Annotated in this window: 46 protein-coding genes; 31 read left to right on the top strand and 15 right to left on the bottom strand. The window is 60.8% G+C overall.

Annotated features, from left to right (window positions below):
- The first annotated feature begins 218 nt into the window (after positions 1–218).
- The 6 genes from ACILSE_RS19855 to ACILSE_RS19880 all read left to right on the top strand — a co-directional run bounded on the left by ACILSE_RS19855 (position 219) and on the right by ACILSE_RS19880 (position 6,007).
- Complete coding sequence (locus ACILSE_RS19855; protein ID WP_395719178.1) at positions 219–953, top strand: nuclease-related domain-containing protein; 735 nt, start codon at positions 219–221, stop codon at positions 951–953.
- A gap of 46 nt (positions 954–999) precedes the next feature.
- Positions 1,000–1,257 carry a hypothetical protein gene (locus ACILSE_RS19860; RefSeq protein ID WP_395719179.1) on the top strand — a complete coding sequence of 86 codons (258 nt, stop codon included), beginning with the start codon at positions 1,000–1,002 and terminating at the stop codon, positions 1,255–1,257.
- 524 nt (positions 1,258–1,781) lie between these two features.
- Positions 1,782–2,594 carry a bifunctional DNA-formamidopyrimidine glycosylase/DNA-(apurinic or apyrimidinic site) lyase gene (mutM, locus tag ACILSE_RS19865; RefSeq protein ID WP_395719180.1) on the top strand — a complete coding sequence of 271 codons (813 nt, stop codon included), beginning with the start codon at positions 1,782–1,784 and terminating at the stop codon, positions 2,592–2,594.
- A gap of 49 nt (positions 2,595–2,643) precedes the next feature.
- Positions 2,644–3,693 carry a fructose-bisphosphatase class II family protein gene (locus tag ACILSE_RS19870; protein ID WP_395719181.1) on the top strand — a complete coding sequence of 350 codons (1,050 nt, stop codon included), beginning with the start codon at positions 2,644–2,646 and terminating at the stop codon, positions 3,691–3,693.
- A gap of 71 nt (positions 3,694–3,764) precedes the next feature.
- Positions 3,765–5,144, top strand: coding sequence for an NAD(+)/NADH kinase (locus tag ACILSE_RS19875; RefSeq protein WP_395719182.1), 1,380 nt, complete (start codon positions 3,765–3,767; stop codon positions 5,142–5,144).
- A gap of 2 nt (positions 5,145–5,146) precedes the next feature.
- On the top strand, positions 5,147–6,007 hold the full coding sequence (locus tag ACILSE_RS19880; protein WP_395719183.1) for an MBL fold metallo-hydrolase: 861 nt from the start codon (positions 5,147–5,149) through the stop codon (positions 6,005–6,007).
- Here ACILSE_RS19880 and ACILSE_RS19885 read toward each other — a convergent pair.
- A complete protein-coding gene (locus ACILSE_RS19885) occupies positions 5,989–6,411 on the bottom strand; it encodes a rhodanese-like domain-containing protein (protein ID WP_395719184.1) in 423 nt (140 codons plus the stop codon). The genes ACILSE_RS19880 and ACILSE_RS19885 overlap by 19 nt on opposite strands.
- Before the next feature lie 276 nt (positions 6,412–6,687).
- Between ACILSE_RS19885 and ACILSE_RS19890 the strand changes: the two genes are divergently transcribed.
- The 8 genes from ACILSE_RS19890 to ACILSE_RS19925 all read left to right on the top strand — a co-directional run bounded on the left by ACILSE_RS19890 (position 6,688) and on the right by ACILSE_RS19925 (position 14,812).
- Positions 6,688–7,077 (top strand): prepilin-type N-terminal cleavage/methylation domain-containing protein, encoded by a 390-nt coding sequence (locus tag ACILSE_RS19890; RefSeq protein WP_395719185.1) that lies wholly within the window; start codon positions 6,688–6,690, stop codon positions 7,075–7,077.
- A gap of 126 nt (positions 7,078–7,203) precedes the next feature.
- Positions 7,204–7,692, top strand: a complete 489-nt coding sequence (locus ACILSE_RS19895) for a type II secretion system protein (RefSeq protein WP_395719186.1) — start codon at positions 7,204–7,206, stop codon at positions 7,690–7,692.
- A gap of 5 nt (positions 7,693–7,697) precedes the next feature.
- Positions 7,698–8,102 carry a type II secretion system protein gene (locus tag ACILSE_RS19900; RefSeq protein WP_395719187.1) on the top strand — a complete coding sequence of 135 codons (405 nt, stop codon included), beginning with the start codon at positions 7,698–7,700 and terminating at the stop codon, positions 8,100–8,102.
- Positions 8,103–8,147: 45 nt separating this feature from the next.
- On the top strand, positions 8,148–8,648 hold the full coding sequence (locus ACILSE_RS19905) for a type II secretion system protein (RefSeq protein ID WP_395719223.1): 501 nt from the start codon (positions 8,148–8,150) through the stop codon (positions 8,646–8,648).
- Between the two features lie 18 nt (positions 8,649–8,666).
- On the top strand, positions 8,667–10,838 hold the full coding sequence (locus ACILSE_RS19910; RefSeq protein ID WP_395719188.1) for a GspE/PulE family protein: 2,172 nt from the start codon (positions 8,667–8,669) through the stop codon (positions 10,836–10,838).
- A gap of 36 nt (positions 10,839–10,874) precedes the next feature.
- Positions 10,875–11,351, top strand: a complete 477-nt coding sequence (locus tag ACILSE_RS19915) for a response regulator (protein ID WP_395719189.1) — start codon at positions 10,875–10,877, stop codon at positions 11,349–11,351.
- Positions 11,348–14,134, top strand: coding sequence for an ATP-binding protein (locus tag ACILSE_RS19920; RefSeq protein WP_395719190.1), 2,787 nt, complete (start codon positions 11,348–11,350; stop codon positions 14,132–14,134). Before ACILSE_RS19915 ends, ACILSE_RS19920 begins: the two co-directional genes overlap by 4 nt.
- 57 nt (positions 14,135–14,191) lie before the next feature.
- The gene (locus tag ACILSE_RS19925; protein ID WP_395719191.1) at positions 14,192–14,812 is read left to right on the top strand and encodes a hypothetical protein; all 621 of its coding nucleotides are present in this window, start codon (positions 14,192–14,194) and stop codon (positions 14,810–14,812) included.
- A gap of 122 nt (positions 14,813–14,934) precedes the next feature.
- On the opposite strand, the gene ACILSE_RS19930 is transcribed toward ACILSE_RS19925, so the two are convergent.
- The 5 genes from ACILSE_RS19930 to ACILSE_RS19950 form a co-directional block, all read right to left on the bottom strand.
- Positions 14,935–15,780, bottom strand: coding sequence for a ferredoxin family protein (locus ACILSE_RS19930; protein WP_395719192.1), 846 nt, complete (start codon positions 15,778–15,780; stop codon positions 14,935–14,937).
- Positions 15,781–15,847: 67 nt separating this feature from the next.
- Positions 15,848–16,180 carry a hypothetical protein gene (locus ACILSE_RS19935; RefSeq protein WP_395719193.1) on the bottom strand — a complete coding sequence of 111 codons (333 nt, stop codon included), beginning with the start codon at positions 16,178–16,180 and terminating at the stop codon, positions 15,848–15,850.
- 105 nt (positions 16,181–16,285) lie between these two features.
- Complete coding sequence (locus ACILSE_RS19940) at positions 16,286–17,650, bottom strand: sigma-54-dependent transcriptional regulator (RefSeq protein ID WP_395719194.1); 1,365 nt, start codon at positions 17,648–17,650, stop codon at positions 16,286–16,288.
- Between the two features lie 125 nt (positions 17,651–17,775).
- Entirely contained in the window at positions 17,776–20,292 is a 2,517-nt protein-coding gene (locus ACILSE_RS19945) for an O-antigen ligase family protein (RefSeq protein WP_395719195.1), read from the bottom strand.
- Positions 20,289–21,752 carry an MraY family glycosyltransferase gene (locus ACILSE_RS19950; RefSeq protein WP_395719196.1) on the bottom strand — a complete coding sequence of 488 codons (1,464 nt, stop codon included), beginning with the start codon at positions 21,750–21,752 and terminating at the stop codon, positions 20,289–20,291. The genes ACILSE_RS19945 and ACILSE_RS19950 overlap by 4 nt, the downstream gene beginning before the upstream one ends.
- A 142-nt stretch (positions 21,753–21,894) precedes the next feature.
- On the opposite strand from ACILSE_RS19950, the gene mnmE reads away from it, so the two are divergent.
- The gene (gene mnmE, locus ACILSE_RS19955) at positions 21,895–23,241 is read left to right on the top strand and encodes a tRNA uridine-5-carboxymethylaminomethyl(34) synthesis GTPase MnmE (RefSeq protein ID WP_395719197.1); all 1,347 of its coding nucleotides are present in this window, start codon (positions 21,895–21,897) and stop codon (positions 23,239–23,241) included.
- Between the two features lie 66 nt (positions 23,242–23,307).
- Positions 23,308–24,192: a TIM barrel protein gene (locus ACILSE_RS19960; protein ID WP_395719198.1), complete on the top strand. Its 885-nt coding sequence runs from the start codon at positions 23,308–23,310 to the stop codon at positions 24,190–24,192.
- Here ACILSE_RS19960 and ACILSE_RS19965 read toward each other — a convergent pair.
- Positions 24,189–24,614 (bottom strand): hypothetical protein, encoded by a 426-nt coding sequence (locus ACILSE_RS19965; protein ID WP_395719199.1) that lies wholly within the window; start codon positions 24,612–24,614, stop codon positions 24,189–24,191. The genes ACILSE_RS19960 and ACILSE_RS19965 overlap by 4 nt on opposite strands.
- Positions 24,615–24,701: 87 nt before the next feature.
- Between ACILSE_RS19965 and asnS the strand changes: the two genes are divergently transcribed.
- The 6 genes from asnS (at position 24,702) to ACILSE_RS19995 (ending at position 29,896) form a co-directional block, all read left to right on the top strand.
- The gene (gene asnS / locus ACILSE_RS19970; protein WP_395719200.1) at positions 24,702–26,066 is read left to right on the top strand and encodes an asparagine--tRNA ligase; all 1,365 of its coding nucleotides are present in this window, start codon (positions 24,702–24,704) and stop codon (positions 26,064–26,066) included.
- Positions 26,067–26,097: 31 nt separating this feature from the next.
- Complete coding sequence (locus ACILSE_RS19975; protein ID WP_395719201.1) at positions 26,098–26,316, top strand: addiction module protein; 219 nt, start codon at positions 26,098–26,100, stop codon at positions 26,314–26,316.
- Positions 26,313–26,612, top strand: a complete 300-nt coding sequence (locus ACILSE_RS19980; protein WP_395719202.1) for a type II toxin-antitoxin system RelE/ParE family toxin — start codon at positions 26,313–26,315, stop codon at positions 26,610–26,612. Before ACILSE_RS19975 ends, ACILSE_RS19980 begins: the two co-directional genes overlap by 4 nt.
- Positions 26,613–26,681: 69 nt before the next feature.
- Positions 26,682–27,536, top strand: coding sequence for a protein-disulfide reductase DsbD domain-containing protein (locus ACILSE_RS19985; RefSeq protein ID WP_395719203.1), 855 nt, complete (start codon positions 26,682–26,684; stop codon positions 27,534–27,536).
- A 200-nt stretch (positions 27,537–27,736) separates the two neighbouring features.
- Positions 27,737–29,059 (top strand): BNR-4 repeat-containing protein, encoded by a 1,323-nt coding sequence (locus ACILSE_RS19990; protein ID WP_395719204.1) that lies wholly within the window; start codon positions 27,737–27,739, stop codon positions 29,057–29,059.
- A gap of 312 nt (positions 29,060–29,371) precedes the next feature.
- Positions 29,372–29,896 carry a shikimate kinase gene (locus ACILSE_RS19995; RefSeq protein WP_395719205.1) on the top strand — a complete coding sequence of 175 codons (525 nt, stop codon included), beginning with the start codon at positions 29,372–29,374 and terminating at the stop codon, positions 29,894–29,896.
- A gap of 454 nt (positions 29,897–30,350) precedes the next feature.
- On the opposite strand, the gene ACILSE_RS20000 is transcribed toward ACILSE_RS19995, so the two are convergent.
- The gene (locus tag ACILSE_RS20000) at positions 30,351–31,487 is read right to left on the bottom strand and encodes a hypothetical protein (protein ID WP_395719206.1); all 1,137 of its coding nucleotides are present in this window, start codon (positions 31,485–31,487) and stop codon (positions 30,351–30,353) included.
- Positions 31,488–32,533: 1,046 nt separating this feature from the next.
- Between ACILSE_RS20000 and ACILSE_RS20005 the strand changes: the two genes are divergently transcribed.
- A complete protein-coding gene (locus ACILSE_RS20005) occupies positions 32,534–32,971 on the top strand; it encodes a hypothetical protein (protein ID WP_395719207.1) in 438 nt (145 codons plus the stop codon).
- Between the two features lie 109 nt (positions 32,972–33,080).
- Here the strand turns inward: ACILSE_RS20005 and ACILSE_RS20010 are convergent, their stop codons facing one another.
- On the bottom strand, positions 33,081–33,293 hold the full coding sequence (locus tag ACILSE_RS20010) for a hypothetical protein (RefSeq protein WP_395719208.1): 213 nt from the start codon (positions 33,291–33,293) through the stop codon (positions 33,081–33,083).
- 65 nt (positions 33,294–33,358) lie between these two features.
- Between ACILSE_RS20010 and ACILSE_RS20015 the strand changes: the two genes are divergently transcribed.
- A complete protein-coding gene (locus ACILSE_RS20015) occupies positions 33,359–33,808 on the top strand; it encodes a type II toxin-antitoxin system VapC family toxin (RefSeq protein ID WP_395719209.1) in 450 nt (149 codons plus the stop codon).
- A complete protein-coding gene (locus ACILSE_RS20020; RefSeq protein WP_395719210.1) occupies positions 33,805–34,029 on the top strand; it encodes a hypothetical protein in 225 nt (74 codons plus the stop codon). The genes ACILSE_RS20015 and ACILSE_RS20020 overlap by 4 nt, the downstream gene beginning before the upstream one ends.
- 16 nt (positions 34,030–34,045) lie before the next feature.
- Here the strand turns inward: ACILSE_RS20020 and ACILSE_RS20025 are convergent, their stop codons facing one another.
- Positions 34,046–35,263 (bottom strand): radical SAM/SPASM domain-containing protein, encoded by a 1,218-nt coding sequence (locus ACILSE_RS20025; protein ID WP_395719211.1) that lies wholly within the window; start codon positions 35,261–35,263, stop codon positions 34,046–34,048.
- Positions 35,264–35,459: 196 nt separating this feature from the next.
- On the opposite strand from ACILSE_RS20025, the gene ACILSE_RS20030 reads away from it, so the two are divergent.
- The 4 genes from ACILSE_RS20030 to ACILSE_RS20045 are packed head-to-tail and all read left to right on the top strand — an operon-like array spanning position 35,460 to position 43,300.
- Entirely contained in the window at positions 35,460–37,307 is a 1,848-nt protein-coding gene (locus ACILSE_RS20030) for a tetratricopeptide repeat protein (protein ID WP_395719212.1), read from the top strand.
- Entirely contained in the window at positions 37,304–39,901 is a 2,598-nt protein-coding gene (locus tag ACILSE_RS20035; RefSeq protein ID WP_395719213.1) for a hypothetical protein, read from the top strand. Before ACILSE_RS20030 ends, ACILSE_RS20035 begins: the two co-directional genes overlap by 4 nt.
- 60 nt (positions 39,902–39,961) lie before the next feature.
- Positions 39,962–41,785 (top strand): DNA polymerase III subunit gamma/tau, encoded by a 1,824-nt coding sequence (gene dnaX / locus ACILSE_RS20040; RefSeq protein ID WP_395719214.1) that lies wholly within the window; start codon positions 39,962–39,964, stop codon positions 41,783–41,785.
- A 54-nt stretch (positions 41,786–41,839) separates the two neighbouring features.
- Positions 41,840–43,300 (top strand): peptide MFS transporter, encoded by a 1,461-nt coding sequence (locus ACILSE_RS20045; protein WP_395719215.1) that lies wholly within the window; start codon positions 41,840–41,842, stop codon positions 43,298–43,300.
- 65 nt (positions 43,301–43,365) lie between these two features.
- Here ACILSE_RS20045 and ACILSE_RS20050 read toward each other — a convergent pair whose 3' ends face one another.
- A complete protein-coding gene (locus ACILSE_RS20050; protein WP_395719216.1) occupies positions 43,366–46,239 on the bottom strand; it encodes a DUF1549 domain-containing protein in 2,874 nt (957 codons plus the stop codon).
- A gap of 83 nt (positions 46,240–46,322) precedes the next feature.
- Entirely contained in the window at positions 46,323–47,555 is a 1,233-nt protein-coding gene (locus tag ACILSE_RS20055; RefSeq protein WP_395719217.1) for a M48 family metallopeptidase, read from the bottom strand.
- A gap of 166 nt (positions 47,556–47,721) precedes the next feature.
- On the opposite strand from ACILSE_RS20055, the gene ACILSE_RS20060 reads away from it, so the two are divergent.
- The gene (locus ACILSE_RS20060; RefSeq protein WP_395719218.1) at positions 47,722–48,615 is read left to right on the top strand and encodes an alpha/beta hydrolase fold domain-containing protein; all 894 of its coding nucleotides are present in this window, start codon (positions 47,722–47,724) and stop codon (positions 48,613–48,615) included.
- 6 nt (positions 48,616–48,621) lie between these two features.
- Here ACILSE_RS20060 and dusB read toward each other — a convergent pair whose 3' ends face one another.
- A complete protein-coding gene (gene dusB / locus ACILSE_RS20065; RefSeq protein ID WP_395719219.1) occupies positions 48,622–49,635 on the bottom strand; it encodes a tRNA dihydrouridine synthase DusB in 1,014 nt (337 codons plus the stop codon).
- Between the two features lie 52 nt (positions 49,636–49,687).
- Here dusB and ACILSE_RS20070 point away from each other — a divergent pair, with 52 nt between their 5' ends.
- Positions 49,688–49,864: a hypothetical protein gene (locus ACILSE_RS20070; protein ID WP_395719220.1), complete on the top strand. Its 177-nt coding sequence runs from the start codon at positions 49,688–49,690 to the stop codon at positions 49,862–49,864.
- Positions 49,865–49,993: 129 nt separating this feature from the next.
- Here the strand turns inward: ACILSE_RS20070 and ACILSE_RS20075 are convergent, their stop codons facing one another.
- Both ACILSE_RS20075 and ACILSE_RS20080 read right to left on the bottom strand, forming a co-directional pair.
- Positions 49,994–50,722, bottom strand: a complete 729-nt coding sequence (locus ACILSE_RS20075) for a segregation and condensation protein A (RefSeq protein ID WP_395719221.1) — start codon at positions 50,720–50,722, stop codon at positions 49,994–49,996.
- 64 nt (positions 50,723–50,786) lie between these two features.
- On the bottom strand, positions 50,787–52,595 hold a 1,809-nt coding region (locus ACILSE_RS20080), incomplete at its 5' end, for a c-type cytochrome (protein ID WP_395719222.1).

The following is a 52,595-nucleotide window of genomic DNA, read 5'->3' on the forward strand; positions in this document are numbered from 1 at the left end:
ATTTAGGAATCTATGGCTCTTATAACACGGGCCAGCTTGGGCACCGCCAACTGATAGCTTGGATGTAATTCCATTCTTCTCGCTACACCAGTTGCTCTATCTGTACAATTTTAAAACACGCCCTAGCATTTCATTCCTGCCGTGTTTCTGAAATCCGCATCGCAAACAATGGAAGGATTCGTGCGTGACAGAGAGGAAAGCGGTGGAGAGATTTCCTCATGTTGATGCTGAGTAGAGCTGCCTTCAATCCACTGGAACTGGTTTCGGCCCAGCTTTGGGCGTTCCTGCCTTGGTTGATCATCCTGGGTGTGCTCTCACTGCTCGGGACTTGGTTAAAAAGACGATTCTTGCCGAAGTTGAAGGGAAACCTCGGCGAATGGGCGGTGAACCGCGCGTTGCTCAAGAATTTGAATCCGCAAGAATATCACGTGCTGAATGACCTGCTGATCCCCGACGGCGCGAGTGGCCAGACTCAAGTGGATCATGTGGTTGTATCGGTCCATGGCATCTTTGTTCTAGAGACGAAGAACTGGGACTGCTGGATCTTCGGCCGCGAAGATGACCGGGAATGGACACTGAGCTATCCGGGAGGGGGGAAGAAGAAGGTGCAGAATCCGCTACGCCAGAATGAGGGGCATGTGCAGGCCATTATGAAGCTCCTGGCGGTAGGACGGGAGAGATGCCATAATCTGGTTTTCATCAATCCGGTTTCCAAGTTCAAGACCGGGCCGGTCCCTGGCGCGTTTCAGAGCAGGATGTTGGATCATATCCGGTCTTACCATGACATCGTTTTCGATCCAGGCTGGGTCGGTGAGGCGGTGAGAAAGCTGCGGGAAGCATCCATGTCGCATGACAAGCAGGCGGTGGCGGCCCATCTCAACCAAGTGAAATCCAAGCGCCAGCCGCTCTCACAGATGGCGAAGACATCTCCGGCTTTGAAACGCTCAAACTGAATTCCCCATGGCAACTCCCCAAGGCATGCGATCAACCACCTTCGCCGTGAACTCCACCGATGCAGTGCATGTTTACAGTGATGATCATCACATCTGGCTGCAATTGCGGCGGAATGTGGCGACAGAACAGGACATCGGAAAGCCGAGCTTCAAGGTTGCGATGAACCTGAACGTCGGGATCGCCGAGAAGTTGGGGAATGAGCTGCTGAGGCTTGCGATCAGTCAGAAGGAAAGGCAGAAACTCAACGCCCGGTCCGCCAAAGAAAACAAAGGCAAAAAGGGGCAGGTCAATGCGGCGGCTTAGAAGTCAGCAAGAGGTCTCAAGTCGTTCACCTGAACTCTATTGATGGGTGCTGCCCGGATTTTTCGGACGGAATTCCGAGCACTACAAGAAACAGGCGATCCCCAGCCCTGGAAAAGGTCCCGCCGATTCAAGGAGGCCGGCAGGTGGGCTTCTGGAAAAATCGGCGGGCCTCCCTGAATCCGCGGGAAATCTCCGGGAGCAGGCTGGATCACGTTTGGGGGGGGCACGCCTGACGAGGTCTGAACGTGACTCGTTCATTCCCTCACCGCTGACATGACGCTGATAAGACGCTCATCCTTGATGGATTCATCAGCGTTCCATCAGCGTCTTATCAGCGGTCTAAATCCGAGGCGCAACAGGCGCTCCCAATCGAAAGTCTCGTGACCTTCGGGCGGGTGCGGAGTGCCGACGAGCCGTCGGCCCTGAGGGTTTGGCTGGCGACGAGTCGTCGCCACTCCAGAGGCGGGAAGAGCCATCCAGGCATTTGGAGTTGCATGCGCGGCGTCCTGTTTCATATCCGCGCCATGCCAGAGCTTCCCGAGGTCGAAACCACGCTGCGCGGCGTCTCGCCGCATGTGCTCGGCAGGCGCGTGCGTGAGGTGATCGTGCGGGACAAACGGCTGCGCTGGCCGGTGCCGGACACGATCCATGAGATGGAGGGCTGCCGGATCGACTCGGCGCGGCGGCGGGCGAAGTACCTCCTGCTGGGCACGACGAAGGGGACGCTGATCATTCATCTGGGCATGTCGGGCAATCTGCGGGTGCTGACGCCGGAGGTGCCGTTCAAGAAGCATGATCATCTGGCCATTACGCTGGAAAACGGGAAGCAACTGCGACTGCACGATCCGCGCCGCTTCGGCGCTGCGCTGTGGGTGGAGGGTGATCCGCTGGAGCATGCGCTGCTGAAGAATCTCGGCCCGGAGCCTTTGGGCGATGCATTCACCACCGCGCACCTGCACGCGGCCTGCCGGGGGAAGACGGCGGCGATCAAGCTCGTCATCATGGACGCGCATGTGGTGGTGGGCGTGGGAAACATCTATGCTAGCGAGGCGCTCTTCATGGCAGGCATCGACCCGCGCAAGCCGGCGGGGAAGGTGACTCGACCGCGCCTGGAAAAGCTGGTACAAGCGATCCGCGAGGTGCTGGCGGCCTCCATCGAGATGGGCGGCACGACCTTGCGCGACTTTCTCAACGAAAGCGGCGAGCCGGGCTACTTCGCGCAGACGCTGCGGGTGTATGACCGCGAGGGCGAGCCGTGCCGCGTGTGCGGGGCGAAGATCAAGCGCCTCGTGCTCGGCCAGCGCTCGACTTTTTTCTGCCCGAAGTGCCAGAAGTGAGGATTCTTTTGTTCGTCATCCGGCCATTCGTGATTCAACTTCCCCGACCATGTCCACCAGCCTCCCTCCGCTCCGCAGCACCCATGACCTTGAGCGCATTCTTGAGTTTGAATTCGTGCGCGCCACGGAAAACGCGGCCTTGCAGGCCATCCACTGGCTCGGGCGGGGAGAGAAGGAGCTGGCGGACGGCGCGGCATGCAGCGCGATCTACGGCGTGTTCGACATTCTCGACATCCGGGGCGAGGTGGTGATCGGCGAGGGGATCAAGGACAACGCGCCGGGCATTTTCGTGGGCGAGCATCTCGGCACGTGGCGTGATGGATCGCCGCGCTTCAACATCGCGCTCGATCCGATCGACGGCACGACGAACATCGCCAAGGGACTGCCGAACAGCGTCTCGGTGATCGCCGCCGCGCAGATTCCTGACGGCGCGCCCTGCGCGATGAAGAGCCTGCCGAGCTTTTACAGCCACAAGATCGCCTACGGTCCTGCGGTGAAGCGTGCGCTGGAGGGGCGGGGGGACCGCTGCTTCCTGGACATGCCGCTGCAGGAGGTGATCTCGTTTGTGGCGGAGGCGCTGGGCAAGCGCGAGCGCGATCTGGTCGTCGTGACGATGGACCGTCCGCGACATGGCGAGATCATCGAGGAGGTGCGCCGGACCGGCGCGGCGCTGCGCATGGTGACGGACGGTGACATCGCCGCCGCCGTGGCGCCCTCGATGCCGGAGCCGACGTGCGATCTTTACGTCGGCATGGGCGGCTCGCCGGAGGGCATCCTGGCCGCCGCCGCCTTGAAATGCCTCGGAGGCGACATGCAACTGCGCATGTGGTTTCACAACGACGCGCACAAGGCGGAGGTGGCTGCGCAGGTGCCCGCCGAGGAGCTGAACAAGGTCTTCCGCGTGCATGAGCTGATCGTCGGCGAGAGCGCGCTCTTTTGCGCGACAGGCATCAGCGACAGCCCGCTGCTGCCAGGCTGCCGGCTTTTTGGTCATCGTGTGGAGACGCACTCCATCCTGATGCGCGCCCGCAGCGGCACGGTGCGCCGCATCAACGCGGTGCATGATCTTGACCGCAAAGTCGTGCCGCTCAGGGCGTGAACGGCGGCGAAGGCGTGCGTGTGAGCGCATCGCTGCGCTTGCACTCGCCTGCGTCGCTGGCACGGTGCGGAATGCCGAGACGCATCGCCATTTTTGGAGGGAGCTTCAATCCGCCGGGGAATCATCACGCGGCCATCGCGGCGCGGCTGGCGGCGGAGTTTGACGAGGTGCGGGTGATCCCGTGCGGCCCGCGGCCGGACAAGCCGGTGACGGGCAGCGTGCCGCCGGTGTATCGCGCGGCGCTGGCGGACCTGGTGTTTGGCGGACTGGCGAAGGTGGCGGTGGATTTGAGCGATTTCGAGCAGGAGACCTTCACGCGGAATCATGCGCTGCAGTCGCGTTTTGAGATGCAGGGCGAGGTGTGGCATGTGGTGGGCGCGGATTTGATCGCCGGTGGTGCACGCGGGGAATCGCTGATCCAACGGACGTGGGAACACGGCACGGAGCTGTGGCAGCGGGCAAATTTCGCGGTGCTGCGGCGGCCGGGATTCGATTTTGATGCGCGTAATCTGCCGCCCCATGCGCGGGAGATCGATCTGCTGGTGGATGGGGCGAGCACGGAGATCCGCGAGCGATTGAGCCGTGGGCAAAGCGTGGCGGGCATGCTGAATGCCCGCGCGCTGGCCTACATCGAGCGCTACGGCCTGTATCGCGCGCCGATTCCGGGGAACTGGGCGCGTGGCACGCTGGAGAACGCGAAGTTTTTCCTCCAGGCTGACACGGCGATCCCGAAGGTGCGCGAACTGAGCACCCCGCTGGCCGGGAGAAGCGTAGCGGCGGCCGAGGCGGATTTCATCAGCGTGGTCGGCGGTGATGGCGCGATGCTGCGGAGCATCCGCGAGCACTGGCGGGCGCGACTGCCCTTTTTCGGCATCAACGCGGGGCACATGGGCTTTCTGCTGAACAGCCAGGAGCAGACCGCAGGCAAGTTTCCGCCTGCGGATGTGATCTTCCGGCAACTGCCGATGCTGTTCCTCGAGTTTGAGAATGAGAGCGGGCAGAAACGCACGGCGCATGGTTTCAACGATGCGTGGCTGGAGCGTGCGACGAGCCAGAGCGCGTGGCTGGAGGTGACGGTCAATAACGTGCGCCGCATCCCGAAGCTGGTGAGCGACGGAGCGCTGGTGGCCACTGCGGCGGGATCGACGGCGTATGCGCGGAGCATGGGCGCGTCGCCGCTGCTGGCAGACACGCCCGCGTGGCTGCTGGTCGGCTCCAACGTGCTGGAGCCTGCGCACTGGCGCAGCGCGCTGCTTTCACCGGACACGACGGTGGAGATCCGCAGCCTGGACCCGAAAAACCGGCCGGTGGAGGCTTTTGTGGATGGCCTGAGCATGGGCCGCGTGGTGACATTGCGCGCACGGTTGTCACGAGCGGCGGCGGCGGAGCTGGTGTTCTGCGCCAGCCATGACATGGCGGAAAAAATCGCCGCGATCCAGTTCGCAGCCTGATCATGATCGCGGCACTGCAAAAGGACGAGGCCTTGTTGGCGGACATCGCCGCCGCGAACGGTGATGAACACACACTGCATGTGTGGTGGCTGGGCCAGAGCGGATTTCTGGTGCAGTGGGCAGGGGAGCGGATGCTCTTTGATCCCTACCTGTCGGATTCGCTGACGAAGAAATACGCGAGCACGGACAAGCCGCATGTGAGGATGACGGAACGCTGTGTTGATCCTGGAAGTCTGACGTGCATCACGCGGGTGACGGCGAGCCATGTGCACACGGATCATCTGGACGGTGCAACACTGGCGCCGCTGGCGGAGGCGAATCCGGGCTTCCGCCTGTATCTGCCGCATCCGGTCATCCCCGAGGCGAAAAAACGGCTGCGTGATGCCGAGGTGAGGTTTTGCGCGACGGGGGATCGTGATCTCCACGACGAAGGTGAGTGGCAGATTCGCGGTGTGATCGCGAAGCACAACGAAGTGGTGCGGGACGAGCTGGGCAACAGCCATTGCACGGGTTTTCTCGTGAAGTGTGGGCCGTTCACGATCTACCACAGCGGAGACACGCTCTGGCATGATGATATTGTCCGAGTGCTGCGGGAGAACCGCTGCGACATCGCCTTTCTACCCATCAACGGCAATAAACCGGAGCGTCGTGTGGCAGGCAATTTGAACGGCACCGAGGCGGCGGCGCTGGCAAAGGCATGCGGGGTGCGGCTGGTGGTGCCGTGCCACTACGAGATGTTTGAGTTCAACACAGAGACGACGGAGGAGTTCGTCCACGCTTGTGAGCGGCTGGGGCAGCCGTTTCGCGTGATGCGTTGCGGAGAACGCATCGTGCTGCAGCGGGATCATTTGGCCACGGCCTGACCGCTGGCGATCCAGGCGTTGAAGCCGCCTTTGAGGAGCAGGATGTTTTTGAACCCGAGCTTGTGCATCTCCACAGCGACGAGCTTGGCGCGGCCACCGATGGCGCAGTAAACAATGCATGGCTTGTTTTTGTCGAGCCTGGCCAGGGCATCGAGGGTTTTCTGGCCGTGGAATTGGTCGTGGTGAAGGGAGTTGAGGATGTAGCCGCGTGTTTTGCGCTCTTCCTCGGTGCGCACATCGATGATGATCGTGTCTGTATGGTCCACGAGGTGGCGTTCGACGTTTTCAGGCAGAATCTCGTGAATTTCCGCAGGCAAAACCGGCATGGGCGGCTGCGATTCCGCCAGAACCCAAGACTGCGCAAAGGAACAAAGCAGGAGAACAAGGAGATAAAAGCGGCGCATGACGTGGTTGGGGGGGCGATGGCTTCTTATAGTGAGGCTGTCTTCTGCGGACAAAGATTAAACCGGCAAACAGAGCAGGGAAAACCGTCATCAAGAGCGGGCGAGGTGCATTTTCGCATTGGGAGGAGGGTGTTTGTCAGAAAATTGTGAGAAATTATAAAAATTATGTTGAATCATGTTTTGATAGCTATTATAAATATCACAATTCGATGCTGAACAACTCAAACGAGCTGCTCTCGCCGAAGTAACACCAACAGCCAAAACACAGACAACACTATGAAAAACATCAAACTCAACACCTCCCGCAAAGCTGGCTTCAGCCTCGTGGAAATGCTCGTCGTCATCGCCATCATCGGCATCATCGCCGCGATCGCGATCCCGAACATCGGCAACCTGAATGACAGCGCTCGTGAAGGCGCCGCCAAGCGCAACGCCCAGACGGTCGCTTCCGTTCTCAACGCTGCTGTCGCAGCCGGCGCTGACCTCGGAACCCTGACCGATGGTGCTTCCATCATCGCGAAAGCTGAAGCCGGAGTCTCCCCGACCGTGGGTGCCTTCCAGGGCAAGACCTTCACCTCCGGTCCGATCGACGACGAAGATGAATCCAAAGTTGCCTCGTATCTCAGCTGGGATGCGACCAACAAGCAGGTCATCTACACGCCCTGATCCTATATAGGTTATGACCTGTCGCCTGGCTCTGTGACATAAACCACAGTTTCGGACGATTCACGTCCGCCGGGGAGGTGACTCCCCGGCGGATTTTTCGCAAATAAACAAGGCTGCCGACTGGATATGAAAACGACACTTCAAGCGAGAGGAGGAAATGGATTCAGCTTTGTGGAGGTGATCTTCACAATCGCGATCATCGGCATCATGTCTTCTCTCGTGGTTAGCGCGATCTCAAACGCCTCCCGCGACGCGCATCGTGTCATGGGCCGCCAGCAGCAGGCGGCGGTGCAGAGTGCCCTGACTGCATGGGTGATGGCGCAGACGCGTATCGGAAACACCGCGCAGGTGCGCAGCCTTGAAAGTGTGCGCACTGCCTACAATGCCCTGGGCACCACCTCCGCCCGCTTCAATCTTCTGGTGCCGAATCCCAGCTCTCCCGATCCTAATCTTCGCGCAGGATTTCTCGATCAAACGACAGCGGACCACTTTCTAGACTACACGACCGGCACCGAGAGGCTGAAAACCTCGGCTTTGGACAGTGCGAAGCAGTATCTGACGCTTCCGACCTGGCAGAGCGGAGATTTTCCACGGGTGGATCTGGTCAACGAATGAGCCTCATGAACACCACGCTTTCAACACGTCCATCCTGGATCCGCGGCTTCTCGCTGGTGGAGATGATGGCTTGCGTGTCGATCATCGGCATCATCGCCTTCATGGCGATCCCTTCGGTCACGCGCATGCGCGGTGACAGCGAGCGCAATCTGGCGATCGCCCGCGCCGAGGCGCTCAATCTCGCGCAAGCCAGCTACATTCAGGTGAACGGCCGCACGCAGGCCGCTTTGAACTGGTCCGCCGCCACTTCCGCCGAGGCGAAGTACACGCTGCTTCGCCCCTACCTGAGCTTTTCGGAGACGACTTTGGCCACCTTCATGCCATCCGGCTACACGGTGACTTTCGCACCTTCCATCACTTCCATGACCAAGGCCGCGCTCACCGGGCCTTCGGGAACCATTTTCTACTGACAAGGATCAAGCATGACCACCTCCGCCCACAGAGGAACTCGTCTGATGCATCCCTTCTTCCTGCGATCCCGCAGGGAGCGGGGTTTTTCCATGTCGGAGCTGGTCATTACCATTTCCATCATGGGGGTGCTGGCGGGCATTGCCGTGGGTTCATTGAATCAGTTCATGGGCGGCGCGAAGGACACTCTGGCGGCCGAACGGCAGGAAATGATGAACCAGGCGCTGCATCGTTTCGCCCAGCAAAACTACGAGATGCTCTTCAACGCCATGGAAAACTCCGCGGCCGACGAGATGGTCATCCTGCGCACGCTTCAGTATCGGGACCCCGATCCGGACCGTGCGAAGATCGGCTCTCCCTATCTCGATCCGCGCTACAACCCGCTCTCGTCCAGCGCCGCTGACAAATACCGCCTGCGCTGGACTGGCAAGATGTACGAGCTCCTGAAGCCGGGGCAGAACGGCACCGGGCTGCTGATGAATTTCGAAGGCACGGACTTCACCACGGCATTCGCCTTTCCGCCGAATTTTCAAATGGCCGGACGCTGATCCAGCCGCACTCCCACCATGCCCGCCACTCTCCAGATACCGGTCTCGCAAACACCAAAATCTTTTGGTGCTGCGAGTAATCCGCCAAACACGACAATCGAGGCGAGACAGACGGCGATCCTGGCCATCCAGTCCATCGAGGGACTGGCTTTGCAGCATGGCATGCTGCCGGTCACGCTCCTGCGTGAGAGCTGCTCGCCTGAGGCCGAGCGCTTGATCCGCAAACTCGGGCGCGTGCCGTATGTGGCGGATCCGTGGTTGCCTGTGACCACCATCGGGCCGCTGCTTGTCATGGCGCATCACAATCCGCGCGCGTCCGACTTGTGGGGCGTGCCGCCGTTTTTGACGATCCGTGTTCTGATCACCCAGGAGCAGTATCAGAACACCCGCCAGGACCTGGTGCAGCGTTTTGGCCAGATGCCCATCTCGCAGTCAAATGTGATGGAGGAGTTGCAGCCGCCGGTGTTCAAGGATCTGGGGCTGGAGGGCTCGTTCAACTGGCTTCTGGAAAAGTATCCTTACGAGCCTGCCGAGGTCACGAAGCTGAAGGGATTTTACGAGGCGCAGAAAGGCAAGTCGGAAAAGCTGGGCATCACTCACTTCAACGTGGTGCAACGGAACATGGGCATCGCCCTGCAGCATCTCGTCAGCGGCAACCGGACGCTCGTTTACAGCGCCACCGAGGCGCAGCGCCAGACTTTTTTCCCCATCCCGCTGCTGGAGCGTCACAATGTCTATCCGCTCTATATCGGCAAACATGTCGTCTTCATGCTCAGCGAGAGCAGTGACTGCTATGCCTTCGAGGATGAGTGGCTCTCGATGGGCCATCCGTCGATCAAGATCATTCCGGTACTCGCGGATCTGGCGAGCATTCGCGATGCGATCAACCGTGCGGGCGCCACGTTTGATCCCAGCGCCGTCGCCTCCCTGGAGGGCGCCAACCTCTCCGTGGCCGATGATGCCAGCGTCGTCGAAATTTCGCCCGAGGACATGGCGCGGATCAATCCGCAAAACCCCAATCACGAGGCCGAGCAACTCGTTCAATGGGCGCTGTTCACCGCCATCCGCTGCCGTGCCTCCGACTTGCACCTGGAGAAGTTTTACAGCTTCACGCGCTTCCGTGCGCGCATGGACGGCACCATGAAGACGATCATGACGGCTCCTGAGAGCCAGTTAAACCGCTACGTCGCGCTGATCAAAAACTACGCCGGCATGAACCAGAGCCGTGCCGAGTGCCAGGACGGCCGCATGGCGCTCTCCATCGGCCGCCGTCGTGTGGATGTCCGTGTCGCAGCCGTGCCCACGCGTCGTGAGTTCCAAAAGGTCATCATGCGCTTCCTCGACAAGCAGGACGGCGTGAAGCGCCTCTCGGATTTCAATCTTTCCCAGCGTCAGATCGACATCCTCACGCGCACCATGCAGCGCGACCAGGGCCTCGTGCTCGTCACCGGTCCCACCGGTTCCGGCAAAACGACCACGCTGTACGCGCTGCTCAACAGTGTGAATGACGAAGGAGTGAACATCCAGACCATCGAGGACCCGATCGAATACGAGATCGAGGGCATCAACCAGACGCAGACCAACAACGCCCGCGGCCTCGACTTCGCCAATGGGTTGCGCGCCCTGCTTCGTGCCGACCCGGACATTATTCTGATCGGTGAGTCACGCGACGCGGAAACCGCCATGGCCGCTGTGAACGCATCACTCACAGGCCATTTGGTGCTGACCACGCTGCATGCGAACGACTCGCTGCGTGCCGTCTCGCGTCTGATGTCGATGGGGGTCGAAAAGTACCTACTGGCGGACTCACTCGCGCTCAGCCAGGCGCAGCGCCTTGCGCGGAGGCTTTGCAATTACTGCAAAAAGCCCATGCAAGTGCCCCAGGACATCCAGGAACTGCTCGCGAAGCAGGCTGTCATCACCCAGCCTCTCACCACCCCCATTTACACCGCCCGCGGCTGCGACGAGTGCCATGGAACAGGTTATGCCGGGCGTGTGGCTCTCATGGAGCTTTGCGAGGTGAACAACGAACTGCGCGACCTCATTGAGGAAGGCGCGCCTCTCAGCGCCATGCGCGCGGCTGCTTTCAAGGGCGGTTTCCGATCACTTTATCAAGAGGGGCTTCAGCAGGTCATAGGCGGCCACACCTCGCTCGATGAGATCAAATGCCTCAGCTACACCGCCATGTGAGCCTTCCCTCAGAATTTTTTCCAACCTTCACCCGCCATGTCCCAGACCACTCAATTACTGCCTCGTGAGTTTGCCGCGCGTGCCATCGCACGCGTGTTGATAGTCGATGACGAGCCGCATGTCCTTGCCGTAGGCAAGGCCGTCCTCGAAGCGCATGGATTTGAGGCGACGGCCGTGCACACAGGCGAAGAGGCGCTCGAGATCGTGCGCAAAGGTGTCGAGGAAGGACAACGTTTCACAGCGGCTATTCTCGATCTCACGATGCCCGGAGGTGCCTCCGGTTTCGAAGTGCTCGACTGGCTGCGCTCCTGCGACCCGCAACTGCCTGTGATCGCCTGCAGCGGCTACTTTCAGGAGGATGTGAAGGATCTTTGCCAGGCCATCGGGTTTGCGGATGTCCTGCACAAGCCTTTCAACCTCGAAAGCCTCTGTCTGGCCGTGCGGCGCGCCTTGATGCAGGAAAATGAAACCGCTGGAGCTGCCTCGGTCACAGGGGCTGGAGTCATGTCATGAAGTTCAACTTCCAGATCGCCAATCGTTTCACCCTGCTGGGCATGTTTGCCGTCCTGGTCGGGGCAGGGGCGACCGCCTCCGGCTTCATCTGGCAGGAGTTCATCACTTTGCGTTTTGTGCAAAGCTCTTACCTCGGGGCCGTGGTGCTAGCCGGGCAGATGGAGTTGAACCGCCAGGCCCTGAGCGAAGGGGAGCTGACCGGGGTGGCTCCCTTGAACTGGGAGAACGAGGCCCGCATGCGCATGCGCCTCCAGACGGTGGAAATTCCTCCCGCGCTGCAAAGCCTCGGTCTTGAGGTTGAGGTCGTCGCGCCACGACAAACCGCAGCGGGGTCAGGCGCTCCTCCTGTCGCCAAATCGCCCCCCATCTCCATTCTGCCCATCTGCCAGAAGTGCGTGATCGAGGAACCCGCGCCGGCACGCATGGAGAATCTGATTTATCGTGTGATGGCGGGAAGCTCCCTCGTGATGGACGACACGAGCGACAGCCGCAGCCTTGAAATCAACGGCAGCGACCACTGGATCATCAGCGCGGCCCCGCTTTACAGCAGCGACGGTCACGTCGTCGGCGCCTTCATCGCACGTCAGCCGCTCGTGCAGTTGCGTCATCTCATCAATACCCAGCGTCTCATGGTGCCGATCCTGGGTGCCTGCGCAGGCCTTGTCCTGGCGGTGTTCAGTTTCTACATGATCGGCAGGCGAATCACGAAGAAAACCCATGCGCTCATAGAGGCATTCCGAGCCATGCGCTCCGGCAACCTGAACGCACGCGTCCCGGCAAACGGCTTCGACGACCTCGACTTGGTGCAGGAGGAGTTCAACGCCATGATTTCGCATGTGCAGGAGGAGGACCATCGCAAACATACCCTCCTCATCGAATACGAGGCCGCAAAGCGCCAGGCGGAGACCGCCACTGCGGCCAAGGGCAACTTCCTGGCCAACATGAGTCACGAGATCCGCACGCCCATGAACGGCATCATCGGCACCACCTCGCTGCTCATCGAGATGGGCCTCGACCCCGAGCAGGAGGAGCTCGTCCGCATGATCCGTTCGTCCGGCGAGTCGCTGCTGCACGTCATCAACGACATCCTCGATTTCTCCAAGCTCGAATCCGCCAAGATGGACATCGAAAAACTCCCCGTGGACATCGAAAAGCTCCTCGGCGAGACCACCGACGTCTTCTCTCACAAGGCCGCCGAGAAAAACATCGAGCTCAATGTTCACATCGACGCCGCCTTGCCGCGCAAGGTCATGGGCGATTTCCAGCGCATCAAACAGATCCTCGTCAACCTCGTCGGCAACGCCATCAAGTTCACCGAAAAAGGCGAGATACTGCTCCTCGTTCGCCAAGTCTCCCGCCAGACACCGCAGGGCGACAAAACGCTGCTTCACTTCTCCGTGCGCGACACCGGCATCGGCATTCCTGCGGAAAAAATCGGTCAGCTCTTCCAGGCATTCAACCAGGCCGACACCTCCACCACTCGCAAATATGGCGGCACCGGCCTCGGCCTCGCCATTTCCAAAAAGCTAGTCAAGCTCATGAACGGCGAGATCAGCGTCGTCAGCGAGGAAGGGAAGGGGTCCGACTTCTTCTTCGAGCTGCCGCTCGTCGTGGCGCCCGATGACGAATCGCGTGAGGAAGAGGTCGCTTGGCTCGATGTGGTCAAAAACCGGCCGGTCGCCATCTACAGCGCTCATCCCACCACGCAGCAGGTGCTCAACCAGTCCCTCATGCAGTGGGGCATGAGCGTCACCCTCCTGCGGGATCGCTCCCTCGACGAGCTCGATCAGGCGCTCGAAGAAGCCGGACTGTTCATTCTCGACGTTTCGCGACTGCGGCATGAGGATGCCACCCCCCTGCTCAATGCCGCGGCCGCCCGTGGCACCGCCATCATCACCATCATGCCCATCACCAGCGCCAAGCTTGACCGCGAACGCTGCGTGCCACCGGCGGGCAGCCGGCACAGCCGCCTTTCCAAGCCCCTCAAGCGCCGTGAGTTGCTGCGCACCATGGCAGAGCTCTATCGCATGCCACGCCGGGTCATTCTTGCCCCCATGACCACGACTCCGGCAGTGAATCAGCTGCAACCTGGCATGGGCATGCCCGTGCTTCGTCCTGCCAGCTCCCCCGTCATGCAGCCTGCGATGGGCTATGTTCAAGGGGCCATCCAGTCACCTCCCGCCGTCCCGGCCATGCCTGTGATTTCCGGTTTCGCACCGGCTATGAATGCGGTGGCAAGCCCGCCGCCGGCCGAGCCTGTGCCATCTGAGTCGGGTGCCGCCCGGGCTGCTGCCGGAGGGCATGATGCGCAAGTTTCCAGCTCCACCAATCGTGCGATCGCGAAGGCTGCCAAGGCGGAGGTGGACAACTTTGCCAGCCAGAACCCAGCCCGCATCCTTTTGGTCGAGGATCAGCCGCTGAATCAAAAAATCGCCACCATGCTTCTGCAGCGGCTTGGTTACGCAAAGGTGGAAATTGCCAACAATGGCGAGGAGGCCACCGTGATGGTCGGGCAAGGAAGCTACGACATTGTCTTCATGGACCTGCAAATGCCTGTCATGGGCGGCATCGAGGCCACGCGGCGGATCCGTGGCAATTTCCAGCTCAAACACCAGCCGGCCATCATCGCCATGACCGGCCACGCTCTGACCGGCGTCAAAGAAGAGTGTCGTGAAGCAGGCATGAATGCCTTTCTCACGAAACCTGTCTCCCTCGACGATTTCCGCCGCGTGATCCCGCCGGCACTTGCTGTAGAGGCATCTCAGATTCCAATGAATCTGTAAATGTAACGCTTTCAGCGTTTGGCTTGCTCTTCGACTTTGACATGCCATAAATCGTGCATGCGACGTCCATGGATCAAAGTTGAAACCGCCACGCCAGATAAGCCGGAAATTTGTGCCATAGCCACAGCTCTCCGCATGGATGAGGATGCGGTTATCGGTAAACTCGTTCGTCTTTGGTCTTGGGTTGAGGTTAATCATGCTCCTGCGAACGATTTAGGCGTTACCAAAGAGTTTCTAGATAAGCTCGTTGGGCGCAAAGGCTTCGCCAACGCCATGATCGCCTGCGGGTGGTTGTTGGATAACGATGGGAAACTCAGTTTGCGTAATCTTGAGCGGCACAATGGTGGAAGTGCCAAAGTGCGTGCTCTCACAGCACAGCGAGTTGCCTTGCATCGTCAAAAGAAACGAGTTTCTGAACGTCGAAACGTTGCTAAAACGTTACATGTTGAAAGTGACGAAGCGCCTGCCGCGGTCGGGGTGAATGATGCGATAGATGTAAAAAGTGTTCAGGAAGCATTATCCAGCAATGAAGAGGACGATGCTCAAAACATTCCAGTGAAGCCTGCGCTTGCTGATGAAGTTGCAGCTGTGCATGCAGAGGTGGCTCATGAAGAACCGGCTGCGAAAAAGCATCGTTCCCGCCCGACCAACGACCCCGATCAGCCTCTCTTGTTTTAGCCGTGAGTCCAAGAGATGGTGGCTCCATGGTCATCCACTTGTGATCAAGTGACCTATCGTTTGAGTAAGTTCTGAAGCCTGATTTTTCGACAGTAAGGGTAGCGCTCAGAAAGCCGCGCACTTTACTGTGAAGCAAGAGCCGCAGCGGCCTTCGCTTTGGCGGCCTCGGCTTTTTTGAGAATCTCGTCGGTGCTGGGTAGGCTGGCGAGGACGTCGGCGGGGATGAAGCCGTCGCCGACGAGCTTGGTGAGGCACTTTTTGCGCTCGTCGAGCGCCTTGTCGGCGCTGCGTTCCTTGCTGAAGCGGGACTTGAAGGCGCTGCTCCGGTCTTTGAGTGTGGAGTAGATGTCGCCACCCAGGAGGGAGGAGATATCGACTTTGATCTTTTCGCGTTTGGCCTCGTGTTCGTTCACCTCATCGCCGTTGATGGGGCCGCCCTGATACTTCGGGAACATGATGGCAACCTCCGGGCACACGCGGGAGCAGGCGGGGCAGTTGGTCTTGCAATTGTCGTTGTTTTGGACCTGGATTTTGTTGTCCTCGCTAACGCCATAAACATCGAAGAGGCAGAAACTGAGGCACTGCATGCAGTTCGTGCAGCGCGTGTAGTCGATGACCGGGAACCAGGGCTTCCATTTGCCCGGTTCGTTCATCGGTTTGTCGCCACGGGTCTTTTCGACGAGGGAGACGATGGCGTCAGGCGCGAGGCCGGTGATGTCGCGAGTGTCGATGGCGATCTGGCCAGTGACGTCCTCGAGGGTGGGGGCTTTACCTTCAAAGGCACCGAGCACGAGGAGGCTGCGATCGTCGTGCGGCACGGCGCTGGCCCCCTGGCCGCTGCGGGTGACGGCGTAGCCTTTGTCGAGCAGCGCCATCATGACCTTGGCGCGGGCCTCGGCGGGTAGAGCGATGCTGCCGGTGCCTTCGTAAAGGATGACGCGGAGCGGGCGGTGGGTGTGCGTGATCATGGAAGGGAATGACGAATTCAGAATGACGAATGACCTGTCAAGGAACGGTCAAAGGGTCAAGGAGTGGTCAAGAATCGGTGCGAAGGAGAGCGTCGGTGATCTCGGCGGTGGTCTGGGTGCGCATGTTGAGGATCTCGGCGTTTTCGGGGAGCGGAGAACCGGCCTGCTGGAAGAGACCACGGACGGCGCGGGGATAGCAGGCGGCGATGCGGAGGCTGGAGCAGCTTGCGATGGCCTTGAGCCGTGGATCGCGATGTGCGGCCATCTCGCAGAGATCGGAGACGGTCTCAAAACTGGCGCTGGATTCGCAGAGCTTGCCGAGGACTTCGTTTTTCACGCCTGAGGGGACGACCTGGGCGTAGGCGCAACGGCAGTAGAGAATGGTCGTGGAAGGTGACAAAGCGCGTGAGGGGGCTGATTTTCACGGCATTTTGGGCGCGGGCGTGAGCCTGCGCAACTGCCGCTCCCGTGCTGGACGACAAAATTCCCGGAGAGCCGCGAGACGCTAGGTCGTGGTCTTGCGCTCGACGTTGAGGCCCATTTTTCGATACAGGGTGGCGATGGAGACACCAAGCATGCTCGCAGTCTTTTCGCGGGAACCGCTGTTGTATTTGAGGGTCTCTTGGATGAAAACGCGCTCCTGAGCCTTGATGAAGTCGTCGAGGGTGGAGCCGATGGGCAGCTTCGTGAGGCCGGAGGAGGCCGAAGGCGTGGGCACCTCGATCTGCTGCGTGACCTTGGTGGGAAGGTCGGAGGGCTTGATGCGGTCGCCCTCCGCGAATGCGCAGGCACGTTCGATGGAGTTGCGCAACTCGGAGAGATTGCCGGGCCAGTTGTATTTTTCGAGGAACTCGACGGCGGCGGGGTCGATCGTCTTCGGCTTGGTCTCGGTGCGCTCGGCCAGTTCTTGAAGGAATTGCTCGACGATGGGCTTGATGTCCTCCCGGCGTTCGCGAAGCGGCGGGATCTTAAGCGGGACGACGGAGAGCTTGTAGTAAAGGTCTTCGCGGAACTTGTCGGCCTTCACAGCGTCCTCGAGCGGGACGGTGGTGGAGACGACGAGGCGGAAATCAACGTTGCTGCCGCTGAAGCGGCTTTTTTTCGCCTGGGCTTCGTCAAGGAAGGTGTTCAACTGCGATTGAATGCGGGGGGGGAGTTGGGTAACCTCGGTGAGGTGGACGGTGCCGCCTGCGACGCGGTTGAAGATGGAGTTTTGCCCGAAAAGCTCGGTGTCGAGCGCGTCTTCGGGCATGGCGCTGCACTGAAGCTCTTTGTAAGGAGCGCTGCTGCGGCGGCTGGCCTCGTGCAGGGAACGTGCGACGATGTGCTTGCCCACGCCGAACTCGCCCTCGAGAAGAACGGGGCTGTCGTTGTTGGCAACGCGACGCACGATGTCAAAAATGCGCTGGAGAGCATCGCTGTGGCCAATCAGCTTGGATGAGGAGGCCGAGCGCAGACTAGCACTTGGCAGGGTGACGGGGGAAGCTGCAGGGGCGCCACCGGCGGAACCGTTGCGTTGCAAGGCTTGATTGACGGTTTTGATGAGGTCGCCGAGATCGAAGGGCTTGGTGAGGTAGTCGAAAGCACCGAGGCGCATGGCTTCGACTGCGGTTTCGACACTGCCATGGCCGGTGACCATGATGACCGCAGTATTGGGAAACTGATCCCGGCACATGCTGACGAGGTCGAGGCCGTTTACATCACCGATGCGAAGGTCCACGATGACGAGTTCCGGCTGGTTGGCGCGGATGGCGGCGATGCCGTCGATGCCGGTGGTGCAGCCGAAAACCTGATGGCCGGCGGCTTTGCAGAGCTTGGTCATAAGCTCCAAGATGGCGGCTTCGTCGTCTATGATTACTAGTTTAGCCATATTGTTTTCGTTAAATGAGAGGCATGATTGATTGTTAAATAAGCTAAACGTCTCTCAGGATTGCGTCAATCCCAGATTCTCAGAAAAGAGAATGGGGCTAAAGCCTGGTGGTTGGAGACTCAGGCTTACCGCCTTTGCATGGCTTCGCGGAGGTGCTCCCAAGCGCGTCGGAAGTCCTGCTTTAGGATGTAAAGAGAGGCGATTTCCTGCCGGACGTAAGGCGGGGCACTTGGGATGGCGGAGACTTTTTCGAGCGTGCGCAGAGCCCCGTCGATATCCCCTTGGGTTTTCTGTGCCTGGAAGAGATCGATCCCACGGCGTGCATCGGTGGGATTGTAGAGCAGCGCGCGTTCGAGCGCAGGGATGTCAGTGCTCGTCCCAGGGGCGGTGCGGATGACGGAGGGCAGGTAAGGCACAACCGTTTCGCAGGCCCTTTTGAAGTCAGAATTACGCGCATAATGCTCGGCAAGGATGCGCCAGCCGTCATCGCGCCATTTGCGGTTGGTCTCGAGCGCGGAGATCAAGGCGCTCTGGTCCCCAAGCTGATACCAGATGTTGAAAAGCCGTTCCCGCTGGGCTGGTTCCAGCCCTTCGAGGTCGGGTTGCTGGGTCAGCAAGCTGCGCAGGCAGAGGGCAAAATCCTCGCGTGTGCCCACGTGTGACAAATACTCCATTTTCAAGCTGGCTGTGGTGGCCAGACTCCAGAGTGGCTCAAACAATTCAGGGTGCTGCTTTGCGTGAGCTAGCATGGCCCAGTAGTTGTGCCCTGGCCAGCGCTGCAATGTTTCGCGCCAGGGGATGATCGCAAGCGGCGGGGCGTAGTCTAGCCAGATGACTCCTTCCGTATAGGCGTAACGTGCGTAATGTGGCTCCAGCACGCGAGAACGTGCGAAATCGTTCAAGGCATCATTGTGAGCTTGACCGAGCATCAGCCGGACTCGCGCACGATCAAAATAGAGGCGGAAATCCATCGGCTTCATCTCGATCGCATCGTTGAGGAGTGGTAATGCTCCAGCGGGAGATCCTTTTTCAACAAGGCCAAGGGCGCGCTCCCGCAGCGCCTCGGCTGCGCTTGCTCCTGGCAGAGCCGGATGCCCAAGTGAAATGGCCGCCCAGGCGCCGCCGAGCGTCAGCGCGGCGATTCCAATAAAACGAAACACCACTCTTTGAGCCAGTCCAGAAGCCTCCGGGAGGCGCCGCGGACGAATTGCAATGCCAGCAAGCAATCCCATGAACAGCGCGTAAGCGAGTCCATGATTGGGCACATCCCCCAGTCCGTGGACGGCACCGATCCCAAACGCAATAGCGGAGGCATTACGCAGGCGTCGGTCCTGCATGCCGGATTTACGCTTTTTCTTTCCGAACCATGGTCCGGTGGACAAGAGCACCCACAGTAGTAACAGCATGCCGGACAGCACGGTCAAAAGCCCGCCTTCTGCCAGCAACCAAAGCAGGTCGCTTTCAGGATGTATGAAGCGGGCCACAGGTTCCTCGATGCCGGAGACTTGTGAGAAAACGGGGTCGAAGTTCCCTAGTCCGACTCCCATCCAAGGGGCGTCTATGATCATTTTGAGGCACTCGGTGAAAATCTCCGCGCGTCCCTGCCCGGAGGCGAAGCTAATAAGCCCTTCCTCCGTCAGTCGTTTGGAGACGTGGCCGCCGGACATGACCAGCAGTGTGGAGATGATGAAGATCAAGGACGCGGAGACGGCCATTTTTTGAAAAAAGCCCCGGCGCATGGCGATGGTTCCAAACCAGGTGGTCATGCCAAGAAAGAGCAGGACCAGGCCGGCCCGCGAGCTGTTCATGAAAATACAGATGGTCGGAACCAGGAAGCCGATGAGGAACAACAACCACAGTCGCGATTTGCGGCGGTGTGCATCGTATGCGGCCGCCGAGCATAGCACCGCGGTCATCGCGGCGATGCTGCTGATGTGATTGCGGTTGGCGAACGGGCCGAAGCCATGCCCCCATGCGATCTGGTTTCGTGGCCACCAGGGTATGCTTACCCATTTGCTTCCTTCGATGATGGAAAGTGCGCAGAGCAAGATGCCACCGAAAGTCAGCGTCTGAATCATCGCGCGTCGCTGCTGGTCCGAAAAACCGCGTGCCAAACACCAGCTTAGCCAGGCGCAGCAGAGGGCAAAAAGCAGCCACGCCTCGAAGGTGACCGCGGCCTGCGGCGTCAGGGTTTGGGACAGTTCGATCCCCCAATCAGTCTCCAGGGTTTTCCGCCAGGCTGCTTTGACCCCGAACCAGTCGTTGGCGGGCAAAAACATCAGCAAAGGAGCGGTCACCGCTCCCACAAGGCCGGCAAAGGCGAGTTTGGGCATCTTTCTTTGCGGCGAGAAGAAAATCAGCACCAAGGCCAGTGGAATCGTGATGATGGCCTTGGACCACGCTTCCCGTCCCGCACCAAACAGGCATGCGAAAATGGGCAGAACGGCGAAAACATAGCCCATCCAGGCAGGCCCGGGCAATTCATAGCTGCGCTCCTGGGAAGCGGCCTCGGCAGCATCAGTGTCTTCATCCATGGCATCCGCCACTGTCTCTTGCGCGATAAGGAGCGGTCTTTCCCCGCCGTCATCATCACCGGCCAGGAGAGGCTTCTTTTCGTCGCTCTGTTTATCGTTTAATTTCATGCCGTGGCTTTTGGCGGTGGAGAAGAGGCTGGCTTTTCTATGCAATCGGGCAGGGCATTCCACTTCTCCAGGCAGCGTTCGAGTACTGGTATCAGGACATCGAGTCGCAGGTGCCACTCACCGGCATCGTTGTCATCCTTGGGGTGATGAATGACGCACTGCATGGTATTGTTGATTCTCAAGACTTCCGGGCTTGTCCCGCCTTGCGCGCGAGCGCTTAGCCCCATGCGCTGGAGGCCATGGGAAAGTATCGTGGAGAAACTGTCCAGATCAGCGCAGCGCTCCACCTCGAAGTCCAAAACACGTCCGTAGGCGCGGAAAAACTCGCGCTGCCTGCGCCGCTCCAGCACATCATTGATCTGGGCGCGGAAATTCTTCCAGCTTCGCACATATCCCAGATAGCGCGCCGCACCAAGGGCCAGCAGGAACAGAAAAGAGCCCGCCACCGGCAGCGCGACTCCCTTGGTTGCCAGAATGCTCAGGCCGACAAGGCTCAGCACCAGGCAGACCGAATACATGGCCGCCAGCGCCCGCCCCTTGCTATATCCCAGCAGGATCAGCCGGTGATGAATGTGCTCCGCGTCCGCGTTGAAGATCGACACGCCACGCATGCCGCGTCGGATGATCGCGAACAAAGTGTCCAAAATCGGCACGCCCAGCGCGATGACCACGACCAGCAGCGCGCCGATCACGGAACCTTTGTTCGCGGTGAACAGCGACACGGATGCGATGAAAAAGCCGATCAAATAGGCCCCGCCATCGCCCAGGAAAATTTTAGCAGGGGGCAGGTTGAAGATCAGAAAACCTGCCAGAGCACCCGCCATCGCGAGCGAAACCACCACCACATCCGGTTGCTGGCCCAAATGCCCGAGAAACGCCAGCGTCAGACACAGGAACAAGCCAAACCCGCCGGCCAGCCCGTCCATTCCGTCGATCAAGTTCACAATATTCGGAATGCTGATCAGCCACATCAAGGTCAACGGCACACCCCACCAGCCGAGGGCGATGCTGCCTTCTCCAAACGGATTGCTCAGCATGTCGATCGAAACGCCCAGGGAGTAGAGGATCATCGCCGTGCCAATCTGTCCGATAAGCTTCACCTTCGCCCCCAGCGCCTTCAGGTCATCCGCGAAGCCCACGCTGAATATCAGCGCGTTGCAAATCGCCACCGGCAGCCAGCGGCTCCAGCCCAGGCCGCCGATGTAGCCGGCCACCAGGCAGGCAAGGCCCGTTGCCAGGAAGATGGGCGCTCCGCCGAGCCTGGGGATGGCTCTCTCATGCAACTTCCTTCGTGAGTCGGGCTCATCCAGTCCGATGCGGCCCCCGCGTTTCAAAATCCACCAGGTCGTCAGCGCCGAAATCAGCAGCGCGCCGGAAAAGTAGCACGCCATTTCCATCCACGTGACATTTCGGGGCACCCAGGGGCCCATGAAATTGGTGTCAGGCGGAGCGTCAAACATGCTGTGGATGATCGGGTTGGAAAGAAGAGCAGCATAAACGTTGCACATCGAGGGTTCAACACATCAGCGCCAAAGAACTCGTGGCTTGCATCCTCCGCGGATCGCTTCTTGCACTTTCGGCCGGTCGCTTTCACCATCGCCGATGCTTTCAGACACCATCGCCGCCATCTCCACCGCCTTGGGCGAGGCCGCGATCAGCGTCGTGCGTGTCTCCGGGCCTCAGGCGCTTCGGGTGGCCGAAAAGGCCTTCAAGCTGCCCGCCAATTTCGCGCCCCGTCTCGCGCATCTCGTGCATGCCGTCGATGCGAATGGAAATTCCTTCGACCACGGGCTGCTGCTTCACTTCAAATCGCCCGCCAGTTACACAGGCGAGGACGTCATCGAGTTTCACGGCCACGGCGGTGTGCTCGTCACGCAGCGGGTGTTGGAGCGCCTGCTCGCGTGCGGTGCGCGTGCCGCCGAGCCGGGGGAATTCACCCAGCGTGCCTTCCTCAATGGCAAAATGGACCTCACCCAGGCCGAGGCGGTGATGGATCTCATCCACGCGCAGAGCACACTCGCCCTGCGAGCCGCGAACGAGCAGCTAGGCGGTGCCATCGGCCGCGAGGCCACGGCCATGCAGCAGGAGATCATTCCCGTGCTCGCGCACATCGAGGCCTTCATCGACTTCCCGGAGGAGGACATCTCGCCCGAAACCGGCGCCGATCTGCTCAAGCGCATCGACTCCGTGCTTCTGCGTGCGGAAAAACTCATCGCCACCTCCGAGCAGGGCCGCATCCTGCGTCATGGTGCCCGCACCGTCATCTCTGGTGCGCCGAATGTCGGCAAAAGCAGCCTGCTCAATGTCCTTCTCGGCTTCGAGCGTGCCATCGTCAGCCCCACCGCCGGAACCACACGCGACACCATCGAGGAAATCATCCAGGTGCACGGCATTCCGCTGCGTCTCGTCGATACCGCCGGTCTGCGCGAGTCCGACGACGACATCGAGCGTGTCGGCATCCAGCGCACCGAACGCGAACTCGACCGCGCCGATCTCGTCATCGAAGTCGTCGATGCCAGCCAGACTGCTGAAGCCGTTCAGCGCCTCACGTTGCCCGATTCCATCGCCAATCGTCGCATCCTCGTCCTGAACAAGGCCGACCTCGGCATCCACTCCAGTTGGTCCGCCGAATCTCACGCTCTTCCGTTCTCCTGCGTCACAGGGAAGGGGATCGAGCCTCTCCGCGAGGCCATCCGCGCCATCATCGCGAATGCCGGCCCGCTCGCCGCCGATCATCCCGTCGCCATCAACGCCCGTCACAAGGCCGCCTTCGAACGCAGCGCCGAGCGCCTGCGCGCCGGCCGTGCCGCCCTCGAACGCAACGAAGCCCCCGAATTCATCGCCCTCGAAATCCGCGAAGCCCTCCAGGCTCTCGGCGACGTCATCGGCCAGGTCGATGTTGAGCGCATCCTCGACGTCATCTTCTCCACCTTCTGCATAGGAAAGTGAGCCTGCACGACGTTCTCTTCCGCAGCCCGACTTCAAACTTTAAACCTGCAACTTGAAACTCCAGCCATGAACCGCCGCCACTTCCTCACCACCGCGCTCGCCGCCACCGCCGCCTCCCGCCTCGGCGCCCAAACCATCGCCAAAGCCGCCGCCGATCCTGCCTACGTCATCAAAAACAAGGGCATCAAGCACACCCTCATGGGCTGGTGCTGGAAGCCGATGGACACGCTGGAGCTCGCCAAGCATGCGAAGGCCATCGGCCTCGTCGGCATCGAAGGCATCGACTCGAAGCTCTACCCGGACGTGAAGAAGCTCGGTCTCGACATCTCCCTCGTCGGCAGCCACGGTTTTGCCAAAGGGCCGTGCAACCCCGAGTTCCATGACGAGGTCGTCGCCAAACTGACCGATTCCATCAATCTCGCCGCCGATGTCGGCTGCAAGAAGGTCATCACCTTCACAGGCATGAAGTTCGACGGCATGGACCGCGACAAGGCCATCGACGCCTGCCTCTCCACGTGGAAAGAAGTGCTCCCGCTTGCCGAAAAGAAAGGCATCACCCTCGTCCTCGAGCATCTGAACTCCCGCGACAGCTCCCACCCGATGAAAGGCCACCCCGGCTACTTCGGCGACGACGTGGACTTCTGCGTCGATCTCATCAAAAACATCGGCAGCCCGAACTTCAAGCTGCTGTTCGACATCTACCACGTCAGCATCATGAACGGCGACATCATCCGCCGCCTGCGCGTCCACAAGGACTACATCGGCCACCTCCACACCGCCGGCAATCCCGGCCGCTGCGAACTCGACGAGCACCAGGAGATCAATTACCCCGCCGTCATGCAGGCCGTCCTTGAAATCGGCTACCACGACTTCGTCGCCCACGAGTTCATCCCCACCTGGGACGACCCCATCCTCGCCCTCCGCCATGCGGCGATGGTGTGTGATGTCTAATGAGTGGCCTGGCAGGCCTCCGCAAAAACATCCTTGCCGAAGTGCTTGGCCAGCAGGCTTCGCATGGTCTCATTGTATCCTTTGGCCGCTGCCACGATGCCTTCGGATACAATGCAACCTGCGATGGGAGAGGTGATGATGCCGTACTGGTCTTGAAGGCGCTTTTCAAAGGCGTTCGCGCCTTTTGACAGTCCGTAAACGAGAAATCTAAACTCACTTCTGTCGAAATGCTCCCGCGCTAAAGCCCGTCCCTTCCGCAGGGCAACAGCTTTGGGGAGATCGTAAAACAAATCATAGCCATTGATCCGCTTGTGCTTTACTGGCGACACGTGGCTAGGCCTTTTGTCCGCCACCGCTTGGTTTTGGGATGTTGCAGTGCAAGAAAGCAATGCAAAAGGCAGTGGCAGAATCCAGCTTTTCATCTCGCGATTGAACCATAATGAGGATTCGCGAACAAGACGTATTCCTCCCGCCTTGCCCCACGCCTGATGCTCGTTAGCGTTTCGCCAATGTCCCTCGACACCATCCAATCCGTCCTCAACTCGGCATCACCTCGCTCCGACATCACCGCCCGCGGCTGGGTGCGCACGAAGCGCGATTCGAAAGCCTGCTCCTTCCTCGAAATCACCGACGGCTCCTGCTTCAAAGGCCTGCAAGTCGTCGTCGATGCCACGCTGCCGACCGCCGATCTGCTCCCGCGCATCCTTACCGGTGCCTCCGTCGAGATCGTGGGTGATTTGATCGCCTCACCCGCCGCCGGCCAGAAGTGGGAAGTGCAGGCCAAAGAAGTGAAACTCCTCGGCGAGGCCGATGCCACCTACCCGCTGCAAAAGAAAGGCCACACGCCCGAGTTCCTGCGCACTATCGCCCACCTGCGCCCGCGCACGAACCTCTTCGGGAGCGTCTTCCGCGTGCGCAGCAAGATGGCCTTCGCCGTGCATCGCTTCTTCCAAGAGCGCGGCTTCTTCTACGTCCACACGCCCATCATCACCAGCAGCGACTGCGAAGGCGCGGGCGAGATGTTTCAAGTCACCACGCTGAAGCCCAACACGCCGACCAAGCCAGAGCAGGACTTCTTTGGCCGCCCCACCTACCTCACCGTCAGCGGCCAGCTTCAAGGCGAGGCCTTCGCCTGCGCCCTCGGCAACATCTACACCTTCGGCCCCACCTTCCGCGCCGAGAACAGCAACACCACACGCCACGCCGCCGAGTTTTGGATGATCGAGCCCGAAATGGCCTTCTACGACCTTTTCGACGACATGACGCTCGCCGAGGAACAGGTGCGCTACCTCGTCCAGGCCATGTTTGACGAGTGCCCGAACGAATTGGAGTTCTTCAACAAGTTCATCGACAAGGAACTCATCGCACGCCTCAAGCAGACGCTCGCCAAACCCTTCGAGCGCATCAGCTACACCGACGCCGTTGAGATTCTGCTCAAATCCGGCCGCAGCTTCGAGAATCCCGTTGTTTGGGGCGAAGGATTGCAGACCGAGCACGAGCGCTTCCTCGCCGAAGAGCACGTCAAAGGCCCCGTCACCATCTTCAACTACCCGAAAGGCATCAAACCCTTCTACATGCGCCAAAACGACGACGGGAAAACCGCCGCTGCGATGGATCTACTCGTCCCCGGCATCGGCGAAATCGTCGGCGGCAGCCAGCGTGAGGAGCGACTCGACGTCCTCGAAGGTCTCATGGCCGCGCAGGGCCTCGAACCCGAAAACTACGCTTGGTATGCCGACCTTCGCCGCTACGGCAGCGTCCCCCACGCCGGCTACGGCCTCGGCTTCGAGCGCCTCCTCATGTTTGTCACAGGAGTTCCCAACATTCGCGACGTCATTCCCTTTGCGCGGACGCCGGGCCATGCGGCTTATTGACCTCGTTTCTCTTTCCGAATAGCATCAGCACATGATTTCGCTCCAGGCTCTTCACGAACTCCCGCTGCGGGAGAAGCTCTTCGTCATGGAGGCGCTGTGGGATGATCTGTCCGCCGCGGAGAATGAGCTGGAGGTGCCGGCCTGGCAAAAGGAGGTGCTGGATGTCCGCGAGGAGGCGGTCGAGTCCGGGAAGGCGAAATTCATCGACTGGGAGGTGGCGAAGAAGGAGATCCTCGAGGCGGTGCGATGAAGATCGAAATCCTCGACCTCGCAAAGGCCGACCTCATCGAGGGGCATCGGTTTTACGAAAAGCAGGAGCCGGGACTCGGAGATTATTTTCTGCGCAACCTGTTCTCCGACATCGACCTGCTGCAGCTCACCGGCGGCGTTCACCTGAAGCCCTATCGTCACTTCCATCGTGCTTTGTCGAAGCGGTTTCCCTTCGCCATCTTTTACACGGTGGAGGATCAGATCGTGAAGGTTCGAGCCGTGGTGGACTGCCGCCGCCGTCCCTCGTGGATTCGCGGTCATCTGCGTGGGGCCTGAGTTGGCAACTTTGCCGCCATTCTTTGGAATCAGTTGCCGGAATCTCTCCGTCTGGCTCGTTTGCACCTCATGTTTTTGCGCCTCTTTCTCTTCGCCCTTTGCTCTTTGCCCTTTGCGGCAACGGCCCAAACAGGCCTCCAACTCCAACTCGTCTCCGAACAAACCGCCATCGTTCCCGGCAAACCGTTCACCGTCGGTCTGTGGATCGAGCACAATCGCGGCTGGCACACCTACTGGCGCGTTCCGGGCATCGTCGGCGTGCCGACGCAGATGAAGTGGGACTTGCCGAAGGGCTGGAGGGCAGAGGATCTCGTCTATCCCGAGCCGGAGCGCACGCTCATGTTCAAGATCAAAGCGCAGGGCTTTGATCGCGATGTCATGCTGCGCACCGAGATCACGCCGCCGGCCAACCTGAAGCCCGGCGGTCAAGTCACGCTGACTGGCAAGGCCTCCTGGATGTGCTGTGGAAATTCCTGCCACCCCGGCTCCATGGATCTCAGCCTCATGCTGCCCGTCGCCGACACGGCAGAGTTGAATGAGAAATGGCACAAGCTGCTCAATGCCGAGCGCGCCCGCGCCGAGCGCACCAGCGACGCCTGGACGGCCACGGCGGGCGAGAAGGGGAGGACGATCACGCTTCAGTTGAAGCCCGCCTCCGGCACAGCCCGCGTCATCAAAAATCAGCGTGAGGCCGACAGGATCATCGTCTTCACCGAGGACGGCTGGTTCGACACCGACAAACCCCAGATCATCCAGCTCCACAGCGACGGCAGCCTCACCATCACCCTGACCAGGGCCGACGTCTTCCCTGGCGGCAAGCCGCCCCAGACCCTGCGTGCGATTCTGCGCAATGACGAAGGCTGGGTCCAGGACGCCGACTGGCGCTGCCTGAAGATCGCCCCGCGCATCCAGCGCGGAGGTTAGGGCAGGGGGCATGCTCTTGCCGTGAGTCACACGGCTGCTGTTCGGAAGTCCCGTTCCTGGCTCCAGCCGCGTCCTCTGAAAAATGCGTGGGAAGTATGCGCCAGCAAACTCACCGCTCTTCGGCTCCCGATGTCGGTCTGCTCCTGGTGAATCGACATTGTTATTGCTCGGTTCTGCCATTCACGGCTAAAACCATCTCCATGAATTCCGAACCATTCACTCAACTCAGCCGCCGAATCTTCTGCGGGGCGCTGTTTGCCGCTGCGCTCCTTCTCGGCACCCTGCATGACGCATGGGCTGCGACGCCCAAGTTTAAAAGCAAAGTCCTGTGGGAGTTCGATGCCATGGACGCGGATCACAACCGCAAGAGCCTCGTCCGCGCCTTCAAAGGCCACGCATACAAGCTCTTCCTCCTGCCCGGCTACCAGACGATGATCGCCAAGATCCCGCTGGATGGCAGCCAGGTGCAGACCGCGCCGCTCATGCCCGGGCACGTCACCGGCAGCGATCCGCACCGCTTCTACTCCCTCGCGGTGGATGCGGCGGGCTACGTCCACGTCTCGGGGGACATGCACTCGTCCGCCCATGTGAAGCACTGGCTCTCCAAAAAACCGGAGGACATCTCCGAGTTCGTTTTCACCTCCGACTTGGGCGCTGACAAACGCCCCCAGGGCTTCAACGTCACCTACCCGCGCTTCTACAAAAGCCCCGACGGCGTGCTCTACCACACCATCCGCTGCGCCGAGCCCGTGTGGGGCCTCGCCATCAGCGTGCTCGATGTGAAAACGCAGACCTGGACCATGCTCGGAGCCGATGTGCCCCGCGCGGACATTGCCAAAGGCAACCGCGCCAAAAAAGCCAAAGGCAGCCCTCTCACGGCCTGGGAAGACAACGGCGAAGGCGGCAACTTCTCCTACACCCAGCCGCACGCACACCTCGCCTGGGACAAGAACAACCGCCTGCACCTCGCCTTCGGCCTGCTCAATGAGAACACGCCCTCCTCCAAGGGCCGGCACACCGGCAGCGACGTGCTCTACGCGTATTCCGACGACCGCGGCAAGACCTTCCACCGCGGCGATGGCACGAAGATCGAGCTGCCCATGCGCGCCGAGGCCGGACCGCATCAGGCGGATGTCGTTTACTCCCGGCATGAGGGCCGCCCGCCATGGGTGGGGCTCAATCCCACCGTCAGCATCGACGAGAAAAACCGCCCGGTCGTAAAAGCGCTCGACCACAAGACCGGCGTGCACACCTTTGTCCTCGAAGACGGCGCATGGATCGACCCGGCCCAAAAAACCAAGGACCAGAAGCCCAAGCCCATTCTCCCGACACCCGAAGACGACGATGAGGAAGACGTGGACACCCTGGACCTGTCCGGGCTCGACCTGCCGCACAAGATCCTGTTCCTCGACAAGGAATTCTACCGCGACACCGGCATGCTCCTCTACCAGGCCCAAGTGCCCGACAAAGTGAAGCACAGCCGGATCAAGATCGTCCTGGCGACTCCGGTGAACGCCAGGTAGTGGCCTTCCGAACCGGTTGGAACCGCTGATGAGACGCTTAATCGGACGCTGATCCCTGAATTCTAAATCAGCGTCTGATTAGCGTCCTGTAAGCGGTTGGAAAATCCCACTTCAGGATCGATCGAAGCGGGTAGGGTAAGAGGAGCCGGAGGCGGCGACCCAATCAATTGAGTTGCCCGCCACCTTCGTTTTCGGCTAAAAACACGCCATGAAGCGAAACGCGCTGTGCTTTCCCCACTCTTTTGTCGCCTGTAATGCCGCTCGCAAAGCGACGCGAGTGTTGCCCGTCTGAACCCTCCGGCCTCAGACTCCATGCGCGTCGCCATCATCGGCAACTCCGGCTCCGGCAAGTCATCCTTGGCGCAGGCAATCGCGCGTGAAACAGACTGCCGGGTCTTGGATCTGGACACCGTCGCTTGGGAACCGCAAGGGGATTGCATGCTTCGCCCGGTTGAAGAGGCGCTCGCCGCTGTCCGGGATTTCTGCGGACTCACGAACGATTGGATCATCGAAGGCTGCTACGCCAACCTCGTCGCAGCCACTTTCCCGCTCCAGCCCAAGCTCATTTTCTTGAACCCGGGCGTCCAAATCTGTTCCGCAAACTGCAAAACTCGCCCGTGGGAACCGCACAAGTTTTCATCGGAACAAGAACAGGAAGCCAATCTCGCACCGCTCCTCGCGTGGGTGGCCGACTACTACACGCGAGAAGGGGACATGTCACTCCAGGCGCATCGTGCCTGTTTTGCCGGCTACGGTGGCGATAAGCGCGAAGTCACTTCGATGCCTTCGTTGTCGCCGCTGGAACCAAGGCTTCTCGAATGGCTCCGCGAGGCCTGAAAATGAAGAATGGATTACCGTGAGCGGAAAGCACCTCTGACACTGGGGACCCAGTTCAACCCAGCAACCACACTGATGGACTTCATCCTCCCATGTTGGATCAAATCCATGTTTTGGTCGCCGTAGTCCAACCTAGGATGGAAAAACGACGCTTATTGAGGCTCGCGCATTTGGGTGACACAGACACTCCTGTCTGTGCCAAAGAGAGCAGGCAGGAGTGCCTGCATCACTCTATTTTGCGAGCCTCAATAGGAGCGCCCCAGCCCGTACTTTTCCCGCCCAACCGTCGGGCCGAAAGCTGCTGAGTGCCATGGGATGCCGGGCGCAACGATACGACCACGGAAAACACGGAAAGCAGTGCCCTCGGTGGTTGAACGGCTTGCAGTCTCACCACCGAGGACACCGAGTCAGCACACGCCCTCATTCCTCATTCGCCATTCGGATTTCGTCATTCCTACGCTCCCACCACCTTCGTCACCGTCGGTGAGGGCGCCGCTTCGCCGCCGGGGTTGGCGGCGATGACGTAGGCGGAGATCGTCGCACCGGGCGTGAGGCCGGTGAAGGTGTGATCGAGGTCGCTGTCTCGTTTGATGAACTGGAAATCCGCGTCCACGCCGTGGACTTTGAGGAAGAGGCGGTAGTAGGTGGCGCGAGTGGCGGCGGGCCAGGCCAGCTCCTCGCGGCCGGTGCCCACGGCGGTGAGCGTGGCGGCGCTCACCGGCTCCGGCGGATTTGGATTTGCCGGGATGTTCAGGCCAAAGGTCTCCCAGCGAGGATCATCGTCGGCCAGCAGGCCGCCCAACTCGCGAGTGGTGCCGCTCACCTCGTCAAAGAGGCCGCGCAGGTCCGCGTCGCGCAGGTTTTTGCAGTTCGCCTGATCGGCCTCCTTCGTGTTCACGAGGTCAAAGGCGGCCTGAAAGGTCACGCCGAGCGCCTGGGCGGCGGCGGCGGTCACCTCCAAGGGCGGGCCGCTGGGCTGAGGTAAAGTGGCCTCGTGCCCGGTATTCGCCGCCAGGTAGGAGCGCATCGCCGCCAGCAGGCTCTGGCGCTGCTCGTGGTTTTCCGGGATGCGCAGGTTTTGCGTGAAGCCCGCAGCGCTCCAGCCCGCGTTGTGCTTCCTACCGTGGATGCGCTCCAGCACATCGCGGTAGGCCATGAGCAGCGTTTTCACCGCGCCATCGCTCAGGGCCTTCAAGGCGCTGCGCGCATCCCGGGCGGCATCTTCGCAGGTTTTGTAAACGAGTTGGCTGCCCTTGTTCGCGTTGCTGCCGGGCGCGGCGGCGGGATCGCCCTCCAGCTTGAGGATGGCGGCGTTGAGCGTGGTGTCCCGATGATGGTGCAGGCCGATGACGTCCTGCAACGAAGCTGCCCCGGCGCGGATCTTTTTGGCGAGCGCGAGCAGCACTTTCTGGTTGTCCGGTGTTTCGTTCATGGGTTTGGTTCCTTTCTTTTTCACAGAGCCGCCGCCGGGGGTGGCCGGGGCGGTGTTCACATAGCCGGGATCCCCCGGCTCGAGCAGGTAGCTGGGATCACCCCAGCGTATGTTAGGGTCATCCCAGCGGAGCCCAGAGTCCCAGGTGACCGGTTTCATGACCCACGGCACCCTCCCCGCATGCCGTTGGAGGCCAAGCGCCCCCGAAAGTGCCTCAAAGGCGTCCGATTCGGCTGCCGGAGGCTCCTGAGCCCAAATCGGACGCTCCGATTCGGCCGTTGGGGGAGCCCGCGCCCAAATCCAAAGCTCCGATTCGGCCGCCAGAGGCTCCTGAGCCCGAATCCGAGGCTCAGATTCCGCTGCTGGAGGCTCTTGGGACTGATTCTCCCCGTCTCCAAGTCGCCCCTTCTCCTCGTCTCAAAGTCCCGCTGTCTCCCAGTCCCCGCCTGCATCGCTGCGCCTGCCCGCATCGCTATGCGAAGCGTTGCAGCCGGGCGAAGCACTGCGGGCAGGTCCTCGTCTTGCCAAATCCTCTCCCTCGCGACGTCCGCACTTCGGCGTCGTGTTCCAGGCACAGGAAATGGCGTGAGCGACTTCAAGGGCGAGAGCGCGGCTGGTTGAGGTCCGCCTCCAGGAATGCGCGGAAAATATCAAACCGGCGCTTTTTTGGGAAGAGGAATTTTTTCGAGCAGCACCGCCGCCCAAGGAGAGGCGCTTGCCAAGAGCCTCAAGGCGGGACTTGGCAAGTCCCGCTCCTTGCACGACGCGGCCTCCAGCCGCTTGTTGCATCCAAGGCGCGAGAAACCCGCGCCAGCAAAGCAGCCATCTTGCTCCGCAAGATGAGCCCAAGGCATTCACGATGAGTGCAGGCTCCGAAATCAGCCAACGCTTCAGCTCGCCTCACGCTGAGTTCCTCTCGCGGGGCGAGAGGACTACCTTGCTTTGCCACATCGGACGTGTCGGGCATTCAAACACGGCTTCGGTCAAGACATGCTTCAAGGTTTGGAATATTCACACATGGGATTTACCCTCCTATGTGGGTGTAAATCCACATTTTTGTTGCCTGATTCCAACATAGGAGGGGAAAACAACACCCATGGACGCTCCAGCCCGTACTTTTCCCACCAATCCGTCGCATATAAAGGAGCTGACAAACCGCACGATTTGTGAATGATCCTCAAGTTAGGCGACTCCGCGCGTCTCCCGTGAAACCTTTTGCCCGATTGCTCCTGCGCCTTGCATACTCCGTCGCAATTCGGTGCGGACTTATCCGCTCGCTGCATTCATTCTTCCCGCTTTGGGCTGCTTCAGATGCCATCTATATCGGTCCCGCCGGCCCCAGTGCCATCGTCTACCCAGAGCTACTTGCTCTACAGCAGGTCGTAGCCAGCGTTGCCGTTCCTGACGAGGAGCTTTTTGCGCACCTATCGCACCGTAGCCCTTTGGTCGCGGGTTACTGTTTCGAGGCACTATTCGCGCGGCGCAGTTCTCTTCTTGCAGTGCTGCCGGGCAACTTTCTGACCCGTTCCGAATTGGTCAGCATGGGCTTCACCTGTTTCCGCCAATTCACGCCTCTCTGCGATTACATCAAACGCCGTCTCCCCGCCCAATACCGTGACTCCGCAGCCACAAACGTCGCCTAACCAAGCGCTGCAGCGAACTGCTTCAGGGCGTCACTGTCCTGCTCCGCTACGCTCCGGCAGGCCCCGCGCCGCCCTAGTGCAGTCGCTGAGCTTGGGTCGTTAGACCGCCTCACTTCGCCTTTTTCTTCTCCAGCCCGCGATACACCCCGAAGTCGTTGAAGAAGAACTTTTTGGCGAGCCAGTACATCCAGTGCTTCTCGGGGATGTCCTCGCCTTCGCGCCATTGGCTGGTGCGCGGGGTCATGCTCTCGATCCCGGCCATGGCGGTCTGGCGGATGGTGCGGTGGCCTGTCCTGAAAGCGTGCCCCAGATCGCCAGACACCGGGCGCGGCTGCTTTACGCCGAGCCACGAGAGTGTATGATCCAGCAGGATGCAGACGGTTTACATTGACCAGCTACCTGGGGGCTCACCCGAGCCGCCAGGAGCCGATGGCATCGCACCAGAAGGCAACGCACTTCTGGTGGAAGACGGAAAGACAGCATTTTCTGCTCTACACCTCGCAGCTAGTGCGCGTCGAGGCATCTCGGGGTGACCCCGGGGCGGTGGCTCGTCGGATGATGTTTTTGGATTCATTGCCCGACCTGGACATCCCGCTTGAGACGGAGACTCTGGCCGGCAACCTGATCAAACTCCTGCGAATACCGCCCAAAGCAGAGGCGGATGCGACGCACCTTGCGCTCGCCATTCTCCATCGGATCACCTACTTGTTGACTTGGAATTGCACTCACCTGGCGAACCCAGTGCTTCAGAAGGATTTGATCGACTATTGCAATTACCATCACCTGCACATCCCCGTCATTTGCACCCCTGAACTCCTCATCCCTCCAGAGTCATGATTGACCCCATTGTTCAAGAAGTCCGGGCCGCCCGGGCGGATATTGCCGCTGAGTTCAACTACGATCTCAGAAAGTATCTCGCATGGATTCGCGAGCAAACTGAGGCACGAAAGAAGTCGTTGCTCAAACTCAAGGCGACAAAAACGCCGGAGACGACAGGCGGGGCGACCAAGTCTCCCGTGGCTCGCAAGCGCCGTGTGCGCCCTGCCCGTGCCGCCTGAAAGGCGAGTGAGATCCTCACCGCCCCCGCTTCTTCTCCAATCCTCGATAGACGCCGAAGTCATTGAAGAAGAACTTTTTGGCGAGCCAGTACATCCAGTGCTTTTCGGGGATCTCCTCGCCTTCGCGCCATTGGCTGGTGCGCGGAGTCATGCTCTCGATCTCGGCCATGGCGGTCTGGCGGATGGTGCTGTCCTTGGCGGTGTGCTTGGTGACGACGGCCTTCACGAGGTCGGGACGCTCCAGGACGATGCAGCCACGGGTGTTTTCCGCGGCGATGTGGCGGAAGTCGCGCAGGAACTCGCTCTTGGTGAAGACATCGAAGAGGTCGTCGCTGGTGCGGACGCTCTCTTTGGCGAACTGGATGATGGGGCAGGGCTCGATGGCGCCGGTGGGGCTGATGTGGTGGCTGATGCCGTTCGCCATGGGGCAGAGCGCCTGGCCCTGGTGGTCGTAATAAGCATCGACGATGGCGATGGGCAGCTTCGCCCGCATGTTGACGACGAAGCGGCGCACCTGCGTGATCTGCTCGGGCGTCAAAGCGAGCTCGGCACTGATCTTGGGCCCGACGGGGCGGTAGGTGTGATACCAAGCGTAGTGCACGCCCATGTCGATGAGGCGGCGCAGCCAGGTCTCGGTGAGGAGGTCGTCGATGTTCGTCTTGCAGAGGCTGGTGGCCACGCCGGTGAGGACTTTGGCATCCAGGCAGTTTTGCAGGCCGCGCAGGGTGCGGGTCAAAACGTCGGTCTTGCCGCGGCGTTCATTGCTGACGACCTCGGTGCCCTCGATGCTGACGAGCGGGGTGATGTTCCCGAGCTTCCGCATGGCGGTGGCGGCTTTCTCGGTGATCATCTGGCCGTTCGTGAAGACCTGGAAGTAGGCGTCCGGGTGCATCGCGAGGAAGTCGAAGAGCTCCGGGTGCATGAAGGGCTCGCCGCCGAGGATGCCGAAGAAGGCGTTCCCGCGCCGCTTGGCGTCGTTCACGATCTTGTTCAGCTCGTCGAGGTTCAGCGACTCGCGCGGTTTATCGACATCCACCCAGCAGCCCTGGCAGCGGAGGTTGCAGGAGTTCAGGATGGAGATGTAGAAGAAGGGCGGGAAGAACTGGCCCTGCTTCATGCGCTGCTTGTGCAGCATCACCGAGCGCGCCCCTTTGTAGCCGAAATTCCAGCCGATCTTCGCCAGGCAAAGCGGATCGACGGTGCGCAGGATGCGGGAGGTGAGGGGGAGGAGCATGGGAAAAGGACGAATGAGGAATGGCGAATGACGAATGGAGGCGGGAGGGGCGTCCGTCGAGTCTATCGTCACCAGAAGAGGTCATGTTGCGGTGAAAGGTCAAGGTGGGAGGCCGCAAAAAGCGGTTGGAGCATCGCAAGCGCCGAACGGCAGTCTGCGGGGCTGCGTGTAGTCTTTTGAGAAAGGAGCACCGCGCATGAAGCAACCGCCACCGACCGACTCTTTGGGAACGCGCAATCACTGGAGGCGCGTGCTGTGGGTGATTTTGATCGTGGTGCTGGTGCTGCTGGCACGGCGCATGGCGGGGGCGGCGGACGCCTGGCAGACGGCGGATCAACTGCTCTCCAGCGGCAACGCGCGCGAGGCCGCCGCGGCCTACGAGAAGCTCATCCGGCAGAAACCGGGGGATGCGCGCGGCTACCTGGGGCGCGGCCGGTCACGCTGGCGCCTGAACCAGCTCGACGGTGCCATCGCGGACTTCAGCAAGGTCATTGAGATCGATCCGAAGAGTTCGGTGGCTTACAACAATCGCGGCCTGGCCTATCACGACCAGGGGAAACATGGGCAGGCGCTGGCGGATTACTCGATGGCGATCGAGCTGAATCCTAAGGGAACGCTGCATTACTTCAACCGGGCGCTGACCTGGAAGGCGACGAAGGAGATGGAGAAGGCCGTGCAAGACTGCTCCAAGGCCGTCGAACTCGATCCCAAGTATGTCGATGCCTTCATCCAGCGTTCGGAACTGCTCACGTTCCTCGGTGATTATGAGCAGGCGCTGGCGGACGCGGACAAGGCGATCTCATTGAACAAGGATATTGGGGCGGCGTGGTTCAACCGCGCCACCGCGTGCGATCTGATGGGCGAGGATGATCTGGCGCTGGAGGCTTTTGACAAGGCGGTGGAACTCTCCCCGAGGATGGCGAGCTACCACAACAACCGAGGCTTTTTCCTGCTGAACCACGGGCGGAACGAGGAGGCGATCGAGAGTTTCAACAAGGCGCTCGAGGTGTTCCCCTCGGCGGCCATTTATCTGAACAACCGGGGACAAGCCTGGCTGAACCTCGGCGAGCACGAGAAGGCGATGGCGGACTTCAACAGCGCGATCAAAACCAATCCCGAGCATGCGAAGGCGTATCGCAACCGGGCGGGCGGCTGGCTGGCGATGGGAGAGGCGGAGAAGGCCGCCGCCGACGCGACGCGGTGTCTTGAACTGCTCCCGTCGGAATCGCGTGCGTATCGCATCCGCGCCGAGGCGCGCCGTGCTTTGGGAGACGAGGCGGGCGCGGAGGAGGATGTGGAGCATGCAATGATCCTCGGTCCACAGCCACCGCTGGGGATGGCGGCGTGGGTTTCAACCGAGGTGAAGAAGCGCGACGAGGCCGCGTTGAAGACCGTGCTGGAGGACGGTTCGCCGGAAAACCGCGTGAAACTGGCGGTGGCACGGCATGATCGTGCGTTTGCCATTCTAGACAGTCCTCATCGCGAACCCGAGCCGAGCGAATTGGAAGAAGCGGTTGCTTACGCCCGCTCCGCCACGATCCTGGAGCCGGAAAACGCGGCGCATTGGTTTCTCACCGGCGTGCTGTATCGCGAACTGGCGGCGTTTGACGAACGCGCGCTGCCCATGGCGGAGAAAATGCTGACGCAGGCCGTGGATGTGGACGAGGAGCACGCGGCGGCGTGGCTGGAACTGGGCATGCTGCTGGCGGAGCAGGATCGCGGCATGGAGGCGATCGCGGCGCTGGAGCGGACACTGGAGCTCGATCCTGCACGCACCGGTGCGGAGGTGGTGGGGCGGTTGTGTGCGCTGTATGCGGCCAATGACGAAGGGTTTCGCGGCGTGGACTTCTTTGAGGAGCAGTTTGCGGCCAATCCGGAGGTTTCCGGGCTGGCGGTGGGCCGTGCGCTGATGCTGGACTACATGGGAGATCGCGAAGCGGCGCTGTCGCAGGCTCGTGATGTGTTGTTGCTCGAGGAGCCGGGCACGACCGAGCATGCCTACGCCGCCAAACTCGTGGCGGAATGGGAAGGAGGCGCGCCATGAGACGCCTCGTGATGATGAGCATGCTGCTCGGCGCGTTCTACTTACGAGCGCAGCAGGGTGAGGTGCTGGTGTCCACGGAACCGGAGCTGCCCAGCCGTGCCGCTGAGCAGAAGAGGTTCGAGTATCGCAAGAAGGCGCTCGAATTGCAGCCGCCCGGCCCGCAGCGCGATGCGCAGGTGAGGAAGGAACTGCAACGCCACCTCGCGGAGAACAAAAGCATCTCAATGCAGGAACAGGCTGCGCGGAAGGAAGTCATCTCCGAACTGAAGCAGAAGTGGTCCAAGGTCGATTCTGACTGGAAGGCGGAGTGTGCGCGGCATGACGCGGCGAAGAAGCAGCTCGAAAGCCTTCCTGACGGCCCGGCCAAGACCGCGCAGATCGAGGCGGAGAACGCCGCGCACCGCAGCACCAGCAAACAGATCGCCGCCGAACGCCATGCGGTGCATGAGGGCGTGATGAAGCAGGCCAACCGCGAGGTCATGGGCGGCCAGACGAACACGAGCAACGGCATGAAGCAGACGGCGGGCACTTCCATCACCGATCCGAATCATCGCGGCATGAATGGTGACTTTGACGCGGGCGGCGGGTATCGCACGACGGAGAAGGCGGCAAAGATCCTCAATGAGATTGGCGTCCAAGGTCCTCCAGACCCGAAGGCCAAGGTGCCAGGGAAAGTCAAGGTCGTCGGCGGCGTGCTGGAGACCGCGCCGGAGTTTGGCATGACGGTGAACGCGGCACCGGGCACGGACCGCATTGGCAGCGCGGGCCATCAGTCGCAGGTGAAGGTGGGCGCGCAGCATGGCGAGACGTATATTTCCGAAACCGGCGGCGCGGTGCAGAAAGGACCGCTCAAAGACCATCTTGCTACTCTGGATAGCACGAAGAAAGCCCTGCACGGAACGAATGCGGCACCGGAGAAGCTGGTTGGAGGCTCGCCTGAGGGGCAAGTGATGGCAAAAGGCACCATGAAGGCAGCGAACTCGGCCGGACTGGCCCCGGAAACAGTTGAGGCTATTGCTGCGAAAAACGGTGTCAAAAATCCGGGGAAGATTCTCGACACACTTGCGGAAATCAAAACCGGGCGAGCCACGATCACCAGTCCGGAGGAGGCGGCGAGTTTGAAAAAGACATCACGAGAAATTTTGGATGCCGCCGAGATCAAATCCAAAACTGCGGCAACAGCCGAGGTGCAAGCCAAGCAGGCTCAGATCGCTGATTTGGAGGCCAAGGGCCTGAAGACGCAAGCACAGCAGTTGCGTAACGAGGTGGCGGATTACAATGCGAAGGCGAAAGCAGCGACGGAGGCCGTGCGCGGTCCGGCGGAGCCTGTGACCAAGACTGGTTCCAGCAGCAGCAAGCCCGTCACCACCGTGGAACCGGGGGGCAAGACGGCCACAGCCGGCAAGCTCATGAAAGGCGCGGTAAAAGGCGCGGGCCTCGCCCTCGGCGCGTATGGCATCTACGAGGGCTACCACAAGGCCAAGGAGGAGATGGAGGCCAAGAAGCAGGGCGATCCGAAAGGCATGATGGAGTGGACCAAGGAGAAGGCGGAACTGGCCGGACGCACCTTCTGGCATGGCCTCGGCTTCGGTGGCATGGCCGAGATCGGCACGCAGGCGGGGAAGGAAGCCTTTGAGCAATACAAGAAGGATGTCGAGGCCGGAAAGGTCTCGCCGAAGGATTGGAAGCCTTACTTGGAAATGAAGGGCAAGGCGCTGCTCGGCGGCCTGTTCAACGCGGGCAAGGCCATCACTTACGACGCCGCCAAGCAAAGCGGAACCAATCTGGGGAACGCCATTGGCGAAGGTGTCGGCGCGGCCAAGGGACTGTTTGAGCAGCTCAAAAGCGCACGCAGCGAGCAGAAGACCAACGAGGAGCGCTCCAAGGAGATCTACGACAAGCTCATCAAGAACGGCGCGTCGCCCGTCGGCGCGCAACGCGCGGCCGATGGTGTCTTGAAGGGTGACTTCACCGAGGCGAAACGTCTCAATAAGGTCCTTGAGGGCAAAAAGGCCGCCAAACTCGCCGCCGCCGAGCCCGAGACGAAAACGCGAACTTATCGGGATCGAAAAAAACTCGCGGCGAAGAAAGAGGCGGCAAAGCAGGAGACCAAAGCTCGCGAAGGAGCCACCGACGACACCCTCAAGCTGCGCGAGACGGTCATCGGCAAATTGAAAGCCAAGGGCCTGCCCGCCAACGCGGGCATGGTGGACCGCTTGGTGGCCGTGTTGCAACGTGACGGCGTTCCCGCGCTCGACAAGGCCATCGCCGAGATGAGCGGCATGCAGGGCACGTTCAGCGGTTCGTTGGGCGGTCGCGGCAGCCTCCGCATCACCGTTACCGGCAGCAAAGTCACCGGCAGCTACAGCAACACGGTTTCCGCAGGCGGCATCACCGCCACGGCGCGAGCGTCGATCTCCGGGGATGTGGAGCTGAGCTCCGGCACCATCTCCATGAGCATGAGCGGCACCTCCAGCGCCAAAGGACACAGCACGCCCTTCTCCGGCAAGTTTAGCGGCAGCTTCACTGGAAACGGCTACAAAGGCTCCAGTCGCGGCATGGGCAGCACATTGTCGTGGAGCGTGAGCAAGTGAAAGATTCGCGATGCCAAACTTCCGTTGGCTTCCCTGGCACGCTTCGCTAGCCTCCGCGCCGTGAGTTACCAAGTTTTTGCCCGCAAGTATCGCCCCAAGACTTTTGCCGATGTTCTCGGCCAGGAACACGTCGTGCGCACGCTGCGGAATGCGATCGCGCAGAACCGTCTGGCGCATGCCTACCTGTTCGTGGGGCCGCGTGGCACGGGGAAGACCTCCACGGCGCGCATTTTCGCCAAGGCGCTGTGCGCGAAGGGCGGGCCGACCATTGATTTCGATCCGGATGACGAGCTGAGCATCGAGATCGCCGAAGGGCGCTGCATGGACGTGCTGGAGATCGACGGCGCGAGTAACAACGGCGTGGAGCAGGTGCGTGAGCTGCGCGACAACGTGAAGTTCGCCCCGTCACGCTGCCGGTTCAAAATCTACTACATCGACGAGGTCCACATGCTGACCGCCGGGGCCTTCAACGCGCTGCTCAAGACGCTGGAAGAGCCGCCGCCGCATGTGAAATTCATCTTCGCCACCACGGAGGCGAACAAGATCCTGCCGACGATCATCAGCCGCTGCCAGCGCTTTGACCTGCGCCGCATCCCGAACGCGATCATCGCGAAGCACCTGCTGCACATCGCCGATCTCGAAGGCGTGCAGCTTGATGAAAAAGCCGCCTATGCGATCGGCAAGGGCGCGGAAGGTGGGATGCGTGACGCGCAGTCGATGCTGGACCAGCTCGTGGCCTTCTGCGGCGAGAGGATCACGGAGCAGGATGTGCTGGACGTGTTCGGCTTCACGTCGGGCGAGGCGGTGGCGAGCTTGGCGCGCAGCATCTTGGAAAGCGACACCGTGGGGGCGTTGCGCTCGGTTTATGATCAAAACGAGGCAGGGAAGGACCTGGGCCGGCTGCTGGGCGACCTGATCCAGCATTTCCGCACGCTGCTGGTGCAGCAGGCCGATCCCGAGGCTGCGTCGGAAGATTTGAGCCCCGAGTTGATCGAGGAGATCGCTGTCCAGGCGCAGATGGGCACCACGGAGCAGTTGCTGCGGGTGGTGGACGGTCTGGCGGAGGTGGACTCACGCATGCGCTGGGCCAGCAACAAGCGTCTGCACTTTGAACTTGGTGTGATCGCGGCGGTGCAGAGCCTGAACGAAGTTTCCATCAGCGATGTGATTGAAGCACTGGATGGTGGAACGACCGCCGGGCTTCCCAAGCCAGCCCCCAGGCCGCAAGTCGCCCCACCGCCGCGTCGGGAGCCGGCGCCGGTGAGGGCTGTGGAGACAGCCCAAGCGCCGGTGCCTGTGCGCCGGGTGGAAACCGTCGTGCGCGAAGAAAAACCCGCGCCTGTGGCCGCAGCGGCCCCACCGGTGGTCAAGGAACCCGAAACGGAAGCCAAGGCTGCCGTCGGCACGGCCGATTTCTGGCCGCAATTGATGAGCCTGCTGCAGGAGCGACGCCCGCTGGCAGTTTCGTGGCTGCAGGCGGCATCGTTGCTCGGCATCACGGGCAAGATCATCAAGGTCGGCTTTCCAACCACGGAAGGATTTGCCCGCGACAGCCTCATGCGGCCTGCGCAGTTGAGTTTTCTCGAAGGGCTGGCCCAGGAACTCCTGGGACAGGCGATGAAGTTTGAACTCGTGCTCGACGCGAGCCTGAAAGCGCCTGCGTTTTCGGAAATCGGGCTGGGCCTGCTGGATGAAGCGCCAGCAGCGGCCAAACCGAAAACAGAACCGAAAGTCGAAGCCAAAGCAGCGCCGAAAGAAGATGCTCCCAAGCCTGCCGCGGCAAAAGAACCAGAGTCCGCGAAAGTGGGCGATGATTTTTACAATGATCCGCTGATCCAGGCCGCGATGGTGAAGTTCAAGGCGAAACTCGTGACGGCGGGCTGAGGAAGCGCTGGCGCTTTGGGCGGATTTCGTCTTGGATGGCGGCCTTTCATCGCCATGACCACCGAACCCACCGGCCATCCACGCGGCATCTACACGCTGTTCTTCACGGAAATGTGGGAACGCTTCAGCTACTACGGCATGCGTGCGCTGCTGGTGCTTTACATGGTGGCGGAGGTGAAGCGTGGAGGCATGGGGCTCACGGATGAGATGGCGGCGGCGATCTACGGCCTCTACACCGCGCTGGTTTACATGGTGGCGCTGCCGGGTGGCTGGGCCGGGGACCGGCTGATGGGGGCGAAGTCGGCCGTGTGGTGGGGCGGCGTGACGATCGCCATCGGGCATTTGGTGCTGGGCATCCACCGCACCGAGGCCTTTTTCATCGGGTTGGTCATCGTGGCGCTTGGGTCGGGGCTCTTGAAGTCAAACATGAGCGCGCTGGTGGGCCAGCTTTATCCCGAGGGCGGTGCGCGTCGTGATGCGGGCTTCACGTTGTTTTACATGGGGATCAATCTGGGCGCGTTTCTCGGTCAGTTGATCTGTGGCTGGTTGGGGGAGGAGATCGGCTGGCGTTGGGGATTTTCGGCAGCGGCGGCGGGCATGTTCCTCGGCCTGGTGCAGTTCAAAGTCACGCACCGGCATGTGGCGCATGTCGGAGAGCGCCTGCATCATGAGGGACAGAATGTGCGGCGTGAATGGATGCTGTTCTGGGGGGCGTTGGTGGCGGTGGTCGTGCTGACAACGCTGTGCGTGGCCGGAGTGGTGCCGGTCAACGCGCAAAAACTCGCGCAATGGACCGCGTGGATCATCGGCGGTGTCGCGTTGCTTTATTTCCTCTGGGCGTTTTTGTTTGCCGGGCTCACGACGGTCGAGTTGAAGCGCCTGGTCGTCATTGTGGTGCTGTTTTGCGCCTCGGCGCTGTTCTGGGCGGGTTTTGAGCAGGTGGGATCGTCATTCAGCATTTTCGCGGAACGCTTCACCGTGCGGCAATTCGGCGACTGGGAGGCGCCTGCGAGTTGGATCCAAGCGTTGAATCCGTTGTGCGTGATTGCGCTAGCTCCCGTGGTGGCCGGATTGTGGGCGTGGCTGGCGCGGAGTGACCGCTCGCCTTCGCTTACAACGAAGGTTTCATGGTCGCTGCTGATGCTGGCGCTTGGGTTTGCCGTGGCATCATGGGCAGCGCAACGTGCGCTGAGCACCGGCCCGGTCTGGCCGACCTGGCTGATGACGGTGGTGGTGATTCACACGCTGGGGGAACTTTTCCTGAGTCCGGTGGGCCTGAGCGCGGTGACCAAACTCTCACCGCCGCGCCTGACTGGCCAGATGATGGGCATTTGGTTTCTCGGCAGCGCGCTTGGAAACATCCTGGCCGGCCTGCTCGCCGGTGAGGTGACCGGCGATGCGACGGCGCAGATGCCTGCACGATTTATGGATGTGGTGATCACCTCAGGCATCTCTGGCGTCGTGTTGCTGCTGCTGGCGAAGCCGATCACGAAGCTGATGCCTGGGATCAAGTGATGCTTGAGGCACAAAAAAGGGCGCGCCGGTGATTCGGCACGCCCTTTTGAAGATCGCGTCTCAGATCAGTGGTTGAAGAAGTACTCCTTGGAGTTCAGCAGCGCCCAGAAGAGGTCTTCGAGGACGATTTGGCGGCCGCCGGGGTCGGCTGCGAGAGCCTGCTGGACCGAGGTCCATTCCTTGTCATTCGGCATGCGGCCGAAGACGCGGAGGAAGAGGTCTTCGACGATTTCGCGGTCGCTCTTCTTCTCTTGAACCATCTTGGCGACGACGCGGCCCTGCTTGATGCGGTCGTTGACGGCATCCCCGTTCATCAGGTGGAGCGCCTGGGAGAGCGTGGGTTCCATCTTCACCTCGCAGGAGCAGACGGACTCGCGCTTGGCGCGGCCGAAGGTGGTGAGGAAATAGTTCGTCACAGCGCCGTCGGCGATCTGCACGGCACGGGCGCCGAGGGGCAGGCCCTGGAACTTGTTCGGCGTCTCGGTGATCTGCGAGATGGAGTCGAGCAGGATCTCGGCCCGGACACGACGAACCTGGGCGTGGGAGAAGTTTTTGTGGTCGCCCGCATTGGTCTCGTTGACCTTGGTGCTGCGCTGGTAGGTCTGCGAGTTGCAGATGTCGCGCACGAACTTGCGCATGTCGTATTTATAGTCGGTGAGATGCTGCGCCAGAGCCGTGAGCAACTCAGGATTGGACGGCGGGTTGGAGACACGAACGTCATCGACCGGCTCAACGACACCGACGCCGGTGAAGTGCGACCAGATGATATTGGCGATGTTACGCGCGAAGAAAGGATTGCGCGGTGAGGCCATCCATTCGGCCAGCACCTTGCGGCGGTCTTCGCCGGGCTTCATCTCAGGCGTGTCGCCACCGAGGAACTTGGGCTTCATGACGGCCTGGGTGAGGAAATGGCGGGATTCGCCGCCCTTGCTGTTGTAAACAATGACTTCGGCCGGGTCGTCGGTCTGTTTGCGGCCGATCTGGGCGAAGAAGGCCTTGAAGCCGTAATAGTCGTCCATCGTCCAGCGGTCGAAAGGATGGTTGTGGCACTGGGCGCACTGGATTCGCATGCCCATGAAGACCTGCGCCACGTTTTCAGTCAGCTTGAGCTGGTCGAGCTCGGTCTGGTAGAAATTCACGGCCGGATTGCTCACTGTGCCGCCAGTGGAGGATAGCAACTCCATGACGATCTCGTTGATCGGGATGTTTTTGCCGATGCGCTCGGAGAGCCAGTTGTAGTAGAGGAGCGCGTTCTTGTAGAAGGGCGGCTGGTTGTTGTTGATGGAGGAGCGGATTTGGAGCAGCTCGGCCCACTTCATCACCCACAGCTCGGTGAACTCCTTGCGCTCAAGCAGCTTGTCCACCAAGGCGGCGCGCTTGTCGGGATTTTTGTCCGCGATGAAGGTGCGGATGTCGTTGGCCTCGGGATAGACACCGGCGATGTCAATGAAGGCGCGGCGCACAAACTCCTCGTCGGTGCAGATGCCGGAGGGCAGGATGCGGAGCTTGTGGAGGTTTTCGTTCACAAGCTGGTCGATGTAATTCACCTCGGCCAGTTTCGGGCGCTCATACTGGAGCTGGTCAGGGATGACGAGCACCTGGGAGGTGACGGAGTAAACATCAAAGCGCGCCAGCATGAAGGCCGCGCCACGATCTCCAGAGGTGACAAGGCCGTCCTTGTTGATGGTGGCGGTGGGGTCGTTGTTCGACATGAACAAGGCCAGGTTCGTCACGTCGCGGTCCGTGCCGTCGGAGTAGGTGGCGCGGACGGTGATCTGCTGGGTGGCGTTCTTGCCCTCCATGACGATCTGGTTCGGATAAACCTCGATGCCTGTGCATTTGGCGACATCAGGCTTGTCATCCGGAGCACCGGCGGCAATCCATTCCAGAAGGATCTTGTTGTAAACCGACTCGGGCTCAAAGCACTGGTTGCCGGAATGCGGGACGGCACCGACGGCTTTTTCGATCAGCGCGCTTTCCTCCGGGATGGCGAGGTTGATGCGGCGGCCTGGCATCTCACGGGTGATGCGGACGAAGTCACCGGCGGGGTCCATGCCGAAAAGTGAGGTGCGGAAACCGTCCTTTCCGCGGGCGGCGCCGTGGCAGCCGCCTTGATTACACCCGCCGCGCATGAACACCGGCATGCAATCCAGGCGGAAGGAGATCGCACGGTCCTTGATGCCGTCTTTGACGGTCACCGGCGCTTTCACAGTCTGGCCGCCGATGGAGGCGATGATTTCCGTGCTGCCCGCGTCTGCCACTGGTTTCAATGTGAGACCGTCAAGCGCGGCCACCTTGCTGTCCGCAACTTTGAGGTCGCACGCAGCGGTGACGTCTTTCGTGGTGGCATCCTGGAAGGTGGCCAGCACGACGACACGATGGTAATCGCGCTTGGTTTCCAAGGAGTAGCGTTCCGGCAGGATCTGCAGGTTCTTCAGGGTCGGCAGCTTCTTCTGAAGCTCGGCGATAGCCTTGCGCTGCTCGGGTGTTTTGTATTGGAGCGTGAGTCCCTGGGGCCATTTCGCTCCTTCGGCGATCCAGCGTTTGAGGATGTCGATCTCGTTCACCGCGAGCGGTCCGCCCTTCGGAGGCATGATGTCATCGTGATCCTTCGGCAGCACGACGCGCTTGATGATCTCGCTCTCGTCTGGCTTGCCCGAGACGAGGCCTGGACCGGTGTCACCGCCTTTGAGCAAGGCCGCCGCCGTGTCCATGAGGAGCTTGCCTTTGACCTTGTTGGGATTGTGGCACTCAAGGCACTTGTTCTCGAAGATCGGCTGCACATCTCGAATGAAATCCACGCCAGCAGCCGGTGCGGGCGCTGGAGCAGCCGCGACCGGGGCCGCAGGAGCTTGCGCTGCAGGCGGGTTGGCCTGGGCGACGAATTGAATGGAGGTGATGGCGAGGGTGAGGAGAGAAGCTCGCAGAGGGCTTTTCATGGATTTTGGGGTGTTGTGTGAGGCTACGCCAAAGGAAGTGCTTATTTATCAAACGTGCGAAAATTCCATGGGGACTAAATTCTTCAGCCTTCTAACGCCGCTAGCCGCTGGCCGACGGGCGGATGTGAATAATGCAGCCAAACGGTCAGTGGATGCGGGTTGGGATGCGAAAGGTGGTCCACGGAAAGTTTTTTCAAGCCCTCAATGAGCGGCTGGCCTCCACAAGCAGACTTGGCGAAGGCATCGGCCTCAAATTCATGCTTCCGGCTCGACGCGCTGGTGACCATGCCGAGTAACAGGCTGGCAGGGGAGTAAAGAAGGCTGAACAGCACCAGGCCGAGGCCGAGCGGCTTGCCGATCACCCCGAAGGCGGCAAAGAAGGCGGGCGATTGCAGCGCCGCGTGGAGGAGAAAAAACAGCAACCCCGTCTCCAGCAGCCCGAGCACGAGCTGCTTCGGCACATGGCGGCATTTGTGATGGCCGATCTCGTGAGCGAGGATTGCCTCCAGCTCCGCAGGCGAGTGTTTTTCGATCAGCGTGTCGAAAAGGGCGATGCGCTTGTTCTTGCCGAAGCCCGACAAAAACGCGTTCGCCTTGCTGGAGCGGCGCGATCCATCCACCACCGACACATCGACGACGGGGAACTTCAAACGCGCCGCCAGGGCGAGCAACGATTCGCGCAGCGCTCCATTTTCGAGCGGCTTGAACTTCAAAAACAGCGGCATGAGCAGTCGCGGAGCCAGCCAGGCCATCACGATGCTGAAACCCGCGACCGTCAGCCACGCATACAGCGCCGCGAGTTCCTGCGTCTGGAAGAACCACAGCACCAGCGCCAGCAGCGGCCCGCCGAGCAAAGCGGTGAGCACGAGTCCCTTCACACGATCAGAGATAAACGTGCCGACGGTGGTGCGGTTGAAGCCGAACTCCGCCTCCACTTTGAACGTGTCCCAGGCATCGAAAGGCAGTGCCAGCACGTTTTGGGCGAACATCAGCAGTCCGATGACACCCACGCCGGTTTTGAGCTCGCCCCAGCCCCACGCGTTGCTCCAGCGTTGCAACCAGTCGAATCCGCCGCCCCACCAGAACGCGATCAACGCCGCTAGCGAGACCGCGCTGCGCAGCAAATCCACCCGTGATGATGCGGCGGCATACTCTGCGGCCTTTTGCACCGTCTCCTCGGAAAAGATCGCCTTCAGCCGCTCCGGCAACGCATGTCGGAACTGCGCCAGATTTAAAAACGTGGCGATCAATTCGAGATGAAACAGGCCGAGCACGCCAACGACGGCGGCGAGGAACCAGGGATTGGAAAACGTCATGGGGTAAGTTCGGGAAAAGGAGGGGGAGTCAGTCAGTGCCATTGTCCCTCGTGCCGCGCAAAACCAATTTCCAGAGCGTGGCGAATGAATCCCGATGATGAAAGATTTTGTGGAACCACGGCTCGCGGGAGGCATTTCAGTTCATGATTCTCCCAATTTCGCCCTCATGCACAGATCCCTTGTCCTTCTCCTCGCGCTTCTCTCCGTCGTGCCCGCCCATGCCCAGGTTGGCGGGCGCTTGCGCGAGCTGTTCACCAAACGCCGTCAGTCGGCCATGACCGCAGGCGGCAAGGTGGAGATGAGCTACGGCTCGGACCCGCTGCAAAAGCTCGATTATTGGAAGCCCTCGGCCCCGGAATCACCGCTCGTCATCTATGTCCACGGCGGCGGCTGGAAGCGTGGCGATAAAAGCCTTTCTGCGGGTGAAAAGGCGGATCACTACCTGCCGCAGGGCTATGCTTTTGCGTCCATCGGCTACCGCCTCGTTCCCAACTGCAAAGTAGAGGATCAGGCCCAGGACATCGCGGACGCCATCGCGTATCTCGTCAAAAACGCCGAAAAACTCGGCTTTGATGACAGCCGCGTCGTCTTGATGGGCCAAAGCGCTGGAGCACATCTCTCCGCTCTCGTCGGCACCGACATGCGATACCTGAAAAAGGCCGGACTTGGCCCCAAATCGCTGCGCGGCGTGATTCCGCTCGACGGCGCCTGCTACAACGTGCCGCGCCAGATCGCCGAAGGCGGTGACTTCATGCTCGACACCTACATCCAGGCCTTCGGCACCGATCCTGAGCGTCAAAAAGCTCTCTCTCCCACCTTTCACGCCGCCGCGCCGAATTCTCCGTCATTCCTAATTCTCCATGTGCAGCGCGAGGACGGCGCCGCGCAGTCGAAAGCGCTCGGCGAAGCCCTGCGCAAGGCGGACACGCCTGCGGTCGTGAAAGGCTTTGAAGGCCGCGGCCTCGCAGGCCACACGGAAATCAACCGCAAGTTGGGCGATCCTTCCTATCCCGCCACGCCGGTCGTCGATGAATGGCTCAAGGGTGTCTTCGAGAAGTGATTCGCATCACACCTCGTCGTTCGTCGCGTGCTCATGGATGTGCGCGGCCTGATGGTCGAGATACGCGGCAAAGATGTCCTCAAGCTCCATCATGCTGCCGATGGTGCTGAAGCGCTGGCGCAGCCATTTACCGCCGGGAATCGACTTCGTGTAATTCATGAGGCGGTTGCGCATGGCGCGCAGCGTTTGCAACTCCTGCATGTGCGCGTTGCGTTCCACGGCCATCTGACAATGGCGGCGCATGAAATTGAAACGCTCTTCCACACTGGCATGAGGCGCATGCGTGCCGGTGGCGAGGTAATGTTTCGCCTCCTTGAACACCCACGGGTTCGCCATCGCCGCACGGCCGATCATGATGCCCTTCACGTTCGTCTGAGCGCGTCGCACCTCCACATCCTGGCCGCTGGCAATGTCGCCGTTGCCGATCACGGGAATTTTCACCGCATCGGCCACCTGGCCGATCACATCCCAGTCGGCTAGGCCCGTGTAGCCCTGCGCCCGCGTGCGCCCATGCACGGCGATGGCCCGCATGCCGCAGTCTTCGAGGATTTTCGCCACTTCGACGGCGTTCACATGATTCGCGTCCCAGCCGATGCGCATCTTCGCTGTCACAGGGATCGGCACCGCCTTGGCGACCTCACGCGCCACGCTGGCGAGCAACGGGCAGTCTTTGAGCAGCGATGAGCCGCCGTTTTTCGCCACCACCTTGTTCACCGGGCAGCCGAAGTTGATGTCGATGAAGTCTGGCTGCTTCCAGTCGATGATTTTCCGCGCTGCCTCGCCCATCCGCACGCCATCGGAGCCGAAAAGCTGCACGCCGAGTGGGCGCTGCTCCTCATCGAAGTCCGTGTAGTGCCGCGTGCGGTCGTCACGCTGGAGAATGCCCTCCGCGCTGACAAACTCCGTCACCATCACGTCCGCTCCCTGTTCCTTGCAAAGACGGCGGAAAATCACGTCCGTCACCCCGGCCATGGGAGCCAGGTAGAGCGGAAATTGGTCGTTGTTCAGCCAGGGAAGCATCTTCGATCATAGCCGCGCTGGCAGAATGCGGCAAGCCGTGTCACAGTTCCCGATGGCAAGACGCCGCCGCTTCCGCAAACCGCTTCTCCCCGGCCTTTGGACCGTGTTGGCCACGTTTGCATTGATCGGCAGCATCGGCGGCCTGTTCTGGCTGCTCAGCAAATCTACGCAACTGACGCGCGTCAGCACGTCTCCGCCGTCGGCACCTGCTGTGGCGAAGGGGAAGTGAGCGGGGGAATGACGAATGCAGAATTCCGAATGACGACTGAATGCCGAAGCCTCAATGACGAGATTCGTCATTCGCCATTCGGGTTTCCTCATTAGCCCTCCGCAATCAGCCAGAACCCCGCCCCGTCCTTCACACCTCCGGCCGCACCACCACGATCTCCCCCAGCAACTGCTCCTGCTCCACCTGCAGGTGGTTGAGTTTGATCAGTTCCAGCATCGCCAGGAAGGTCACGATCACCTCGCCGCGGCTGGCGGCGGTGCTGAACAGCTCCTCGAACTTCACGCGACCGCCCACCGGCACGATGTTGAGCAGGTGCTCGATCTTGTCCGCCACCGTGTAGCGATCATTGACGATCTCGCGGAAGTCGCTCGCGTTCTCGAAGCGCTTCAGGATGCGCTGGAAGGCGCGGATAAGGTCAAAGATGCCCACCTGGCCGATGCCGACCACCGGGGCCTCCAGGTCGGGCAGTTCCGGCGTGGTGACGAAGAGTTCATCACCCTTCACCTCCTGAACACCGAGGAACTGGGCCGCCTCCTTGAACTTCTTGTATTCCACAAGCTGGCGGATGAGCTCCCAGCGCGGATCTCCCTCCTCGGCGTCCTCCTCCGGCGGCTGCACATCCTTCGGCAGCAACTCGCGGCTCTTGATGTACATCAAATTGGCCGCCATCACGATGAACTCGCTCGCCAGCTCGATGTTCAGCGCCTTGAACGTGTCGATGTATTCCAAGTACTGCTTCGTGATGCGCTCCAGCGACACGCTGTAGATGTCGATCTCCTCCTTTTTGATGAGGTAGAGCAGCAGGTCCAGCGGGCCTTCAAAAATCTCAAGTTTGACTTTGTAGTCGGTGTCGTCCACCCGCCGAGATAGACCGGAGAATCCACCCCCGCAACCCGCGAGCGCGAGTATTCCACCCTGCCGCTCACTTTCGCCTCAACCGGACCGCCCGCACATCCGCCAGCTCCTGCTTTAAAGCGCCGTCCGGCCGCATCAGCAGCGATTGCACGCCGGCTTTCAGCCTCAGCGTGCCGGCTGACTGCTCCGCGAATGATTCGTAGCCCCCTGTGGACTTCACCGTGCCTTTCACGCTCGCACTCTCGGCCTCAATGACATAAGCGTCGCCTGCGGAAGCGTCATCGGCGGCAAGCGTCACCCAAACCTCGTATTCGGCCTCAGCAGGCACCTGGATCATCCATTCAGCGACATCCGTCTCGATGCGCCACGGAGCGAGCACATTGAGCGATGGCCGATACGCGAGCTTCTGGCCATAGGTCTTCGCCGCGCTCGCGGGAAGCGTCAAAACGCCATCGGCATCCGGCTGAAGTGCGTTTTCGCCACGCACATCGACCTGGAGCAGCGTGTCAGCGGTCCAGGGCATTTTGCGGTCCTTCGTTTGATCGCGCACGGCGGCGATTTGGGCGGCGGCGATGGGCTCGGCCTCATTTCCCCACGCATTGCGGATGTAGCTGAGCACATCGGCGAGCTTCGCGTCGTCGAGCAGCGGGTTCATACCCTGACCCGGCATGGCGAGGTTCCATTTCTGACCGTTCACTTCGATCTCGCCATACAAGCCATGCAACGCGATGCGAATGAGCCGCTCCGGCTCGCCCGTGACCCACGAACTTTCCGCCAGCGGTGGTGCCACATTCGGCACGCCATAGCCCGTGGGCTGATGACAGAGGCCGCAGACACTTTGATACACCGCCGCACCGCGTTCGATCTGCTTCTTCGCGGCCTCACTGAGCTTTCGGGTTGTGATTGGCAAAACGTCCGCGCCAGGCCATCTCAGAGCCGTGCGCAGCCTTTGAAGCCGCTCGCGAGCCGCGATGTCACGATTCGAGGCCATCTCATCGAGAAAAGCTGGTTTGACCTTCAACGTGACTTTCACCTGTGAAGCAAGAAAACCATCCAACAAGGCCTCACGCTGCCAAACCACCGTTTCGGCCATTTTCGCGAGAATGACCTCCGCCTTGCCATCCATGCACGCGAGCTGCGAGAGCAGTTTGAGCGTCTCCACGCGATGCGCGGTGCTTTGCGGCCATTTCAGCAACAGCTCCAGCAAAGCGATCTCTTTACCATGAATCGTCGTCATGGCTGCGATGCGGCTCAAATCATCTTCATGACGTGTGAGATGCTCCACGATGACCGGAAGCGGCTTCGGTGAGAGCAAAGCATGAAGTCGCACGCTGGCATCCGGCTCCTCATTGAGAGCGATTTCGGCCCCAAGCCGTGCTGCAGCCGCTCGAACACGCGAATCGGCATCTTTGGCGGCCTTTTGAAGATGCTCTGGCTTGAGCTTGCCCATGCCTTCGAGCGTCCAAAGCGCATGCAACCGATGCAGCGGCGTTTCAAAGCGATTTGGATCTCCGATGTCTTCGCCACGCTCCACCAGCAGCCGTTGCGCCGTGTTTCGCTGCCAGCCATTCGGATGGCCGAGCATTTTCACCAAGTCTCCATCACTCCATTTCTCCCGCTTAATCCCGTTCTCATGCACGATGCGCCAGATGCGGCCGTGGTCGTTGCCTTCATACAATTTGCGCTGCTCGATCTGCTTCGTGAGCCACGGGACGATGAAGATGACGTGCTCGATGATGCCGTGATACATGTCGGCGAGGTAAAGCGCACCTTCGGGGCCGACGCGGGCGTTCACGGGGCGGAAGCGTTCGTCGGTGCTGGCGATGAGTTCCTGTTCGGGCGGGAAGAAGCGCGTGGCGTGCGGATGCACATCGCC

Source organism: Prosthecobacter sp. (genome assembly GCF_044236155.1).
In the GTDB taxonomy this organism is placed as follows: Bacteria; Verrucomicrobiota; Verrucomicrobiia; order Verrucomicrobiales; family Verrucomicrobiaceae; genus Prosthecobacter.

Excerpts from the sequence above, each read along its gene's own strand:
- ACILSE_RS19855 (WP_395719178.1), top strand. The coding sequence starts at position 219 with ATGTTGATGCTGAGTAGAGCTGCCTTCAATCCACTGGAACTGGTTTCG.
- mutM (WP_395719180.1), top strand. The coding sequence starts at position 1,782 with ATGCCAGAGCTTCCCGAGGTCGAAACCACGCTGCGCGGCGTCTCGCCG.
- ACILSE_RS19870 (WP_395719181.1), top strand. The coding sequence starts at position 2,644 with ATGTCCACCAGCCTCCCTCCGCTCCGCAGCACCCATGACCTTGAGCGC.
- ACILSE_RS19875 (WP_395719182.1), top strand. The coding sequence starts at position 3,765 with ATGCCGAGACGCATCGCCATTTTTGGAGGGAGCTTCAATCCGCCGGGG.
- ACILSE_RS19880 (WP_395719183.1), top strand. The coding sequence starts at position 5,147 with ATGATCGCGGCACTGCAAAAGGACGAGGCCTTGTTGGCGGACATCGCC.
- ACILSE_RS19885 (WP_395719184.1), bottom strand. The coding sequence starts at position 6,411 with ATGCGCCGCTTTTATCTCCTTGTTCTCCTGCTTTGTTCCTTTGCGCAG.
- ACILSE_RS19890 (WP_395719185.1), top strand. The coding sequence starts at position 6,688 with ATGAAAAACATCAAACTCAACACCTCCCGCAAAGCTGGCTTCAGCCTC.
- ACILSE_RS19895 (WP_395719186.1), top strand. The coding sequence starts at position 7,204 with ATGAAAACGACACTTCAAGCGAGAGGAGGAAATGGATTCAGCTTTGTG.
- ACILSE_RS19900 (WP_395719187.1), top strand. The coding sequence starts at position 7,698 with ATGAACACCACGCTTTCAACACGTCCATCCTGGATCCGCGGCTTCTCG.
- ACILSE_RS19905 (WP_395719223.1), top strand. The coding sequence starts at position 8,148 with ATGCATCCCTTCTTCCTGCGATCCCGCAGGGAGCGGGGTTTTTCCATG.
- ACILSE_RS19910 (WP_395719188.1), top strand. The coding sequence starts at position 8,667 with ATGCCCGCCACTCTCCAGATACCGGTCTCGCAAACACCAAAATCTTTT.
- ACILSE_RS19915 (WP_395719189.1), top strand. The coding sequence starts at position 10,875 with ATGTCCCAGACCACTCAATTACTGCCTCGTGAGTTTGCCGCGCGTGCC.
- ACILSE_RS19920 (WP_395719190.1), top strand. The coding sequence starts at position 11,348 with ATGAAGTTCAACTTCCAGATCGCCAATCGTTTCACCCTGCTGGGCATG.
- ACILSE_RS19925 (WP_395719191.1), top strand. The coding sequence starts at position 14,192 with ATGCGACGTCCATGGATCAAAGTTGAAACCGCCACGCCAGATAAGCCG.
- ACILSE_RS19930 (WP_395719192.1), bottom strand. The coding sequence starts at position 15,780 with ATGATCACGCACACCCACCGCCCGCTCCGCGTCATCCTTTACGAAGGC.
- ACILSE_RS19940 (WP_395719194.1), bottom strand. The coding sequence starts at position 17,650 with ATGGCTAAACTAGTAATCATAGACGACGAAGCCGCCATCTTGGAGCTT.
- ACILSE_RS19945 (WP_395719195.1), bottom strand. The coding sequence starts at position 20,292 with ATGAAATTAAACGATAAACAGAGCGACGAAAAGAAGCCTCTCCTGGCC.
- ACILSE_RS19950 (WP_395719196.1), bottom strand. The coding sequence starts at position 21,752 with ATGTTTGACGCTCCGCCTGACACCAATTTCATGGGCCCCTGGGTGCCC.
- mnmE (WP_395719197.1), top strand. The coding sequence starts at position 21,895 with ATGCTTTCAGACACCATCGCCGCCATCTCCACCGCCTTGGGCGAGGCC.
- ACILSE_RS19960 (WP_395719198.1), top strand. The coding sequence starts at position 23,308 with ATGAACCGCCGCCACTTCCTCACCACCGCGCTCGCCGCCACCGCCGCC.
- ACILSE_RS19965 (WP_395719199.1), bottom strand. The coding sequence starts at position 24,614 with ATGAAAAGCTGGATTCTGCCACTGCCTTTTGCATTGCTTTCTTGCACT.
- asnS (WP_395719200.1), top strand. The coding sequence starts at position 24,702 with ATGTCCCTCGACACCATCCAATCCGTCCTCAACTCGGCATCACCTCGC.
- ACILSE_RS19975 (WP_395719201.1), top strand. The coding sequence starts at position 26,098 with ATGATTTCGCTCCAGGCTCTTCACGAACTCCCGCTGCGGGAGAAGCTC.
- ACILSE_RS19980 (WP_395719202.1), top strand. The coding sequence starts at position 26,313 with ATGAAGATCGAAATCCTCGACCTCGCAAAGGCCGACCTCATCGAGGGG.
- ACILSE_RS19985 (WP_395719203.1), top strand. The coding sequence starts at position 26,682 with ATGTTTTTGCGCCTCTTTCTCTTCGCCCTTTGCTCTTTGCCCTTTGCG.
- ACILSE_RS19990 (WP_395719204.1), top strand. The coding sequence starts at position 27,737 with ATGAATTCCGAACCATTCACTCAACTCAGCCGCCGAATCTTCTGCGGG.
- ACILSE_RS19995 (WP_395719205.1), top strand. The coding sequence starts at position 29,372 with ATGCGCGTCGCCATCATCGGCAACTCCGGCTCCGGCAAGTCATCCTTG.
- ACILSE_RS20000 (WP_395719206.1), bottom strand. The coding sequence starts at position 31,487 with ATGAAACCGGTCACCTGGGACTCTGGGCTCCGCTGGGATGACCCTAAC.
- ACILSE_RS20020 (WP_395719210.1), top strand. The coding sequence starts at position 33,805 with ATGATTGACCCCATTGTTCAAGAAGTCCGGGCCGCCCGGGCGGATATT.
- ACILSE_RS20025 (WP_395719211.1), bottom strand. The coding sequence starts at position 35,263 with ATGCTCCTCCCCCTCACCTCCCGCATCCTGCGCACCGTCGATCCGCTT.
- ACILSE_RS20030 (WP_395719212.1), top strand. The coding sequence starts at position 35,460 with ATGAAGCAACCGCCACCGACCGACTCTTTGGGAACGCGCAATCACTGG.
- ACILSE_RS20035 (WP_395719213.1), top strand. The coding sequence starts at position 37,304 with ATGAGACGCCTCGTGATGATGAGCATGCTGCTCGGCGCGTTCTACTTA.
- ACILSE_RS20045 (WP_395719215.1), top strand. The coding sequence starts at position 41,840 with ATGACCACCGAACCCACCGGCCATCCACGCGGCATCTACACGCTGTTC.
- ACILSE_RS20050 (WP_395719216.1), bottom strand. The coding sequence starts at position 46,239 with ATGAAAAGCCCTCTGCGAGCTTCTCTCCTCACCCTCGCCATCACCTCC.
- ACILSE_RS20055 (WP_395719217.1), bottom strand. The coding sequence starts at position 47,555 with ATGACGTTTTCCAATCCCTGGTTCCTCGCCGCCGTCGTTGGCGTGCTC.
- ACILSE_RS20060 (WP_395719218.1), top strand. The coding sequence starts at position 47,722 with ATGCACAGATCCCTTGTCCTTCTCCTCGCGCTTCTCTCCGTCGTGCCC.
- dusB (WP_395719219.1), bottom strand. The coding sequence starts at position 49,635 with ATGCTTCCCTGGCTGAACAACGACCAATTTCCGCTCTACCTGGCTCCC.
- ACILSE_RS20070 (WP_395719220.1), top strand. The coding sequence starts at position 49,688 with ATGGCAAGACGCCGCCGCTTCCGCAAACCGCTTCTCCCCGGCCTTTGG.